The organism is Paraburkholderia panacisoli (assembly GCF_008369935.1).
GTDB lineage: Bacteria > Pseudomonadota > Gammaproteobacteria > Burkholderiales > Burkholderiaceae > Paraburkholderia > Paraburkholderia panacisoli.
The window spans coordinates 57,672-99,751 of the sequence record NZ_VTUZ01000038.1 but is presented as its reverse complement, the minus strand read 5'-3'; the positions used below and the strand labels follow the sequence as shown (position 1 = coordinate 99,751).

General features: G+C 64.0%; 37 protein-coding genes (1 of these 37 only partly in view). 12 read left to right on the top strand and 25 right to left on the bottom strand.

Features of this window, described 5'->3' with window-relative positions; translation table 11 throughout:
* Positions 1-462 precede the first annotated feature (462 nt).
* The 9 genes from FVF58_RS37995 to FVF58_RS37955 form a co-directional block, all read right to left on the bottom strand.
* On the bottom strand, positions 463-1,023 hold the full coding sequence (locus FVF58_RS37995; protein WP_149674815.1) for a phosphonate degradation HD-domain oxygenase: 561 nt from the start codon (positions 1,021-1,023) through the stop codon (positions 463-465).
* A 4-nt stretch (positions 1,024-1,027) separates the two neighbouring features.
* A complete protein-coding gene (phnY, locus tag FVF58_RS37990) occupies positions 1,028-2,479 on the bottom strand; it encodes a phosphonoacetaldehyde dehydrogenase (RefSeq protein WP_149674814.1) in 1,452 nt (483 codons plus the stop codon).
* Positions 2,476-3,756 (bottom strand): phosphonoacetate hydrolase, encoded by a 1,281-nt coding sequence (phnA, locus tag FVF58_RS37985; RefSeq protein WP_149674813.1) that lies wholly within the window; start codon positions 3,754-3,756, stop codon positions 2,476-2,478. Before phnA ends, phnY begins: the two co-directional genes overlap by 4 nt.
* Before the next feature lie 66 nt (positions 3,757-3,822).
* The gene (locus FVF58_RS37980; protein ID WP_149674812.1) at positions 3,823-4,566 is read right to left on the bottom strand and encodes a phosphonate utilization associated transcriptional regulator; all 744 of its coding nucleotides are present in this window, start codon (positions 4,564-4,566) and stop codon (positions 3,823-3,825) included.
* A gap of 75 nt (positions 4,567-4,641) precedes the next feature.
* The gene (gene phnV / locus FVF58_RS37975; RefSeq protein WP_149674811.1) at positions 4,642-5,505 is read right to left on the bottom strand and encodes a 2-aminoethylphosphonate ABC transport system, membrane component PhnV; all 864 of its coding nucleotides are present in this window, start codon (positions 5,503-5,505) and stop codon (positions 4,642-4,644) included.
* On the bottom strand, positions 5,495-6,445 hold the full coding sequence (gene phnU / locus FVF58_RS37970; RefSeq protein WP_149674810.1) for a 2-aminoethylphosphonate ABC transporter permease subunit: 951 nt from the start codon (positions 6,443-6,445) through the stop codon (positions 5,495-5,497). The genes phnV and phnU overlap by 11 nt, the downstream gene beginning before the upstream one ends.
* A complete protein-coding gene (gene phnT, locus FVF58_RS37965; RefSeq protein ID WP_149674809.1) occupies positions 6,423-7,523 on the bottom strand; it encodes a 2-aminoethylphosphonate ABC transport system ATP-binding subunit PhnT in 1,101 nt (366 codons plus the stop codon). Before phnT ends, phnU begins: the two co-directional genes overlap by 23 nt.
* Positions 7,524-7,621: 98 nt before the next feature.
* Positions 7,622-8,713 (bottom strand): 2-aminoethylphosphonate ABC transporter substrate-binding protein, encoded by a 1,092-nt coding sequence (phnS, locus tag FVF58_RS37960; RefSeq protein WP_149674808.1) that lies wholly within the window; start codon positions 8,711-8,713, stop codon positions 7,622-7,624.
* Positions 8,714-9,232: 519 nt separating this feature from the next.
* A complete protein-coding gene (locus FVF58_RS37955; RefSeq protein WP_149674807.1) occupies positions 9,233-9,988 on the bottom strand; it encodes a DeoR/GlpR family DNA-binding transcription regulator in 756 nt (251 codons plus the stop codon).
* A gap of 201 nt (positions 9,989-10,189) precedes the next feature.
* Here FVF58_RS37955 and FVF58_RS37950 point away from each other — a divergent pair, with 201 nt between their 5' ends.
* Both FVF58_RS37950 and FVF58_RS37945 read left to right on the top strand, forming a co-directional pair.
* Positions 10,190-11,749 carry an ABC1 kinase family protein gene (locus FVF58_RS37950; RefSeq protein WP_149674806.1) on the top strand — a complete coding sequence of 520 codons (1,560 nt, stop codon included), beginning with the start codon at positions 10,190-10,192 and terminating at the stop codon, positions 11,747-11,749.
* Between the two features lie 149 nt (positions 11,750-11,898).
* Entirely contained in the window at positions 11,899-12,771 is an 873-nt protein-coding gene (locus FVF58_RS37945; protein WP_149674805.1) for a DMT family transporter, read from the top strand.
* Positions 12,772-12,849: 78 nt separating this feature from the next.
* On the opposite strand, the gene FVF58_RS37940 is transcribed toward FVF58_RS37945, so the two are convergent.
* Entirely contained in the window at positions 12,850-13,815 is a 966-nt protein-coding gene (locus FVF58_RS37940) for a L,D-transpeptidase (RefSeq protein ID WP_246217367.1), read from the bottom strand.
* 518 nt (positions 13,816-14,333) lie between these two features.
* Here FVF58_RS37940 and nadE point away from each other — a divergent pair.
* Positions 14,334-15,194 carry an ammonia-dependent NAD(+) synthetase gene (gene nadE / locus FVF58_RS37935; RefSeq protein ID WP_149674803.1) on the top strand — a complete coding sequence of 287 codons (861 nt, stop codon included), beginning with the start codon at positions 14,334-14,336 and terminating at the stop codon, positions 15,192-15,194.
* 120 nt (positions 15,195-15,314) lie between these two features.
* Here the strand turns inward: nadE and FVF58_RS37930 are convergent, their stop codons facing one another.
* The 6 genes from FVF58_RS37930 to FVF58_RS37910 form a co-directional block, all read right to left on the bottom strand.
* The gene (locus tag FVF58_RS37930; protein ID WP_149674802.1) at positions 15,315-15,578 is read right to left on the bottom strand and encodes an RNA-binding protein; all 264 of its coding nucleotides are present in this window, start codon (positions 15,576-15,578) and stop codon (positions 15,315-15,317) included.
* A 5-nt stretch (positions 15,579-15,583) separates the two neighbouring features.
* Positions 15,584-15,742 (bottom strand): hypothetical protein, encoded by a 159-nt coding sequence (locus FVF58_RS51835; RefSeq protein WP_188131061.1) that lies wholly within the window; start codon positions 15,740-15,742, stop codon positions 15,584-15,586.
* A 299-nt stretch (positions 15,743-16,041) separates the two neighbouring features.
* Positions 16,042-16,404, bottom strand: coding sequence for a hypothetical protein (locus FVF58_RS37925; protein ID WP_149674801.1), 363 nt, complete (start codon positions 16,402-16,404; stop codon positions 16,042-16,044).
* Positions 16,405-16,481: 77 nt separating this feature from the next.
* Positions 16,482-17,207: a hypothetical protein gene (locus tag FVF58_RS37920; protein WP_246217366.1), complete on the bottom strand. Its 726-nt coding sequence runs from the start codon at positions 17,205-17,207 to the stop codon at positions 16,482-16,484.
* 296 nt (positions 17,208-17,503) lie between these two features.
* The gene (locus FVF58_RS37915) at positions 17,504-19,168 is read right to left on the bottom strand and encodes a S10 family peptidase (protein WP_149674800.1); all 1,665 of its coding nucleotides are present in this window, start codon (positions 19,166-19,168) and stop codon (positions 17,504-17,506) included.
* A gap of 125 nt (positions 19,169-19,293) precedes the next feature.
* A complete protein-coding gene (locus FVF58_RS37910; RefSeq protein WP_149674799.1) occupies positions 19,294-20,853 on the bottom strand; it encodes a S53 family peptidase in 1,560 nt (519 codons plus the stop codon).
* Positions 20,854-21,141: 288 nt separating this feature from the next.
* Between FVF58_RS37910 and FVF58_RS37905 the strand changes: the two genes are divergently transcribed.
* Entirely contained in the window at positions 21,142-21,651 is a 510-nt protein-coding gene (locus tag FVF58_RS37905; protein ID WP_149674798.1) for a DUF1993 domain-containing protein, read from the top strand.
* Between the two features lie 22 nt (positions 21,652-21,673).
* Here FVF58_RS37905 and FVF58_RS37900 read toward each other — a convergent pair whose 3' ends face one another.
* Positions 21,674-21,994: a YnfA family protein gene (locus FVF58_RS37900; protein WP_149674797.1), complete on the bottom strand. Its 321-nt coding sequence runs from the start codon at positions 21,992-21,994 to the stop codon at positions 21,674-21,676.
* 136 nt (positions 21,995-22,130) lie between these two features.
* Between FVF58_RS37900 and FVF58_RS37895 the strand changes: the two genes are divergently transcribed.
* A complete protein-coding gene (locus FVF58_RS37895) occupies positions 22,131-22,304 on the top strand; it encodes a DUF1289 domain-containing protein (RefSeq protein WP_149674796.1) in 174 nt (57 codons plus the stop codon).
* Between the two features lie 15 nt (positions 22,305-22,319).
* Here the strand turns inward: FVF58_RS37895 and FVF58_RS37890 are convergent, their stop codons facing one another.
* On the bottom strand, positions 22,320-22,961 hold the full coding sequence (locus FVF58_RS37890; RefSeq protein ID WP_149674795.1) for a LysE family translocator: 642 nt from the start codon (positions 22,959-22,961) through the stop codon (positions 22,320-22,322).
* A 158-nt stretch (positions 22,962-23,119) separates the two neighbouring features.
* Between FVF58_RS37890 and FVF58_RS37885 the strand changes: the two genes are divergently transcribed.
* Positions 23,120-23,587: an Lrp/AsnC family transcriptional regulator gene (locus FVF58_RS37885; RefSeq protein ID WP_149674794.1), complete on the top strand. Its 468-nt coding sequence runs from the start codon at positions 23,120-23,122 to the stop codon at positions 23,585-23,587.
* A 65-nt stretch (positions 23,588-23,652) separates the two neighbouring features.
* Entirely contained in the window at positions 23,653-23,886 is a 234-nt protein-coding gene (locus FVF58_RS37880) for a hypothetical protein (protein WP_149674793.1), read from the top strand.
* A gap of 205 nt (positions 23,887-24,091) precedes the next feature.
* Here the strand turns inward: FVF58_RS37880 and FVF58_RS37875 are convergent, their stop codons facing one another.
* Positions 24,092-24,568: an OsmC family protein gene (locus FVF58_RS37875; protein WP_149674792.1), complete on the bottom strand. Its 477-nt coding sequence runs from the start codon at positions 24,566-24,568 to the stop codon at positions 24,092-24,094.
* Between the two features lie 96 nt (positions 24,569-24,664).
* Positions 24,665-25,012, bottom strand: coding sequence for a hypothetical protein (locus FVF58_RS37870; protein WP_149674791.1), 348 nt, complete (start codon positions 25,010-25,012; stop codon positions 24,665-24,667).
* Between the two features lie 208 nt (positions 25,013-25,220).
* Here FVF58_RS37870 and FVF58_RS37865 point away from each other — a divergent pair, with 208 nt between their 5' ends.
* The 5 genes from FVF58_RS37865 (at position 25,221) to FVF58_RS37845 (ending at position 34,749) form a co-directional block, all read left to right on the top strand.
* Complete coding sequence (locus FVF58_RS37865; RefSeq protein WP_149674790.1) at positions 25,221-25,871, top strand: HD domain-containing protein; 651 nt, start codon at positions 25,221-25,223, stop codon at positions 25,869-25,871.
* A 309-nt stretch (positions 25,872-26,180) separates the two neighbouring features.
* Positions 26,181-28,187 (top strand): bifunctional DedA family/phosphatase PAP2 family protein, encoded by a 2,007-nt coding sequence (locus FVF58_RS37860; protein WP_149674789.1) that lies wholly within the window; start codon positions 26,181-26,183, stop codon positions 28,185-28,187.
* A gap of 783 nt (positions 28,188-28,970) precedes the next feature.
* Complete coding sequence (locus tag FVF58_RS37855; protein WP_246217365.1) at positions 28,971-30,146, top strand: phospholipase A; 1,176 nt, start codon at positions 28,971-28,973, stop codon at positions 30,144-30,146.
* A gap of 813 nt (positions 30,147-30,959) precedes the next feature.
* Positions 30,960-32,186 (top strand): hypothetical protein, encoded by a 1,227-nt coding sequence (locus tag FVF58_RS37850; protein ID WP_188131060.1) that lies wholly within the window; start codon positions 30,960-30,962, stop codon positions 32,184-32,186.
* 16 nt (positions 32,187-32,202) lie between these two features.
* A complete protein-coding gene (locus FVF58_RS37845; protein ID WP_149674787.1) occupies positions 32,203-34,749 on the top strand; it encodes an ATP-binding response regulator in 2,547 nt (848 codons plus the stop codon).
* 46 nt (positions 34,750-34,795) lie between these two features.
* Here the strand turns inward: FVF58_RS37845 and FVF58_RS37840 are convergent, their stop codons facing one another.
* The 5 genes from FVF58_RS37840 to FVF58_RS37820 form a co-directional block, all read right to left on the bottom strand.
* The gene (locus FVF58_RS37840; protein WP_149674786.1) at positions 34,796-35,929 is read right to left on the bottom strand and encodes a hybrid sensor histidine kinase/response regulator; all 1,134 of its coding nucleotides are present in this window, start codon (positions 35,927-35,929) and stop codon (positions 34,796-34,798) included.
* A gap of 234 nt (positions 35,930-36,163) precedes the next feature.
* A complete protein-coding gene (locus tag FVF58_RS37835) occupies positions 36,164-38,101 on the bottom strand; it encodes a bifunctional sugar phosphate isomerase/epimerase/4-hydroxyphenylpyruvate dioxygenase family protein (RefSeq protein ID WP_149674785.1) in 1,938 nt (645 codons plus the stop codon).
* Between the two features lie 105 nt (positions 38,102-38,206).
* Positions 38,207-39,271: a Gfo/Idh/MocA family protein gene (locus FVF58_RS37830; protein ID WP_149674784.1), complete on the bottom strand. Its 1,065-nt coding sequence runs from the start codon at positions 39,269-39,271 to the stop codon at positions 38,207-38,209.
* Positions 39,272-39,644: 373 nt separating this feature from the next.
* Positions 39,645-40,640, bottom strand: a complete 996-nt coding sequence (locus FVF58_RS37825) for an aldo/keto reductase (RefSeq protein WP_149674783.1) — start codon at positions 40,638-40,640, stop codon at positions 39,645-39,647.
* 255 nt (positions 40,641-40,895) lie between these two features.
* Positions 40,896-42,080: the final stretch of a 2-oxoglutarate dehydrogenase E1 component gene (locus FVF58_RS37820; protein WP_149674822.1), read on the bottom strand. The gene runs 1,641 nt beyond the window's last position; 1,185 of the gene's 2,826 nt are visible here — the last part of the coding sequence; its start codon lies off the right edge, out of view; it ends in the stop codon at positions 40,896-40,898.

Below are 42,080 nucleotides of genomic sequence, written 5' to 3'. Positions count from 1 at the left end.
TGTGTGAGACTTGATACTTTTGCTTTATGGCAGATTCAAAGAACCCGCCCCGCATCTCGCATCAAGCGCCCACACTTATCGGCTGTTAGTTTTTAAAGATCGATCCGCTTCACGTTCGCGGCGCCCGTTTCACCTACCCGGCACCGCTTCCGTTCTGCGTCGCTGCATCAGCAGCAGAGAAACGAGATTATGGAGAACTTCCGCTTCGCCGTCAACAGGTTTTTCGAGACTGCCTAACCTGCCCGGCGCGCTGGAAGCCTTGCCACTGCTGGCTTTCCCGCCTCCCCGTGCGCCGGTGTCCGGAGCACGAAAGAGCGGGATTCTAGCGAGCCCGAAGGGGACTTGCAAGCGTTATTTTGATATCCGTGACGTGCGCTCCGAGTGGGTGCAACGATAGCGACACTAGTAACTGATCCAGAGGATCTAGCAAGGCGAACAAAAGCGAAAAGCGCAACCCGTGGCTCACGCAACCGCATGCTTGCGCATCACCCGCTCGACCACACCCATATAGTGATCGAGATCAGGCGTCGCACGATTCTGCTCTTTTGCGCGGTCATCCCATTTACGCAGACTCAACGCATCTTCCGCGTAGGGCTTTCCCAAAAACGCCTCGGCCTCTTCCCTGCTGAAGATGCCGCCCTGCAATTCCAGACTCCGCACCGAATCGGCGGAAAGCTGTCCGAAATACTTGTCGTCGATTGCGCATAGGCAGCGCTTGGCGTCGACGTGCATACGGATCGGCTCCAGCACCGCGTCCGACAACACCGGCCGCAAGAACGGCAGCGCGAAATACTGATGCAGATCGTCGATGCCCCGCTCGGTCGGCGTGTCGCCTTGCTGATTCAACAGATGCCCGAGGTCGTGCAAAAACGCGGCTGCAACCAGCTCTTCGCCGGCGCCCGCCTCTTCGGCCAGCGCACCGCTTTGCAAAGCATGTTCGAGTTGCGTCACCGGCTCTCCGCTATACGCCAGATTGCCGTATTGCTCGAATAACGAGCGGATGTCGTTCAGACTCAATGCCACTCTCTTACTCCCAAGGTAATGAAAAGGTCTTTAGATTGGTGAAGCTCTTCATCGCTTCCTGAACCCCTTCCTTATAGCCAAGCCCGGAGTCCTTGATACCGCCGAACGGCGTCAGCTCGATCCGGTAGCCGGGCACTTCCCACACGTTGACCGTCCCCACGCGCAATTCGTTGATGAAGCGCGTGATCGCGTCCTGCCGGTTCGTACACACGCCCGACGACAACCCGAACGGCGTCCCGTTGCTGATGCGAATGGCGTCGTCGAGCGTGTCGAAGGCGATAATCGGCGACACGGGCCCGAAGGTTTCCTCGCGCACCAGCGTCATCGACGGATCGACGCCGTCGAGCACCGTTGGCGCATACAGCGCGCCATTGCGTTGATTGCCGATCCGCAGCCGCGCGCCGCCGGCAATCGCTTCGTTCACGCGCGCCTCGAAAAGCTGCGCGGCGGCGGCGTCGATCACCGTGCCCATCTGATTCGACGCATCGAATGGATCGCCGAACGACCAGGCCCGCGTCTTCTCCACGACGAGCTCGGTGAAATCCGCCGCGACACGCTGTTGCACCAGCATCCGCTTGACCGCGGTGCAGCGCTGCCCGGAGTTCTTGTACGAGCCCTGCACGGCCAGTGTCGCCGCGCGTTCGAGATCGGCGTCGTCGAGCACGATCAGCGGATCGTTGCCGCCCAGCTCCAGCACCACACGCCGGTAAGCGGCCTTCGCCGCGATGTATTTGCCGATCGCCACGCCACCCGTAAAAGTGACGAGTTCCGCCAACGCATGCGTGATCAACTCGTCGGCGATCTCGCGCGGATCGCCGGTCAGCACCTGCAGCATGGGCGCGGGCAAGCCAGCTTCGTAGAGGACATCGGCCAGGTAGAGCGCCGACAGCGGCACCTTCTCCGACGGCTTCAGTAGTACCCGATTGTTCGTCGCGATCGCCGGCGCGACCTTGTGCGCGACCTGGTTCATCGGGTGATTGAACGGCGTGATCGCGACGATCACGCCCGCCAGCGGCTCGCGCTGCGAAAACACCCGCCGTTTCTTGCCGTGCGGCGTCAGATCGCAGGAGAAGCTTTGGCTGTCGTCGCGCAACGCTTCGATCGACGCGAACTTGAACACATCCGCGACCCGGCCGATCTCGTACCGCGAGTCCTGCTTCGACAAACCCGATTCGAGCGAGATCAGATCCGACGCCTCTTCGGTCCGCTCGCGCATCAGCACGGCCGCGCGCTCCAGAATCTGCGAACGCTCGTAACGCGTGAGTGTCGGCCGATAAGCGGCCGCGTAGTCGAACGCCGCGCGCACGTCGTCGATGCTCGCCAGCGGGACCGTGCCCACCCGCGTGCCCGTATAAGGATCGAACACGTCGAGCGTGCGCGTGCGGGTGGCGCGCTTGCCTTCGAGCCGCAGCGCTTCCGCCCGGAAAGCCGGATGGTCCCGCAGCGTGGTGTTCATGATGCCGACACGCGATTCAGCGCGATATCGAAGATATCGAAGTTGCGCAGCCTTTTGCCGCTGGCGCCAGCGCCGCCGCTGCCGGCCGGCAACGCTTCGACACGCCGGTTGAACAGCAGCGGCACTTCCTGCTCGGAAATGCCGCCGTGCGAACGCAACGGCACGGTCAACCCGGACAGGTCATGTTCGTCGCGCCGCGTGCCGAGCACGACATGCTTGGTGCTGACCACGACGACATCGCCGACGCGGTCCTCCGGCAACTCGAAGCGTCGGCACGCCGCGCGGTTGTCGAGCACGACCTCGATGCCCTGCAGCCGGCCGATGCGCTCGATCACCAGCGCGGCATCGACATCACGCGGCAGGTAGACCGTCGCGAACGACCCGAGCGCGCCATGATGCACGACGTACGGATCGGTGATCGGAAGGATCACGCGCGCCGTTTTCGCGCCGAGCCAGTCGTCCAGCACGTCCTGCAGATAGATCACGTTGGGCTCGCCGGTGCGCGGATCGTGCTTGGCGTTCATCCCATGATCGGCGGTCAGCCCGATCACCCAACCGAGCGCGTCGAGCTTCGCCAGATAGCCGTCCATCATCGCGTAGAACGCGTTCGCGCCTTCGGTGCCGGGCGCCCATTTGTGCTGGATGTAATCGGTGGTCGACAGATACATCAGGTCGAGCTTGCGCGTCTGCGCGAGCCGCACGCCGGCGGCGAACACGAACTCGGACAACCCCGCGCTGTACACGTCGGGCAACGGCAGGCCGACCAGATCGAGCACTTCGTCGATGCCGTTGTCCGCACGCGTCACCCTGTCGGCTTTCTCCGCCGAGAAGCAGATGCCCTTCAGTTGCCAGCCGAGCAGGCTGCGCAGCTTGTCCTTCGCGGTGACCACAGCAACCTCGGCGCCCGCCTCGGCGGCGGCGGCGAGCAACGTGCCGGCGCGCAGATAGGCGGGATCGTTCATCATCACTTCCGCGCCCGCGCCGTGGTTCGCGTCCGGGTCCCAGAAGTAATTGCCGCAGATGCCGTGCACCGAGGGCGGCACGCCGCACACGATCGATAGATTGTTCGGGTTGGTGAACGATGGGATCACGCAGTCGCCCTTGAAGGCCGAACCGCCTTCGAGCATCTTGCCGATGAACGGCGCGACGCCCGCCGCAACCGCGGCTTCGAGATATTCGAACTCGCAGCCGTCGACACACACCACCACGGTCGGTTGTGAAGGGAGCCGGTAGCTGCGGCCGTTGACTTCGATCGTGCGTTCGCCTGAATTTGCCATCATTGCCTTCCATGCGTGCTTGGCACGCGTGCTGTCGTTAATCCTTCGCAGTCGAGCTTGCCGCGCTCAATCGCTCGAAACCGGCGCGGCCGGCAACCTCGACGCCCCGCCCAGCGGCCCCGCCGTCTCGCATGCCGCATGCGCGCGCTGCAGGCCGCCGTTCACATGCGCGTGCATCAGCGCCGCCGCATGCCCGGCGTCGCGCGAAGCGAGCGCCGTCAGAATCGCGCGATGCTCGGCCAGCGAGCGCTCCATCGCATCGGCATGCACCACCAGCGCGGCACGCCGGAACAGGCTCAACTCGCTCACCAGCCGTCGATACGTTTCATACAGCTTCAGGTTGCCCGATGCCGCGACAAGCGCATCGTGGAACGCCACATTGGCGCGCGCGTATGCGTCGTGATCGTTCGCATCGGCTGCGGCGCGCATCGCGTCCAACCATTCGCGCAACACCGCGAGCTTCGCTGCGTCGATGCGCGCCGCCAGCATCCGGCACGCCGCTTCTTCGAGCACCGCGCGCACCGCGTAAATTTCGTCCGCCTCCGCCAGCGACACCGTCCGCACAAACACGCCGCGATTCTTCTCGGTGCGCACGAGGCCAGCCTGTTCCAGCGCGCGAAACGCCTCGCGCACCGGCCCGCGCGACACCTGCAGGCGCGCGGCCCAATCGGCTTCGTTGAGCTTGTCGCCGGGCGCGAGCGCCCCTTCGACGATGTGCCGCTCGATCTCGTCGCGCACCAGCGTCGTCAGCGAATGGCTGCGCACGACATCGAACGGATCGACAGGAGCAGACAGCATATATTCGGTCATTTTGACAAATTTTGCCACATCACGATGTGTTTGCGCGCCGTTACGGCACGCAAACACACGCGGCGGAATTGCGCGTCAGTCGACCCGACGGCGTGGGACGCGCGCGGCGATCAGGAGCAGCGCGGCCAGCGAGACCAGCAGCAGAATCAGCGATAACGCGGAGGCCGGCAGGTAATAGCCGCGCTCCACCTGCCCCACCACGACGATCGGCACCGTCGCGAAACCCGGCGGATAGACGGTGAGCGTGGCGCCCAGTTCGCCGAGCGACAGCGCAAAGCCGAGCGCGAGACTGGCGCGGATCGCCGGCACCAGTTGCGGCAGCACCACGCGGCGCAACACCATCGACGGCGGCGCACCGAGACTGGCCGCCGCTTCGCGCAGGACCGTCAGCTCCGGGCGCAACGCGGCGGCCGCGCACCGGTAGCAGAACGGCAGCACCAGCGCGAGCTGCACGAACACGACGATCGCCGCCGAACTCGACAGATCCACCGGCCGCTTGTGATACGCGATCAGCACTGCGAGCCCGAGCACCACGCTCGGTACGCCGTTGGGCATCATCGCGACGGTGTCGACGAACGCGCCCAGGCCACGCCGGTCGCGCCCTTCGAGCGCGAGCGCGAGCCACAGCCCGAGGATCGTGCCGAGCACCGCGACGCCCATGCCGACTTCGAGGCTGGTCCTCAGCGCGTCGAAGTCGCTCGAACTGAGGCGCTCGAACCAGCGCATGCTGAAACCGTCGGGGAGGATCGTGCCGGACCAGTGCGAGGCCACGCTCGACAGCGCGACGACCAGCACCGGCAACACGAACAGCCAGAAGCACAGCAACCCGGCAAAGCCGAGAAACAGCCCGCCGAGCATGCGCACCAGCAGACTGTGGCGCACCGGCCGCGCCTTCTTGTGCATGACCGGCAACACGGTCGGGTCGAGTTCAACGGCCATGACCCGCTCCTTTCACCTTGCGACGGTTGACGCGGCGGTACAACGCGTACAGCGACAACGACATCATCAGCATCACGACCGCGCCGGCGGCGGCGCTCGGCAGATCGAGGTCGACGGTGGCGGAACTGTAGATCGCCACCGGTAGCGTGATCAGATGCGCGCTGCCGAGCACGAGCAGAATGCCGAACTCGTTGAGCGTCAGCAGGAAACAGAGGATGGTGCCCGCCGCGATGCCTGGCCAGGCGAGCGGCAGGATCACCTTGAACGCGACCATCGGGCCGCTCGCGCCGAGGCTGCGCGCGGCTTCGATCAGACGCCGGTCGAGCAGCGCGAACGAGGCCAGGGTCGGACGCACGACGAACGGCGCGTAGAACACCACTTCCGCGAGAATCACGCCGCCCACGCCGAACAGGAAGTCGAGCGGCGGCGCCTGCAGATTGAAGAGTCGCTGCAAGCCGATGCTTACCGAGCCTTGAGAGCCGTACAGAAAGATCAGCGTGAACGCGACCAGAAACGACGGGAACGCGACGAACAGTTCGAGAAAGCGCGTGATCATCCGTGCGCCGGGAAACGGCTTGAAGAACAGGATCGACGCGAGCGCCACGCCGAGCAGCGATGCGAGACCCGCGCTGGCGAACAGAATCCACAGCGTCGTGCCGATCACGCCGCGCGTTTCGGGATTGCCGAAGAAGGTCGAATAAGCCTGCATGCTCAGGCCGTGCGAGCCGGTCAGACTCAGCATCACCAGACGCACGAGCGGGTAGATGACCAGCGGCCCGAGCACCACCACGGCGATAAACAGCAGATGCCATTGCGCCGCGCGCTCGCGGCGCTTCACCGCGGCCGTATGCGACGCGGCGCTGGCGCGGCGGCGCGCGTCGGCGGCGGCGTCTGCCGCGCTGAGCGGGGCGGGCGTGTCAGGGGTGGATAAGGACGACATCATCAGCCTCGTAACGCAGGGAAACACGTGCGCCCTTCACCGGCATCATGCCTTGGCCGCGCTGCATGGTGACGAGCACCGGCTCGTTGGGCAGCGCGTCGAGCGTGACCTGCACCGACAGCACCGCGCCATACCATTCGACCGACGTGATCGCGCCATGCATCTGCCCTTCACCGAGCGGCACGATGCACAGCGCCTCGGGACGCAAACAGGCGACCCGCTCGCGCTCGTTGTAGCGCACGTCGTCCATCGCGAACGCGAGCTGCGGCGGCAGCAGATTGGCCGCGCCCAGATAGCGCGCGACGAAGCCGTCGGCGGGTGTGTCGTACAACTGCTGCGGCGTGCCGAGTTGCGCGATGCGCCCTTCGCGCATCAGCAGCGTGCGGTCGGACAGCACCAGCGCGTCGTCCTGATCGTGCGTCACGCAAACGATCGTCAGATTCGGCAGACGCTCGTGCAGCGCCTTCAGTTCGGAACGCACGGACGCGCGCAGATTGGCATCGAGTGCGGACAGCGGTTCGTCGAGCAGCAGCACGTCGGGCTCGATCACGAGCGCGCGGGCGAGCGCCACCCGCTGCTGCATGCCGCCCGACAGTTGCTCGGGCATCACGTGGCCGGCATCGCCCAACTGCACCAGCTTCAACGCATCGGCGACGCGCCGTGCGATGTCGCGCGACGGCGCGCGGCGCGCGCGCAGACCGAACGCGACGTTCTCGAACACCGACAGATGCGGGAACAGCGCATAGCTCTGGAACAGCAGACCGAGATTGCGCTTATGCGGCGGCACGTGCGTGAGGTCGTGGCCGGCCACCGTCAGCGTGCCGGCGAGGCCGTCCGCTTCGATGAACCCGGCGATGAAGCGCAGCAAGGTCGTCTTGCCGCAACCGCTGCGGCCGAGCACGGTGAGCAACTCGCCGCGCTGGATGGTCAGCGACAGATCGTCGAGCACCGTGCGCGTGCCGAACCGCACCGTCAGATGGTCGATCTGCACGCCGCCCGGCGTGTTCGAACCCGCGGCATCGAGCGCGTCCGGTGAGGCGTCGAGCGCGCCGGGGTGAGCAAGACTGGCCGTATTCACCGGGTGGATCCTCCAACGAGATTAATGCTATGCGGCGCCTGCCGATACCCGCAGACGCCGCCCGACTCAGCTACGTCAATTACACCGCAAACGGCGGCTTACTTCGGCTTGACCACTTCGGTCTGCTTGCCCGACGAGCCGATCACCTCGCTCTTCCAGCGCGCGGTCCAGTCGGCCTTCTTCGCCATCACCTGGGTCCAGTCCACCGGAATCAGCTTCACGCCGGCGATGGACTGCTTGACCGCGTCACCGTTCTTGCCGGCGAGCGGCACGTCGGTACGGCCAGGAATGCCGAAGATGTCCGGCACCTTGGCCTGCACTTCCGTCGACATCAGATAGTCGATCAGCTTCTTGCCTTCAGCCTGGTTCGGACCGTTCTTGATCAGACCGATCGCGTACGGCAACTGGAAGGTGGTCGGCTGGCCGCCGGGCTCGGCGGCGAGGAACACCGGCTTGAGCGACAGGCCGCCGTTGGCCGCGTCGTCCAGGTCCATTTGCAGGTCGCCGTTGGCGACGGCGATTTCGTTGCGCGACAGCAGCACGTCGAGGTAGCCGGTGCCCTTGGTGTGGAACTTGGCGCTCTGTTCGAGCTTCTTCAGATAGTCGAATGCCTTGTCCTCGCCCATCAGCGACGTGGTCAGGATGATCACCGCCATGCCGTCACCCGCGGTAGCCGGGTTCGAGTACGCGACCTTGCCGCTGTAGTCCGGATGCAGCAGATCCGCGAAAGTCTTTGGCTGGTTCTTCGTGACCTCCGGGTTGATCGCGAACGAGAAGTAGTTGTTCACGAAGGTCGCCCACCCACCGTTCGGCGCCTTGGCGATCGCCGGCACGTTCTTGTAGTTCGCGCTCTGGTACGCCTGCAGCAGGCCGGCCTGGTCGGCTTGCTGGATGAACGGTGGCAGCGTGACGATCACGTCGGCCTTCGGCTGATCCTTTTCGATGGTCGCGCGGTTCACCACTTCACCGCTGCCCGCCGTGACGATGTTGACCTTCACGCCTTCCTTCTTTTCGAATGCCGGCAGCACGTCCTTGTAGAGATTTTCCAGGCCGTCGGCGGTGTACAGCACCACCGCGTCGGCTGCGTGAGCCTGCATCGCCGCGCCGCCGAACGCCGCCGCGGCGACCAGCGCCGGCAGCAGTTTGCGAACGAGGCCGGCCGTGACGTGAAGGGAATGCGTCTTTGTCATGTCGTTTTCTCCGAAAGGCAATAACCAGACGGTCGGGATAACCCGATACCTGTTGTGATTGAACGGCGTTAGCGCCGTGCCGCTTGCGTGTTGCCCGCAGCCAGCTGTCATGCCCTTCTGCGCGCCCAATTCCGCGCTTATTCTCGCGGATTGCAGATTGCCGACAACTTTGCCGCTTCCTCTCCAGCCAGACCTACAGCCCATCTACGACGCTCGCGCTGCCTGCCATGCCTGAACGGGCACGGCAAGAATCACAGGTTTCCATGACAACGCCATGACTATTCTCGCGAGTTCCCAAAAACTACACAATTCGCCAATATTAGCCAACTCGCTTTTGTACGCTACAGTGCGTGGAACTGAACATGTCCCAGGTAGCCGAGGGTCTGCTGGCCCGTGTAGACCCCGTGCGATGCCGGGGCAAATCGCACAACGCGTTGCCCGCGCTCAACTTCATGCCTGAGCGATGCCGCATCCGCATCACCAGCCATGCAGCTGAGTCGCAATCAGGCAGTCACGCAGCTACGCGATCAGAATTTCCGGGCCATGTGCGGTAATCGCCGTGCCGAGCGTGCGTTCGGGAGCCAGTTCGGTCACCAGATAACGCGCCGACTCGATCCCGTTGATCCGCACCGGCGTCACGCGGCCGAACTTCGAATGGTCGGCGACGATCACTACCGTGTCGGCGGCGGCGATCATGCGGCTGCGCACTTCGGCAGCCATGCGGCTGTAGTCGGTCAGATAGCCGTCCGGCGAGATCCCGCCGGCGCCGATGAATGCGAAGTCCGCGTGGTATTGCGTGAGCTGCTGGACCGTGTCGAGCCCGAAAGTGGCGTCCTCGATATCCGACAGCTCGCCGCCGAGCAGCGTCACGCGGTTGTCGTTGCGCCGGCCGAGCAGCAGCGCGATGCGCCAGTCGTTCGTATAGACCACCAGCCGATGCCGGTCGAGCAGCGCCCGTGCGACTGCCTGCGTGGTACTGCCCGAATCGATGATCAGCGACGCGCCGTCCGGCACGAACTCGGCCGCGCGCTCGCCGATCGCGCGCTTCGCACCGGCGTTCGCCGCTTCGCGCGTATCGAGGTCCGGCTCGCGCCGGTCGCTCGACAGCGCACCGCCGTGAGTCGTGACCAGGAGTCCGCGCCCGGCAAGCGCGTTCAGATCGCGGCGGATGGTCTCGCGCGACACGTTCAGTTCGCGCACCAGTTCGGCGACCGAGAGCGCGCCCGTTTTTGCGACTTGCGCCAGGATGTATTGGTGTCGTTGTTCTGCGAGCATCTCATGAAGGCCGGAAGCCGGCACGCTTGGGTTTCGCACGGTTGGAGAAGGCCGGCGTATTGTATTACGGTATTACGCGTGGCGCGGCGACGCTCCTCCCGGCGCTCATCGGCTGGTTACCTGCTAACCTGAGGCCTGGCCCCGCGCGCCGACGTCCCGTCGATGCCTGTCAAACCTGCTGGTCCGTCAACCGAACACCCGATGCCGCCACTGCTTCGCCGTCTACTGCTGCTGTTCCACGCACTGCGTTACGGCGCGCGCCTGATCTGGCTTGCCGCGCCGCCCGGGCACAAACTCCACTGGATGAGCGAATTGATCGGCCGCGTGCATGCATCGGGGCGCAGCGGCCAGAATCTGCACAGCCTGTTGCCGGCGCTGGGGCCGCTTGCCAGCCGCTTCGCGCAGACGCTCGCGCAACGCCCGGAACTCGCGAGCGCCACCTTGCACGACGCGATCGACGCGGTCGATCACCTGGAAGAGCCGCTGCCGCCGCGCGAGTCCGAAGAGGCGCTGGCGCGCGCGTTCGGCCAGCCGCTCGACACGTTGTTCAGCGCGGTCGACCTGGTGCCGGTGCGCGGCGGCTTTGCCGAACAGACGCATTTCGCGCGGCTGCTGACGCCGGTCAAAGGGCATCGCGAAGTGGCGATCAAACTGGTGCGCGCCGAGCAGGTGCAACAGATCGGCGACGAACTCGCGCTCTTGCGCTGGGTCGCGCGCTGGCTGGAAAAGCTATCGGGCACCGCGCGCCGCCTGCAACTGCGCACCCTCGCGCAGACCTTCACCGACGACATCCTGCGTCGCTTCGACCTGCGCGCCGAAGCCGCCAACCTGAGCCAGACCGGCCATCATTTCGACGGCGACGCGCGCCTCGTCGTGCCGGACGTGATCTGGGATCTGTGCACCGACCACACACTGACGATGCAGCGCATCAATACCTTGCCCGCGAGCGACCTGGCCGGCCTGCACGCGAACCACGTCAAGCTCGCGCCGCTCGCCGCGCATATCGTCGAAGTCGTGTCCGAGCAGGCGTTCGAGCACGGCTTCTTCCACGCCACGCTCGACGCGCGCCGCGTGCGCGTGAGCATCGAGCCGGACACGCTCGGGCGCCTCGTGCTGGCGGAATTTTCGATCATGTCGACGCTGTCGACCGGCGAGCGTGAATTCTTCGTGCACGGCGCGACCGCGCTGTTCGACCAGGACTACGGGCGCCTCGCCGAGATGCATCGCGATGCCGGTCACGTGACCGCCGACACCCGCGCGGAGATACTCGAAGCCGAGTTGCGCACGCGCGCCGAAGCGCATTTCGCGGCGGCCCCGGAGGATCGCTCGGCGGGTTCGCTGTTTCATCATCTGCTGCACGCCGTGCATCCGTTCGACGGCGCGGTGCCCGCCCGTCTCGCCGCCGCGCAGCGCTCGTTCCAGCAGGCGGAGATGCTCGCGCGTGCGCTGCATCCGGACGTGGATACCTGGAACATCGCGCGCGGCGTGCTCGCGAACATTGCGCGGCGCGACGTCGATCATCGCGGCTGGATCAAGCGCATCGCGCGCGAGCTGCCGCATCTCGCGCATATGCTGCCACGCGTGCCGCAACTGGCGGTTCGCTATTTGCAGCAAGAACACGAGCGCGCGCGTACGCCGCAGCAGACCGCGCAGTTGATCGCGGACATCGGCCGCGAGTACCGGCGCACGCGGCTGTTGTTGTGGGCGTGTGCGATATGTGGCGGGCTGCTGGGCGCGGGGACGATGCTGCTGATCTGGTGATGGGCGGCCGCTACCGGTAGAGCCGCCCAGCACGCGCGCCGCCCCCCGCTCCCAGCGCCGCCCGCTCCCTCTGGACGAATTGCAGCTTCAAACAAGACACCCCACGCACATCCCGACAAGATGGCGGCTTTTTCACCCCATCCCTTCCGATGTTCGCCTCTCTGATTGCCGCTGTCTTCGTCGTGCTGTGGTCGACCGGTTTCGTGGTTGCCCGCGCGATCACGCCCTACGCCGATCCCAATCTGTTCCTGCTCGCGCGCTTTGGCGGGACCGCGCTGATTTTCGCGCTTGCTGCGATCGCCGCACGCACGGCGTGGCCGACCGGCCGCGACTTCGGCAAGCATCTGGCTGCGGGTGCGCTGCTGCAAGGCGTCTATCTCGGCGCCGGCTACTGGGCCGTCGCCCAAGGCCTGAGCGCCGGGGTGATGGCCTTGCTCGGCGCGCTGCAGCCGCTCGCGACGGCCGCCGTCGCGGCGCCGCTGTTCGGCGAGCGTCTGTCGCGGCGCGGCTGGACCGGCATGGCGCTGGGCCTCGCGGGCGTCGTGCTGGTGCTCGAACCGAAGCTCGCCGCGGCCGCGCCGCCGGCCTCACATGGCAACGCGCCTGCGTGGCTGGTCGTGTTCATCTCGATCGTGGCGGTCGCGTCGATCACGGCGGGTACGCTGTTTCAGAAGACCTCGCTCGCGAAGGCCGATATCCGCAGCGCGAGCGCTGTGCAAAATGTCGGCGCGGCGCTCGTCGCGGCCGTGCTTGCGCTCGCGCTCGGCGAGCATCGCTGGATTGCTTCGGCCGCCTTGTGGGCGTCGCTCGCGTGGGGCGTCGTGATGCTTTCGGGCATCAGCGTCACGTTGTTGGTGTGGATGGTCAGGCGCGGCGATGCGGCGCGCGCCACCGCGCTGATGTTCCTCGCGCCGCCGCTCGCCGCGCTCCAAGGCTATCTCGGCTTCGGCGAAACGCTGCTGCCGGTGCAGATCGCGGGGTTTGCGGTCGCGCTGGCGGGTGTGCTGCTGGCGCGCTCGTGAAGGCGCTCGCGAGGCCGCTCGTCAAGGCGCTCATACGGGCACCGTCAAGCCGCTCGTCGAGCGCCAGGCAGCCGTGAATCAATCGGCGGTATCCGCGCCGGCCGGCACTTTCGCGCGCGCCTTGCTGCCGGGCGCCGGCGCCCACGCCGGCCGGCCCTTGCGCTGCGAATCCACCACCGCGATGTAACGCCCCGCCCACGGCATGATCTGCCGATCGCTTTTCAACACCCACAGCGATTTCCCCGTGTCGATCAGCGCCGCATATTCGGCATCGAGAATGCCGTAGTGGTCGAGAAACGTATTGAGCGACGCGGGTATCCGCACACAGCCCTTAGAGTGGCGAATGCCGAGAACCGGTTCGAGCCGGTCAGGGTCGGTCGCATGCATCTGGAAGCGCATCTGCGATACGCCGCCTTTGCCCCAGCCGCGTTCCCCCTGCGCCCAGCCGAGGTCGAAGATCCGCATATCGCGCTGGCCGTAGCCGCGAATGTGGTTCTCGTTCTGCGTGCCCTCGGAGCGGAAATCCATGTTGCCGGGCGTATGTTCGAACACGCCGAGCGGCGTGATGAAATGGTCGTATTCGCCGGGCCGGCCGGTCGACACCGGCGACGCGCCGATGATCTGCCAGCTGTCGGCCGGAGCGGCGCGGAAGTAAATGAAAAACGCCTGCACGTTCGCGTTGCGATCCACCAGCGCGACGTACTCGCCCGACAGGTTGCCGAGCGTGTTCGCATTGAGCGCCGCTTCCAGACGATTGGCGTAAGCGCGCTGTTCGGCTGCCGGCACTTTCAACTGCCGCGTCACGGTTCGCGCGAACACGTCGCGCAGCAGAAACGCGCGGCGCGGATCGACGACGCCGGCCGCATCGGGCGCGGCAACCGCGGACGCGTTGACGGCAACGGCCGGCCGGCCCGCCGCGTCCTGGTCGGCCGCCGGCAACGCGGGTCCGCGAGCCGGCGCGGCCAGCGCAGCGGCGCACGAGATCGCACAGAGTGCGGCGGCCAGTGCGCGCGCTGGAAAACGGAAGACATGCACGGCATGCATGACCCGGACGCGCGTCACACGAGCAACGCAGGCTACACGATCAACACGGGTGAACCGCGACGCACGCGACTCGCAGCACGATTGCCGCAAGCCCGCTTCGTCGCACGGATGAACTATCGAAGCGGAAGTCAGGCGGTCCAATACAGGCTGGCCAGGCCGATTTGGGTAGTTCATCGCGTACTAGAGCAAACCTGATTATTATTGACTGCTCGCCGGGTCACGCGGCGCTCGGAACGAGGATGTTACTAAGCGGTTTGCATTCTGTCGATAAAGTTGCGGACGATCTGTGAATCCCGCCATAAAAGCTGGACTTATTTGATGATCCGCAAGACAGTTTTATAAAAATGTATTGCATGCGTTAAAGCCGATTTCGATGATAAATCCCCGAGACCGATGCACCTTTCGTTGCTGGCTTAACTGCGTCGCCCCCACCCGCTCGCGGGTTCGCTATTTATCTTATCGGCGCGCGAGCGTTCATTGCTGACAAAGCGTAAGCGCGCGAGGAGCAGAAAGAAATCATGACGCAACAAGACCCCATCGCCCGCCAGGCAAGCATCGCCGCTGAAATGCACGTCGCCGCCGAGTTCGATGCCGAACGGGAAATCACGCGCCGGGTCGAGTTTCTGGCGAACTATCTGCGCGAGAGCGGCCTGAAAACTTATGTGCTTGGCATTAGCGGCGGTGTCGATTCGACCACCTCTGGGCGCCTTGCACAACTCGCCGTCGAAAAATTACGCGCTGACAATTACGACGCGCATTTTGTCGCTATACGTTTGCCTTACGGAAAGCAGAAAGACGAAGCCGATGCGCTGCTGGCGTTAAGCTTTATTCGCGCGGACGAAAATCTCCTCATCGACATCAAACCCGCCGCGGATGCGACGCTCGCCGCGCTGGATAACGGCGGCGTGTTATTCAAGGACGAAGTGCAACAGGATTTCGTGCACGGCAATATCAAGGCGCGGCAGCGAATGATCGCGCAATATGCGGTGGCCGGCGCACGGGCCGGGGTGGTGATCGGCACCGACCACGCGGCCGAGTCGGTGATGGGCTTCTTCACCAAGTTCGGCGACGGCGGCGCCGACGTGCTGCCGCTCGCCGGGCTGAACAAGCGCCGCGTGCGTGCGGTGGCGAAGGCACTGGGCGCGCCCGAAACGTTGGCGCACAAGGTGCCGACCGCCGACCTCGAAATGCTGCGTCCGCTGCGTCCCGATGAAGACGCCTACGGCATCCCGTACGACCTGATCGACGACTTCCTGGAACGCAAACCAGTCAGCGACGCCGCGCGCGAGACCATCATGCGTTTCTACAACGTGACGCGTCACAAGCGGGCGTTGCCGTACACACCGTTTGACTGGCCGGCGCAGCCGGGCGAAGAATAAACAGGAAGAGACGCCGCGCAAGCGCCAACGACGCAAACCCGGCAAGCGTGCGGGGCTTGAATCCGCTAGTCAACCCGCGTTCACGCCGCGCGCCGCATTCGCGGGATGTCGGGCAGCCGGTTACTGCGCGGGCGGTTCGTCGGTAAACAGATCGGCGCTCGCTTCGAGCGTCTGGCCGCCCAGATGCTTGCCGTGAATCTGACGCGCGATCACGTCGCCGACATAGGGGACGTTCGCGTCCAGTTCGACCGTGGCGTAGGCGCCGGGTTTGCCGGCGTCGATCACCTCGACGTTTTTCGCGTAGTGCCCGAGTTCACGCTTGAGGAAGTCCCGCACCTGCTGCTCGCTACACGACTCCGCGATGTTGCGCACGATGAGGTTCATGCGGCCTACCCTCGACGCGCGTTGTGGCTCGTGGGTCGATCCGCGGTCTGGATACGCACCGGGCGCAGCGCGGCACGTTGTTTCGTTTGCTTCGCGGCGAGTTCGCGGATCACTGCAGCACCGGCAGCGCCCAAAGCGATCAATGACAGATAGAAGGCAATCATCTGAATCTCCTCTGCGAATTCGTCACGTGTTCAGCTAGTCACCAAATAGCCGCGTTCGGTCATAGCGCTGCAACATCAGTAGCACAAAAACCGACTGGAAGATCGTCATTAATGCACTGTACCCGAATAAACGGTATTGCCGACAGCAAAACATCTATTCATTTAATGCAGCGCAAACGCCGACAATGCTTCGGCGGCAAAACGGGCACCGCAAGGGAATTCGAAAAAAACGGGCCGCGGCTCGCATCGCCACGGCGTCCTGGCTGGGACTTGCGCAAAAAACGGGTCGATCGACGGAATCAGTCCGTCGTCTGATCCGCCGCTTGTACGTTGGCCGAGCTTACCCACCACGCATTCTTGCCCTGCGGCAACTGAACCAGCACTGCGGACGGATCGTCGACGCCGTCGTCGGCGATCTGACAGACCGCCAGACCGTCCGGCAAATGTTTGACCTCACCTGCCGACTGGAACAACGCAATACGTTGCGCGTTCAACGGCCGCAATTGCCGGTACACATCGAAGCTGATTGCGGCGGGGACATCGCCGCGAATCTGCAACGCGTCGGCTTTGCCGCAAGCTACGGGGTCGGCGGCAAGCGCGGCGGCACTGCTGAACAGGCAGCCGATAGTGAGCGCCACTGCTGCAACACGTGAATGGGTCATGGTGATTCTCCGAAATAGTGAAGGACGGCAGGCCGCGAACCACAAGGCAGCCTGCCTGAATATGCGCGAATGATCGATCAGGACGGCGCAGAGGTGCGACGCGGTGTGTGACCTGAGGGCGCACCGGCACGCTCGGCGCCCCGGACGCTGCCTGCGTCGCTGTCGTCTTTATCGCCATCGCTTTCGAACCCGTTGTCGCCGCCATCATCGCCAGCGGCGACGTCGAGGCGGCTCACGTTGCACGACGTCTGGCCGAAGCCCGAATAAACCAACGACCAGTTCCCGACGATCGCCGCTTGCGCCTGCGCGAGACTCAGCTTGCCCTCGCAGACGCACCGCTTGAGCATGACCGCCGCACGCGCCTTGCGGCGCTCGCCCTGATGACCCGCCCACGGCAGCAGGTCGAGATTGGCGGGCGCGTCCGGCGAGCCGCCGAGCACGATCGGCACACGCCGGTCGAGCGCGAAGGCGGAGCCGTCCTCGGCATCGATGCCGCGCGCAGCCAGCATGCGATCTTTGTGCGCCATCAGTTCGTCGAAAGGCGGCGCGACCGCGTCCGCGTAGCCGGGACGGCAAATCGTTTCGCCCACCGATTGCTGTGTGACGCGATGGTCGAGCATGCCGCTGAGCTGCGCGTGCACGATGCCGATCCGCAACGCGAGGATCGTGGAGAGGCCCATCAGCAACGCACGCCGCGTCGTGCAACCGGCCCGCGCGAGCGTGGGTGCAATTACCGCATGGATGCCTCGGGCTGGGTCGCCGGAAAGGTCGGTGCGACGCGTGTCTGCAATGCCTGCGTTCATTCGTCGGCGCGCCGGTTGCAGCACGCAATAGTTCAATTCGCAGGGCAATTAAAACACATTCAAAATCCTGCCGTACAAAAGCGGCACTCGCGCGTTCGGCGCCGGCGGTTGCCCGGTGGTTTGCGCAGCGCGTTATCGAATGGGCAGTACGACGGCGAGCGGGCGACTTCGCCGCGCGGGCGACGCGCTGGCTCACGCGCCGCCCCCACAGCTTCTGCGCACCGTTACGTCAACTCGTCAGCCGACCTGGCCGCCCCACCCCACTACCCCGCGTCACACCGCAAGCGCGCCCGCCGCTACTTCGCCACCCGCGCCTGCAACGCGCGAATCCGGCCGAGCGCCTGGGTGTTGGACACCGTCGTGTCGTACATCTGCGCGAGGTCCGCCTTCAGCGCGGTGCGTGAGCCGCCGTCGAGATAAACCATGTGCCCCGACGGATAAAAACGCGCCGACAGATTCTGCCGGACCTGCTGACTGAGCAGCGGCATCTGCTGCAGATCGAGCACGGTCTGATAGAACGGCGTCACGTAGTCGAAGAACCCGTTCGCCGACAACACCTTCAGATCGGGGTTGAGCGCCATCACGGCGGCAAGATCGCCGGCGGTGTACAAAATGATGTTGCCCTTCGAGTCGAGCCCTTTCTGCGCGCCGGTCGGGTCGATGTGACCGAAATCCCAGTACTTGAACGCCTGATCGTTCAGATCGGTGAATGACGAATTCGATGTGTACTTCAACTGCTCGTTCAGGTACACGTTCCACATCGTCGTATAGACGCCGGTCACCGCCGTCATGGTCGGGTCGTTGCCGCCGGAGTTCGGGTCGATCTTGCCGGCAATGCCCGTCTCGATCGCCGTCACCCGGCCGTCATACTCGCCGAGAGCCAGGCCTTGCGACTTCAGCAGCGTGGTCAAAAACAGCGAATTGCCCCGGCTGTCGTAGGCCGCGATATCCAGGCTCCACGCGAGCAGGCTCGTTTTGTCGATGCCCGTGTACTCGCTCAGTTTTTCGACGGTCGCCGAGTCGGTGGTCGGAAACTTGCGCAGCGCCGCCAGATAATCGGTGCGCGCGAATTGCGCGACTTCCTCGGCGAACGCGCCGAGATCGGTCGGCCGTGGCGCGATGCCGAGCTTCTTGTGGTACCACGCGTCCGCGGCCGCCGTGGGCAGCGTGCCGACCGGGTTGCCGGATTGCGTGTAATCGAGGATCGACGATTGCAGCGTAATGCCGTTCAGATCGACGCCATCTTCGTGCAAGCGATACGCCAGCACGCAACTGCGCGCCGTGCCATACGATTCGCCGAACAGATACTTCGGCGAATTCCAGCGATTGTTTTTCGTCAGGAAGCGCTTGATGAACTGCTTGATCGAGTCGGCGTCCTGGTCGACGCCCCAGAAATCGCGGTTCTTCTTCGGCGCGATCGCCGCCGAGTAGCCGGTGCCGACCGGATTGATGAACACCAGGTCGCTGCGGTCCAGCAGGCTGTCCGGATTGTCTTCCATCGAATACGGCGCGGGCGGCGTGAAGCCCGGCATCGACGTCTTGATGCGGCGCGGCGCGAACGAGCCCAGCAGCACGAACACGGACGACGACCCTGGGCCGCCGTTGTAGAAGAACGTCACCGGGCGGGTTTCCTCCTTCTGGTTGTCCTGCGTGAACGCGACGTAGAACATGCGGGCTTCGGGCTGCGAACTGCTCGGGTCGACGATGACCAGATGACCCGCCGTCGCCGTGTAGTTGATCTTGTGCCCGCCGATCGTGACCGAATGATGCGTGACCGCGGCAGTCTCGTCGACTTCGGTGACGGAATCGTCCGGTCCGTTGCCGTAGGCGACCGGATCGAAGAACGGTTGATCGCCGGCTTTGTGCGTGGTTTTGGAAGTGGCCGAAGCAGCCGCGGCGGCCGAAGCATGAGAATTGTGCGGTGACTGCGGACTAACGGAAGCTGACTCTGTGTTCGTCATGATCGCTCCATGGGTTCGTTCACGTCTTGTGGGCCGCCCCCAAAGGGGACTTCCTTCGATGCGCCCCGCGAGGGACGCTTTTCTGGACACCCGCAAGGGGTGCCCGAAGGGGCGTGCGTTGCAGACTATAGTGCGGCCGCCACCTTCTGACCATTGGGGCTGCCCAGCCCCGTGCAGGCATCCCACCCCGCGGCAGCCGCGAAACTGCCGTTGTTACCTTGCGTGATGTCGTTGCACGCGCCCGGCTTGCTGTACAGCTTCGGGTTGATGAAGCCGGCGGGCTGCCCCTTCGCCGCGTTGATCCGCGCGATCAGCGCCGCCCACAGCGGCGCGACCGCGCTGGTGCCGCCGACCACCGTCTGCGTGCCGTCGATCAGCACGCTGTAGCCGGTGACAGGGGACGCGTCGCCCGCCACGTCCGGCACGCCGCGCCCGCCAAGCGGCTTCTTGCCGCCGCCCGACGAGGTCGCCGACAAGCCCTTTTGCCATGCCGGTACCGCGAACGCCTGGCTCACGCCGCCGCCGCTCGCGCCACCCTGCTCGCCGTCGTTCCACACCACCTCGTGCGTGATCGACGTGCCCGACGCCGTCAGGCTCGTGCCGCCGCACGCCAGCACATAGGGACTCGACGCCGGGAAGTCGACCTGATCGCCGCCGCTGGCGCCATCGCTGGAACCGCTGTCGCCCGATGCCGCGCAGACCGTCACGCCAAGCGCCGCCGCGCTCTGCAACACACTGTTGAACGCCTTCTGCGACTGACTGGTCCAGCTCGACTCCGGCGCGCCCCAACTGATCGAAATCACCGAAGGCTTGTTGGCCGTGTCGTGCACCGCGCGGCTGACCGCGTCGATGAAACCGGCGTCGCTGTTCTGCGTGAAGTACACCGCGATGGTCGAGCCAGGCACGATCGCGCCGACGATTTCGATGTCGAGCGTGACCTCGCCGTCCGGCCCGTTCGGATCGCCAGTCGGATGATTGCCGGCTTGATCGACGCCGACCGACTTCACCGTGGGCGAAGCCACGCCAAGGCTAGCGAAATAGGACTTCAGATCGGCAGTGTTATAGCCGCCACCGAGTTCGATGATGCCGACACACTGCCCGCCGCCGTCGCCTTGAGGAAACTGGTAGAGCGCCGCGAGTTGCGGCGGTGTGAACGACGCCTGATGCGCTCTGGCTGACACGAACGGCGGCCTGATACGGAAGTGCGGCCGCGCCTGGGGCCGGTTGTCGAGTCCGAGCACCGCTTCCACCACGCCGTGCAGATCGTCCGGCACGCTGATCGTGCCCGTGCGCCCGCGAAACTGCCCGGCCGTATGATGCTGGAATTTCTCCAGCTTGACCTCGAACGCGCTCTGGAATTGCGCGATCGTGCCGCTTAGCAGGACCGAGCGCGCCGCCAGGTCCTCGTGGACCACCGTCAGTCCATGCGCGGCGGCGAAAGCCTTGACCTTGGCGACGTCGTCCGGCGCGGCGCCGTAGTCTTTCGCGAGCGCCTCGCGCGACAGCGGCTTGACGCTCGGGTCGCCGGCTTCGATCCGGCTGATCAGCGCATCGAACTGCGCCTGCTGCTGACGGCGCAGCATCACGAACACTTCGATGCGCTCCGCGGGATCGCACTGCCCAACCACCTTTGAACCTTGCTCTACGGTTCGCTCGCTTCCCGGCAACGGGTGCTTGTTGACCATGGTTTCGACTCTCCTGTTAGCGTGACGGCGCAGGCCGAAGGTTGCAGCCCGAGCACACCGCGCGCCTGCACGACCGTCGGCACGAACGACGGCGTCAGGGTGCTGTTCCAAGAACTTCGTCAAACCGTCCGACCCGAGCATTCGACCACAGTTCCGGCGCGCGCGGCAGTTATCCGAATGGCTAACAGCGCGCCGTGCGTCGCTCGCGCTATGATGCTGCAGCGGCAATCCAGCCGCTACATCGCCTCGCGCGCCGCCGCGCGCACGATTCAGAATCAGAGGAACGCCATGTCAATTTCGATGTACCAAGCCTCACTGCCCGTGCTGATTCGCGGCCTGACGAACCTGCAAGCCATCCTGGGCAAAGCCGAAGCACACGCCGCCGCGAAGCAGATCGAACCCTCAGTGTTCACGAACGCCAGGCTCGCACCGGACATGCTGCCGCTGCTGCGCCAGGTCTATATCGCGAGCGACACCGCGAAGGGTTGCGCCGCACGTCTGGCCGGCGTCGAAGCGCCGAAATACGAAGATGTCGAGCAGACCTTCGACGAACTGCAGGGCCGCCTTCAAAAGACGATTGACTATCTGAAGGAATTCAACGCGGCGCAGATCGACGGCTCGGAAGAGCGCGCGATCACGCTGAAAATGCGCACCGGCCCGATCGAGTTCACGGGGCTGTCGTATCTGCTGGGTTTCGTGCTGCCGAATTTTTATTTTCACGTCACGACGGCTTACGACATTCTGCGTCACAACGGCGTCGAACTCGGCAAGCTCGACTATCTGGGCGGCATCAAGTAACGACGTGTGCGCGGTGCGCGGGCTAGACGCGCGGCTGGAACGCGATCACCGCCATGCCGGCCAGCGTCAAGGCCACGCCGGCCGTGTCCCACAGCGTGGGCCGCACCTTGTCGACGGCCCATAGCCAGGCAATCGCCACCGCCACGTACACCCCGCCGTAAGCCGCATACACGCGGCCTGCGGCGGTGCCGTGCAGCGTCAGCAGCCACGCGAACAACGCGAGGCTCAGGGCGCCGGGCAGCAGCAGCCACACGGAACCATCCTCCTTCAGCCAGCGCCAGGGCAAATAGCAGCCGACAATTTCAGCAACGGCGGTCATGACATACAGCAGGAAAGTTTTCATCGCGGATGGAAACAAGTGGTTGTGTTGCCGCCAACTTCGCGCGGCTCTCTATCGGCTTTATTAACACAATCACTTGGCGCACCGGGCATGTCGCATGCGACAGTCGCCGGAACCTGGTCCCTGATGGCTAACCGTCATGAGCATCGCGTCACCCTGCATCGACATCTGCAAGTTCGACAGCAAGACCGGTTTCTGCGTCGGCTGCATGCGCACGCGCGACGAATGCAAAAGCTGGAAGAAGATGAAGGATAAGCATCGCCGGAAGATCATCGAGGACCGTCAGCGCCGCGAGCACAAGCTGAAAAAGTGAGCGGGCGGCCCAGCGTCAATCCAGCGAGAGCCGCAGCGCGAAGCCAATCAACGCGGCCGAGAACGTCCAGCGCTGCAAAGTCTGCGCAAGCGGATGGGCGCGCATCCAACCGGCAATCCGCGCAGCCCCGATCGCATACATCGCGTCGAAGCACGCGCCGATCGCAAGCAGCACCAGACCGAGTTCGACCATCTGCAACGCCACCGGCCCGGCTTCCGGCCGCACGAATTGCGGCAACAGCACCGAGCAGAACAAGAGCGCCTTCGGGTTCAGCAGATTCGTCAACAAGCCTTTGACGAAAGCGGTCCGCAGCGGACGCGCAACGGCAGTCGAAGTGTGCGCGGCGGCGCCGCCCTCGGGCAGCGTGAACACCGGCGAGCGGAAAATCTGAATCCCCACCCACGCGAGATACACCGCGCCGCCATAGCGCACGACGTCGTACAGCCAGGGCGCATTGCGCAACAGCGCCGCCACGCCGCATGCGGAGAGCGTCACATGCGCGGCGCGCGCCAAGCCCAGGCCGCCGGCGGCCGCGAAGCCGCTGCGCACGCCGCGTCCGATACTCGTTTGCAGCACCAGCGCCATGTCGGGGCCGGGCACCGCATAAACCACCAGCAACGCAGCGACATAGACGGCCAGCAGGTGTGCGGAAATCATCGAAGCCTCCTGTTTTCGAGGGCTCTATCTTGCCCTCGGTGACGGAGGTTTTTCTGGCGAGTATCAGTTTCGTCAGCCTTGAATTTGGAGGAATGCGCTAAGATATCGGATCATCACGATGCTTTCCACTAAGCCGTAGCAGACACTCTTCCGAAGCCATGACCCCCGACCTCGACAGAACCGACCGCGCGATCCTGGCCGCGCTGCAGAACGATGGCCGCATGTCAAATGCGCGGCTGGCCGAAACCGTCGGCCTGAGCGAGACGCCTTGCGCGCGCCGCCTCAAGCGCCTCGAAAGCGACGGCTACATCGACCAGTACCGCGCGATGCTCTCGCGCTCCGCGCTAGGCTTCGGCGTGGTCGCATTCGTCTATGTGCGCTTTGCGGTGCACGACCGCGCGGTGGCCACCCGCTTCGAGCGCGAAGTGCAGGCGATTCCGCGCATTCTCGCGTGCCACAACGTGTCGGGCAGCGCCGATTACATCCTGCAGGTGGTGGCCCGCGATCTCGACGACTACGGCACGTTCATGCGTGATGAAATGCGCAGTCTGCCGGGCGTGACGTCGGTGGAGTCGGCGTTGTCGCTGCGCGAAGTGAAGGCCAACGGCGGCTTGCCGCTGTCCTGAGCGCTAACGTGGCATAGTCACCCCTTTGACATGGCGCGAGCCGACCTGACGAACACGGAGTTTTCATGGACCACGAAAAGGCGCGAGCCGAAGAAACCGCCGCGATGGAGCGGGTATTGACCGCGACCCAACGGGTGCAGTCGGCCTTTGCATCGCTGCAATCGCAATTTCCGCCCGCCGGCGAAGGCAAGCCTTCGCAGTTCGCGTTGCAGACGTTCGACGCCGCGTTGCAGGAACTGGAAGACGCGCAGGCGGCGTTCGATGAATTGCTCGGCGATCTGCTCGACGGCAATCGTTGAGGCGGGGCTGGTCGCATCTTGCATTGCCGCCTGTTGTGACCGAAGCGGGTGCTGCAGAGCAGGCGGCGCAGTTCGCGCTATTTGCCGCCACGGCGCGCAGGGTCATCGCTCGCAAGAATGCTTCGTTTAACGAAACATCGTGGCTTCTGACCGCAGCGCGCGGTGCTATTTTGTCTAGAGGCAAACAGGCAGCGCCATGCGCTCGTCAACGCCCCTCCGTTTCGATCACCGGTTCGCAGAGAATCGGAAAATTGACCGAATTCGCGATATAGCACTTCTCATGCGCCACATGATGCAGATGCGTGGCCTGTTCGACATCGCCCCCCGCCAGAATGACGACGTGCGGGCGAAGGACGATCTGTGAAAAGCGGCCTTGCTGCGGTGTATCGAGCATGGTGCCTTCGGCGTTGTCGCGATAGTCGAGCACCACGATGCCGGCGTCCGCGCAAAGATGCAGATACCAGAGCTTGTGACACGCGCAAGCGGAAGCGACCAGCAGGTCTTCCGGATTCCATCGACCGGCGTCGCCGAGAAAAGCCGCATCCGACGAACCCGGAATGGCTGGCTTGCTGCCGGCCGTGATCACATGATCGCGGCCGTAGTCGCGGTATCCCGAGGTGCCGCTGCCGCGGTTGCCCGTCCACTGCACCGATACTTTGTATTTGTGCTCGCCGTATGCCATGCCCCTCTCCTTGTCGAACCCGACCCGGACCCGGTCGTCGGGACAAGCATTTTATACGGGGCGATCGGCGTGCTCTATGCGAGCGTGGGGAATCCGCTATCGAAGCGGCGCCGCCCTGCCGGACACGTTCGGCGCGCGCGGATCGGGATTCATATACAGGGCCGTGCCGTTTGCCCGCATAGTGTTGAGCGGCTGGCCCACGCCGGTGCTGCCCGCGACGCCCGCCGACGTTCCCACGCCCGTCGTCAGACCAGTGCCTGACCCGGCGCCCACCCCCGCTCCCGCTGTAGCGCCCGCGCTGTTCGAGCCGACCGGCTGTGCGCCGCTCATGCCGCCGCCTGCATTGTTGAACAGCTGCGCATCAGCCGGCCCCGCCGCGCCGAGCATCAGCGCCACCACGAGCGCCGACATCGACATTGCGATACTGCCCGTTACGATCTTCATCATTTACTCCACCACATCATTGAATTGCCTTGGGCGCGACGCCGCGCAAAGCAGGCCGCCCTACGCGGGCCGCCCTAAACGTATGACGTTGCGCTGCGTGCTTCGTTCACGTGCGGCCCTGGTGCGAATCAAAATTGCGAATGCCCCGGAGCGCGGCGCGCGTCGCACGATGCGCGATAATCGCCCGCTTTCGACACGGATCGCGCCGATGACAACAGCCGCCTTCGCCCCCTTCGAGGAACTGGCCGAAACCCTGCTGCCGCACGCCTTCGACCGCGCCGGCAACGGCGACGGCTCCCACGACACCTCGCATCTGCAGCGCGTGTGGAAAAACGCGGCGGCCATCCACGCCGAAGAAGGCGGCGATGCGCAGGTGCTGTTCGCCGCGACGCTGCTGCACGACTGCGTGGCCGTGGAGAAGGACTCGCCGCTGCGTGTGCGGGCATCGCGGCTGTCGGCCGACAAGGCGGCGCGCGTGCTGGCATCGCTCGGCTGGCCGCGCACGCAAATCCAGGCCGCTGCGCATGCGATCGAGGCGCACAGTTTTTCGGCCGGCGTCGCACCCGCCACGCTCGAAGCGAAGACGCTGCAGGATGCCGACCGGCTCGACGCGATCGGCATGCTGGGCGTGGCGCGCTGCTTCTACGTGGCCGGACGGCTGGGCCGCGCGCTATACGATCCGGCCGATCCGCACGCGGCGCATCGTCCGCTGGACGACACGCGCTACACGCTCGACCATTTCCAGACGAAACTGCTGAAGCTCGCGTCCGGCTTCCAGACCGCGACCGGCGCGCGGCTCGCCGGGATTCGCCATGCCCGTTTGCAGCGTTTCGTCGACGAATTCACAGACGAAATCTGAACGTCGTACCACACGCTGCACACGCCCACCGAGACCCGGCACGCAGCGCGAAAAAATGGCGCCAGCAACGCCGACGCGCGTAGCCACGCGGCTATGCGCGCCGTCGCCGCCATCCCTGACGTACACAGCATCCACCCGGACGACTATAGACCGCAACGCTCCAACCCACGGCCGCGAAGCGACCCATCAAGCAGGCACTTCCAGAACTCCCCACCGACATTTCACCGCCCGCCGCTTTCCAAAAGGGAATAACACCGCTCCCTTGCGCGTTATGATCGGCTGACACGCCAGAACGGCCGATCGCGCACGATGGAGCACGCCTACATCCACCTTCTGCATCAGCTAGCCGGCCATTCGGCGTGGATGCTCGCGGTCGTCTTCCTCGCGTCCTTCCTGGAGGCGGTCGCGGTGATCGGCACCTTCATCCCCGGCAGCACCGCGATGTTCCTCGCCGGCGCGCTGACCGGCACCGGTTCGCTGAGCCTCGGCTGGGTCTTCGTGTGGGCCATCGTCGGCGCGATCGCCGGCGACGGCATGAGCTTCTGGCTCGGCGGCCGCTACAAGGAACAGATCGTCCAGCTATGGCCGTTCCGCAAGCACCCCGAGGTGCTCGACGCGGGGCACCGCTTCTTTCGCAAGCATGGCGCGAAGAGTGTCGTGCTGGCCCGCTTCATCGGTCCGCTGCGGGCCATCGTGCCGGTCGTCGCGGGCATGCTCGGCATGCCGCCGCTGCGCTTTTACGCGATGAACGTGTTGTCCGCGCTGCTGTGGGCGCCCGCCCATATCCTGCCGGGCGTCGTGTTCGGTGCGTCGGTGCTGCTGGCGGGCGCGGTGTCGTTCCGGCTGGTCGTGATCCTCGCGCTGCTGGTGTGCATCGTCTGGCTGAGCTTTCGCGGCGCCCGCTTCCTGCTCTCGCACGCCAATGCGTGGTCGAGCGCGGCGGGCCGCCATCTCGGCGATTGGGCATGCCGGCACCCCGGTCCGCTCGGCCGGGTCGCGCGCAAGATGCTCGACCCCGAGACGCCGGATGCGACCAGTCTGCTCGTAACGTCGCTGATTGTGCTGGTGTCCGGCGCGCTTTTTGTTGGCGTCCTCGGCGACGTGATCAGCGGCGATCCGCTGACGACCCTCGACCTGTCCGTCTATCACTTCCTGCAATCGGTGCGCACGCCGTGGGGCGACACCGTCCTCGCGGCGCTCGCGACACTCGGCAGCGGGATCACGCTGACGTCGCTGATCGTCATGGTCGCGCTGTGGATGCTGTGGGAGCGGCGCTGGCGCACCATCGGCTACTGGCTCGCCGCAGTGGCGTTTTCCCAATTGCTGATCTTCGGGCTGCAGTTCGCGATGCAACGCACGCCGCCCAACGAACTGATGACCGGCCACTACGTGTTTCCGAGCAATCACGTGGCCGCGACGGTCATCGTGTACGGCTTCCTCGCGTTCCTGCTCGCGCGGCGGGTCGGCATGGTGGAAGCCGTGCTGGTGGCGGCCGTGAGCACGATCATCGTGATCGTGGTCGCGCTCGCGGGCGTGTACTTCGGGCGCTACTGGCTGTCCGACGCAATCGGCGGGGCCGCGCTCGCGTATGTGTGGGTCGCGATCGTCGCGCTGACGGCGATGTGGCGGCATCCGCAAGCGCCGCCGCAACGCGAGTTCATGCCCGCGCTCGTGCTGGTGGTCGTGCTGGTCAGCGTGGGCGCGCAACTCGCCGTCAACCTGCCGGCGGCGCCGCCGGGCAGCGTGCAACACCCGCCGCCGGTCCTGGTCACGCAATCGGATTGGACCCTTTCCGTGTGGAAACAACTGCCGTGCTATCGCTCGGACATGGGCGGCGACCGCAAGGAGCCGCTCACGCTGCAGTGGGTGTCGAACCTCGATTCGATCCGCGGGCAACTGCGCGCCCAGGGATGGGTCGAGGGCACCGACGTGTCTGCGCACAGCCTGCTCTCGCTCGCATCGCCCGACGTCGCGGCGGTGTCGCTGCCGGTGCTGCCGAAGCTGAACAACGGCGTGCCTTCGTCGCTGGTCCTCATGCGTCCCGGCGACACGCGCGCCGAACGCGACGTGCTGCGCTTCTGGCCGAGCGGTTATGCGGTGGAAAACGGCACCTCCGCCACGCCGCTGTGGGTCGGCGCGTTCGCCCACGAGCGACTGTTCCGGCCGTCGTGGCCGCTGAACATCCTGAGGGCCGACAGAAACCCCGGTTCGTTCGACACCCGCACGAAAGCGGGTGCCGGACTCGGCGCGGAGATTCTGGCCAAGGTGGATTGTCATGGCGTGCCGGTGTCGTTGCTGGCGTCGCCGGTGGAGTGAGCGCAGGGGTTGATCTATTTGGCGCTGGCAGTTTGCCGCTGACGCGCGCGGCGCGCGCGTTCGTTGCACCCGCAAACAATATCCCGTGCGCTCAAACAGTTAGCGCGGCTAGCCAGGACTTGTCCACAACGTTATGAACGTTTTCTGTGGATAAGCCTGGGGGTGCGAATGTTTTTTCTCTGGCAACCAGGTCATATCGTGATCTGCACGGCCGCACAAACTCAGCATGCCTATTGACTCATCGCCGCGAATGTTAAATCTGCGAGAAGCCCTCTCTACGTTTCACACGCAGCATGCAGACGCGCGCTGCCATGACGATTTTTAATCGACAAACCCTCGATTCATACGTTGCAGAAATGCAACGGCCATCGATCGAATAGAGCTTCTTTCCTGCACGCTCACGAAACCCACATTGCGGAGAACTCATCCGATCGCGCGACGGATGAATATGGCGTGAGGAAATTGGTCAAGCTCGACGGCCGCCTGAGATCAGGGGACGACCAGATAAAAACTATCACCGACACACGGTCACGCTTGCATCATGACTCGCTCGAGCCAGAATTTTTTTACCCCGATACTCCGCTTTGACGTTATCTTTTCGTTGCGACCTGCATTCGTAGATCAATAGGAGTCCCTGTGTGGAATCGATTGATGTTTCGAGTAAGGAGAGACCGCATTTCCGCCCATGGCGGTAATGACTCACACTTTCGCGGGTTACCTCTGGGTTTAAGCGTACTGGTGCTCTGCGCCAGCTATCCGGCTTACAGTTTTGCAGGCGTGGCCGTGCTGCGTCCGCCGCGCGAGGCGCTCTCCACCGCACCGCTCGAAGTGATCGTCGTCTATTCCGGCGATCAACCGGGCGGCACGGAGATGGACGTTCCCGCGCAGTTGAACATTTCCATCAGCAACTCCGATGTCATTCCCAAGCCACTGACGCTCACGCGTGAGAGCGGCGCGCCGGACCATCTGAAGCTGGCGCCGGGTGATCTCAAAGCGATCCGCTACAGCGGCACGTGGCCCAAGTGGGCGCGCGGCGCGATGAAGATCGACGTGCCGGAACTCGACGTCTCGCCCTCTTTCGTGTTGCTCACCCGGCCGCCCGAATCCGGCAAGTCGGCTGCGCTGGCTTCGGCTGAAGGCTCTCATGACGAGGCTGCTGGCGTCGCGCAACAGCCCGCGAGTACTTTCCCCGTTTCTCCGAAGCTCGCTCGCGCGAATGCGCCTACCCCTGAAGTCAATAGCTTCCTGAGCCGCTTCTCCACTTATGAACCGATGTACTTTGCCGATGGCTCGAACGGAGAAAACCTCGCGAAATTCCAGTTGAGCTTCAAATTCCGCCTCGTCGTGCCGGACGATCCGCGCTCACGCGGCTTCGTCGATAACCTGTATTTTGGCTATACGCAAACCTCGCTGTGGGATCTCGGCGAGTACTCCGCGCCCTTCCGCGATACGAGCTACATGCCGCAATTGTTCTATTCGCTGGACGACACCGGCTGGAAGAGTTCGTGGTTCAGCAAGATGGGCATAGCGGCCGGCTACAGTCACGAATCGAATGGGCGCGACGGTCCGGAATCACGCGGCATCGACATTCTCTTCGTGCGCCCGAAGTGGGAATTCGGCGACCTGAACAGCAATCACCTGACCGTGGAGCCGAAGATCTACTACTACGTCCACATTGCAGGCGAGAACTCGAATATCGCAGACTATCGGGGTTATGTGGATCTGCTGCTCAAGTACGGCAGTACAGATGGCTGGCAACTGGCTACGACCTTGAGAAAGGGCACGAAATCCACTTACGGCAGTATCGACACGCAGTTCACCTATCCATTGGCGAAGCTGATCAACAGTTCGTGGGGCGGCTTTCTGTGGGTCGGATTCTTTACCGGCTACGGCGAAGATATTCTCGACTACAACCAGCATCGGTGGATTGCGCGGATCGGGTACGCCGTTACGCGGTAGGCCGGGTGGGATGGACGGGACGTTGCCATCCGCACTCGCTTTTCGCGGCCGCCCGCGGGCTGATAACGGACTGACAGCGCCTCGCGGCCACCGCGAGGGTGGCGCGCGGCGACAGGCCGCGCCGGACCAGAACGTAGCACGTCCACCGACAATTGCCCTGCCCGACCTTGGCCGCGCTCCGCATCCAACGCCGCTTGCAGAACAGCACTCACGGCCTGGATGAATGCTTTGACTGGCGCGCCCGTGCTCGACTCGACCGGTCCAGTTCCAGGTAAACCAGAACGTGACCGATCTCTGGACGACCACCGTCCGGCCGCGTCGGTGCCGTACGGCGCGCCCGCGAGGTCTGGGGACGGCAAACGCGGCGTCGCTCGGTGGGACAACGCGGCCTGGCCGATCAACTGACGCGCGCGATTCGGCGTGACCACTGCGAACGAGATGCCGGTGGCCGGACAATCTCATGACGGCGGTCGTGGCGAGTCGTGCAGGACGGTGGTTCCTGGTAATCGTTTGAAACGAACGACTCACGACCTCCCGACACCGACACCGCCGACACCCCTTGGCCCCCGCAGCCGCGCCCTCGGCAGAACGTCCGCCTGGGCACATGGTCATTTATTCCGTTTCGCCCGATATGCTAATTGCATCGACTTCAAGTCCCGCCAACGGGTTTACGCCAATACGGGATCAAGGCTGTGTTAATGAACAAACGGGCACATCACAGCGGATTTCTCTAGAGTTGCAGGGTCGTCTGTCGCTTTTGACTGGCTACATCGCGCTGATTTTCCAGCGTAATTTCATCCTAAGGGAAAACCAATGAAAACTTCTCTTCATAAAGAAGTGTTGACCAACTCCGTCGAGCAAGCGGGTCTCCATTTGCAGCTGAATAGTGCACCACTTACGCTCAAACACACAATTCATCCGGAAGAGATCCGGGACAACCTGGCCGCGGGGCATGGCGGCGTCGGTTTTCTATTTCACGCTACGGACTGGGATACGCTTTCATTTTCTTTTCATAACGTTAAACACAGAAACGCCGCGTTTGAAGAGGAGCTGTGGAATACCAAGCCTTTTATTGCTTCGCCGATCTACTCGGGCTCTCAGGTCATCGGCGCCAATATCGCCTGCCCGGTGCCGCTCGAGATGTGGCTCGGCAGCCCGCGCGGCATCAAGCGGTTCAGGGAGACGCAATTTTTTCCGGCCCTCGAACTGGCAAGGCAAGCGGGCCTGAACATGGTGGCGATGGGCGCTTCCACGCCGTATGCGTGCAATTACGGCGCGCTGCCGCGGCATACGAAGCCGCCTCATATCACCACCGGCCATGCGGCCACGGCCGCGATGCTGAAGGACTGGGCGGTCCATTGCTGCAACGAGCTCGACCTCGAATTCGGCAAGACCAGGCTCGCGCTATTCGGCGCGGCCGGGCGGCTCGGCACGACGGTCGCCAAGTATCTGCTCTACAAGGATGTGCCGAAGGAGTTGATTCTGATCGACCTGCCGGACAAGGTGAATCTGCTCACCGAACAGGCAAAAGAACTACTGGCGTCGGACCTGCTGGGCAAATCGCGGGTGTCGGTGCACACCTTCAGCCCGGACACGCCGCTGCCGCAATTCGACGGCGCGATCCTCGCGAGCAGCACCAGCGTGCCCTACCTCACCGCCGCCGATCTGAAGCGGGCGCAGTTCTGGATCGACGACTCCCACCCGCGCGCGGCGAGCGTAGAAGCCGAACTCGCTTCACGCGGCCATACGCTATATATTGAGTGCTTCGCCCGTGGCCCCGCCGGACTCGACACGACTTTTCCGTTCCGACTGCCGTCCACGCGCGATTGCTATACGTGTTTCGCGGAGGGCTACTCGGCCTGGCAGGAAGGCATTGCGTCGGACTTCATCATCGGCAGCCCGCCCGTATGGTCGGTCTCCTATACTCACAGTCTCCTGAAGAAGTATGGGTTTTCGGTCGGTCCTTTCCATGGAAAGAATGGCTCGCCGATCAGCCTGGAAACGCAGCAACGCAGCAAACACGAGTTGATAGGATCGTAACGATAATGGAGGCCTGATGGCGATATCGCGCGAAAGCATGCGGGATATGCTGGAACGAAGCAGGTTTGCAATTCGATGGGGCGGCGCACTCGGCCTCCTGTGCCACCCCATCTATTACGTCGTGTGGACGTATATCCTGCCGCAGCCATACGACAATCTTTGGCTCCGCCTCAGTGCCGCGTTCATTTGCATTCCATTGCTGTTTCACGCGCATTGGCCAAAGCGCTTTAACCATTTTCTGCTGATTTACTGGCATTGCGCGCTGATCTACGTATTGCCGTTCGTTTGCACATTTCTTACGGTCAGGAATTCATTCTCCACGATGTGGATGATGACCGAGGTCATGATGATTTTCATTATGGCGCTATGTATCGACAATCCGCTTTTGCTGCTCACCTGTATCGGCATTGGCGTATTTTCCGGCGCGGCGGCCGCGGTGATCTCCGCCCCGGCGCCGATCGTCCTCGCCGCGGCCGACAAGTCCAATCTCGCGTTGCTACCGGTCGTCGTCCTGTGCAGCATGGCGTTCAGCCATGCGATCAGCAAGGGGCGCATCTTCGTCGAAAAGAACCGCGCGCTGCAGGCGCTCGCGGGCTCGATCGCGCACGAAATGCGCAACCCGCTCAGCCAGTTGAGGCACGTTCTGGACCGCGTGGAAGAAGCCTTGCCGGCGACGACGGAAGCCAACCGGGCGCCCGCGCCGCCGTCCGGCGGCACGGCGGCGCTGTATGAACATCTCGCGCAAGGACAGTTGTCGATCGAGCGAGGCCTGCGCATCATCGCGATGACACTCGACGAAGTCAGCGCGAAATCCGTTCGCTCGGATCGCCTGACCTATCTGAGCGCGGCGGCGACCACAAGCAAGGCGCTGGAAGAATACGGCTTCGACGATGTCAAGGAGCGCGGCAAGGTCAAGCTCGTGGTGCGAGAAGATTTCGTCTTCAAAGTCGACGAGACCGTCTATCTGTTCACGCTGTTCAACCTGATCAAGAACGCGCTCTATCACATTGCCACGCATCCGGCGGCAACGCTCACGCTCACGGTCGACAAACAGTCGGTGATCGTGCGCGACACCGGCAGCGGCATCGCGCCCGAGATCCTGCCGCATCTGTTCGAGCCGTTTCGCACGGCGGGCAATTCGGGAGGCACGGGCCTCGGGCTCGCGTACTGCCAGCGCGCGATGCACGCGTTCGGCGGAAGCATCGGTTGCCAGTCGGAAGTCGGCAAGTTCACGGAATTCACGCTGCGGTTTCCCACCGTATCGAAAGGCGAAGTCGCGGAACATGAGCAGCGGATTTTCGAGCGCGCCGCGCCGGTTTTCGAAGGCAAGCGCATCCTGATCGTCGACGACGACGCCGGTCAGCGGACCCGAACCGGTCGCGCACTGACGCGGGCGGGCGCCCATGTGAGCGAAGCCGAAAACGGCGCGATCGCGTTGACGACGCTGCGGCAGTCGTCGCCCTATGACCTCGTGCTGATGGACATCAGCATGCCGGTTCTGGATGGCTATGCCGCCACCGAGAAGATTCGCGCCGACCACGCATGTCCGAACCGCAGCGTGCTGATTGCCGCGTATACGGCGGAGCCCGGCAACGCGGTCCGCGTGCACGCCCGCAGAGCCGGGATGGATGAAATCATCAGCAAGTCGTCGAGCGTGCAGGATCTGATCAGCGCTTTGCAGACGCTCCTCGAAAACGGCGGCCGGCATCATGCGGGCCAGCGTTCAGACGGCTTTGCCGGCAAATCGATTCTCGTGGCCGACGACGACACCTACAGCCGACTGGTTGCCAAGACCTATCTGGAGCGTTGCGGCGCGAGCGTGATCGAGGCCGAGCATGGGCAAGCCGTGCTGGCCCGGTTGCAGCAAAACGGCGCGATCGACGCGATCCTGATGGATATGAACATGCCGGGCATGAGCGGCGTCGACACTACCATGCAGATTCGCGCGCGCACCGACCTGCATGCGAACGTGCCGATCATCGCGTTGACGAGCCAGTCGGATATCGAATCCGTGCACGCGTGCCTCGCCGCCGGCATGAACGAGGTGATGATCAAACCGGTGCAGGCCGGCTCTCTTTACGCGTGTCTTGCGAGACAGTTTGCACCACAACCCGCCTTGAACATCGCGGCGCAAACGGAACTGTCACCGGCGCCTGTTGCGTCGATCGAACAGCCTGTGGCCATCGCGCAAAACGACCTGCTCGATGAAGATCACCTCGAAGAACTGGTCGCGCTCGATCTGCTCGACGACTCGTTTCTCAACGGCATCGAACAGATCCGCTCGCTGGTCGAGCGGCTTGCGGCCAGCGCCGCGGCCCTCGACGTCAAGTCGGCGCACGGCGCGTTGCACGTTCTGCTCGGCGTCAGCGGCAACATTGGAGCAAGGGCGCTGCATCAGTTCGCGAGGCAAATATATCCGCGCGTGATCGACGGTGAATGGCCCGCGGAGCCCGACTGGCTCGCACGAATCTGCTCGTTGGGCGAACGTTCAGCCGACGCGTTGCTGCGGTATTACGGGTCGACCAAAGCGCGGCGCGCTCATCGCGACGCGTTGAGCGAGTAGCGGCCCGCTCGCGGTGTGACCATGCAGGTCGGCCGCGCACGTGTGCTCATTGGCCCGCGGCCAGCATCCGCCCTTTCGCACCCGGAAAACCCATCGTGACCGTGGTCCCCGTGCCCAGCTCGGACTCGATCCGCAGGCACCCGCCGAACGATTGCATGATGCGGTTGCAAAAGATCATCCCCATGCCGTGGCCGCCCGCCCCGGCGTAAGTGGTGACGGGGTCCAGCAGCAAGCGCGCCTTGACCTCGGGTGCGATGCCGGGACCGTTGTCGCGCATGCGGATCTCGGGCTCGGGACTGTCCACGATTTCAAGGCAGAGCGCAGGCTCGGTCGTGCCGTCGAGCGCGCGCAGCGCATTGGACAGCAGCGAGGAAAGCACCAGCGCCACGCAATTGGGCATCGCACGCACGACGAAATCCCCCTGCACCTCGACCCGTATCCAGTCGCGCTGCGAGCCGACGAACGGATAGGTGTCGAGCAGCGTGGCGATCAGACGCGTCGCCTTGACTTCGCGGCTGCCCGCCTCCGAGGCTGACTGCTGGCCGCCGCTTTTGTGCACCGTCTCCCAGAACGACGAGATCAGCGTCAGGCAATACTGTGCATTGTTCAGCATCGACGTCGCTGCGTGACCGATCTCCTTCTGGCGCGCCGGATCATATTGCTCGACCACGTCGTTCTCGACGGAGCGCGCAAAGAGCGAGATCGTCGCCAACGGCGTATTGAGTTCGTGGGCGAGGAAAGCGAGCGTCTCGTCCATCGCCAATAGCCGTTGTTGACGCGTTTCCCGCTCCGAGTAGCGCGCGATCGCCAATTGCAGGACCTCACGGACCTTTTCCGTGCGCAGCGGCTTTTCGAGAATACGGAACACGTCGCCGGTATTGACCGTCTGCAACAGCATGTCCTTGTCCGCATACGCGGTCACGAGTATCCGCACGATCTGCGGATACTCGTGCGCGACCTGGCGCAGCAGATCGTCGCCATCGCGCCCCGGCATCCGGTAGTCCGTCACCAGTACGGCGATCTCCGCGCCGTGCTCGCGCAGCACGCCAATCGCCTCGTTTGCGCTCTGCGCGACATGCACGCAGTAGTCCGCACGAATCGCGCGTGCGAAGTGGTTGCGCGACATCTCCTCGTCATCGACGAAAAGAATGGAAAACGGCGGCTGTGTGATGTCACTCATGGGTCACTCATTGCATTTGCAGCGGATCGCGGCAGATCGGAACTGAGCCGGGACAAAGTCGCGGCGGTAAAAGTGGAGGTCTGCCGGGATCATAACCAAAGCGTGACGGGATGGGGGCTTGCGTTGCTCATTCGCACTTTCCAGCGGGGTGGTTCGTGCGGCTTGGCATGCGCAACGCATCGGGGGCGCCGGCCGGCGCCCCCGAGCGGGTACGTCAAGATCCGCGCAAAACGTTCAAGCGCCGCGTTGAGCCTGTGACGCCATCCGCGCCGGCGCATTGGTCGCACCGTAGCCATCATACGCATTGACGCGTTGCACGACTTCGAAGAAGAGACCGTCGTTGAAGCTCTCGGTGTAAATGTGAAAATAGTCGCCGGCCTGGGACCGGTCGAACAATATCCCGGCATCGCGCATGCGGGCCACCAGATGTTCATCGAGGTCGATGCGCGTGATCAGATCGTCGTAGTAGTTCCCGGAGATGGGCACGAAGCGCGCGCCCCTAGCCCTCATTCGCGCGACGGTGTCGAAGATGTCGTGGCAGTTCAGCGCGATGTGGTGAACCGTGACGCCGCCGCCGGCCGCCACCGTCCGTGCGGTGCGCGTTCCCGGTCCCGGCGACACATTGAGCACGAGGCGCATGCTGCGATCCGCGTTGGCGACGCCGCGGCTGCGCACGAGCCCGAACGGATCGGCCAGTTCGAGGCTCTCGCCCGGTTCCAGGCCGAGCACCGCGCGCGAGAACAGAATCCACGTGTCCTGCTGATCGACCGCGAGGCCGAGCGCGACATGGTCGATCTGTTGCAGCCCGACGCCTTGACCGGCCGCGTCGGATTCGTCGTCGAGCACGAAATCGGCCTCGTAAAGGCCATTCGGACCGAGCGCCGACGATACGAAGCTCACGAGGCTTCCGCCCGGCGAGACGACCGCGGGCACGCGCTGCTCGTAGGGGCCGATGGGGCCGTCGTAGCGCTTGGACTGCATCGCCGTTGCGCGGCCGACCGCGCCTTCCGGGTCCGCGGTGCGCACGGCAAGCGCGCAGACCGACAGGCCATGCGTTTCGAAACGCGATCGCGCGAACGAGTTCGGCTGGGCGTTGACGATCAGATTGATGTCCCCCTGCCGGTACAGCACCACTGCCTTGGACCGATGCCGACCCGCGCGGCGAAAGCCGAGTTGCTGCAAGAGCGTGTCGAACTGTGCGGCCGACGCCTCGTCCGCGGCGAACTCGATGTATGACAGCCCGGCGATCTCCGGCAGCGGCGGCGGGCTATACAGTTCGATACGTTGCAGCACACGTGCGCGCTGCTCCGCGTATTTCGCATGGTCCGGCTTGCCGTCGGGCGGCGCGGGATGCTCGAGCCGGTCGCGCACCTGGCTCTCCAGATAAAGCAGCGAGCGCATCGCGTCGACGGCTATGCGGCGGTTAGGCGTTTCGCGGAAGACGTCGTTGAAGATCTCCAGCGACAACGGCCCGGTATAGCCGGCCAGCAACACCTGTTCGAGGAAGTTCGCCATGTCGAACTGTCCCTGGCCGGGGAACGAGCGGTAATGCCGAGCCCATTGCAGCACGTCCATCGACAGCAGCGGCGCATCCGCCATCTGCAGAAAGAAGATCTTGTGCCCGGGAATCCCGGCGATGCCGGCCGGGTCGTCCTTCAGCGACAGCGTATGGAAGCTGTCGAGGATCAGCCCGAGGTGCGGATGATCGGCGCGCCGCACGATCTCCCAGGCCTGCCCGTACAGGTTCGTCGCGCGCCCCCAGGCGAGCGCCTCGAAGCCGACCCGCAGGTTGCGCGCCGCCGCGCGTCCGGCAAGCTCGTGCAGTTGCGCCGCCGCGAGGTCCGGGTCGTCGATGGTGAGCGGCGACGTGTTCGAGCAGCACAGCACCATCGAGACATCCAGCTCCTGCATCAGGTCGAATTTGCGCTCGGCTCGCTCCAGGCTGCGCCGGAACTGCGCGTCGGGCATCCCTTCGAAATCGCGGAACGGCTGGTACAGGTCGATGCTCAGGCCGAGATCGCTCGCCATCGCTCGCACTTGCGAGGCCGAACCCTTGTAGTTGACGAAGTCGTTTTCGAACAGTTCGATGCCGTCGAAACGCGCGGCGGCAATGGCCTCGAGCTTCTCAGGCAGCGTGCCGCTCAGCGACACGGTTGCAATAGTGCGGCGCATGATTTTGTCCCGGCGTCAGTAACTAATCCACTCTACCCGATGGGAGCGACGGCTGCGATGTCCGTGAATATGCTGCATGCCGCCTGCCTGTGCTGGCGCGCTCACTCAGACTATCGCGCTCGCGCGCCCGGTATCGACGACGGTACCGGTGCGGGCCGCGTTCGCGATCGCCTCGGTGATGCGCAGGTTCTGCAAACCGTCGTAGACGGTGACGAGCGGCTGCGCAATCCCGGCGACCACGTCGCAGAAATGCGCGAGTTGCCGCTTCAGCGGGTCCGCGCGGTCGATCTCAACCACGCCGGTTTCAAAGGGTTTCCACCATGAGCGGTCCTGCATGCTTGCGTAGCGCTTCACGCGCATCGTCGGCACGGACAGCGAGCCCATGTCGCCCGCGATCACGTAGCAATCTTCGTCGTCATAGCTCGGATAGCTGCTGTTTTCCCGCGATGTCTGTTCCCAGCTGCGCGCGGACCCCGCCGTATCGGAAAGCAGGAAGGTGCCGAGCGCACCATTCTCGAATCGCAGATTGATCGCGACCGTGTCCTCGACCGGAAACCCGCGCGTTGCATTCGACGACAGCGCCTGCACGGCGACGATCTCGCCGCACAGCGAGCGCAGATTGCCGATTTCGTGAACCATGTTGATCAGGATCGGGCCGCCGCCTGCCTGACGCCGCCAGGGCGCAGCGTCGAAGTAATCGTCCGGCTTGTAGAACACGGCGCTGCCCATCACGCCGACCAGCTTGCCGAGTTGCCCTTGCTGAATGATCTCGCGCGCCTTCGCGAGCACCGGGCTATGCGCGCGATGATGGCCGACGAGCAGCGGCACACCGGCGTTCCGGGATGCGGCGAGCAGGCGCTCGCCCTCATTCAGCGTGTGCGCGACCGGCTTTTCGATCAGCGCCGGAACGCGCGCGGCGATGCACTCAAGCGCCTGGTCGACATGCAACTGATTCGGCGTCGCAAGCACCACCCCGTCGGGCCGATGCTTTTCGAAGAGTTCGCCGAGCGAGCGATAAAGGGGGACGTGGGCGGTTTCGGCAACTTCAGCGGCACCGGGCCCCGGATCGACAATGGCGGCCAGCCGGCAGCGGTCGCTGTCCTGAATCAGTTCGATGTGACGCCGGCCGATCAGGCCAGCGCCGGCGACGGCAAGCTGGAGTTGTCTCATGATTTGTCTGATATTGGTCGCGCCGGAGTTGGAGCGGCATCGTGAATTGATGCGAGATTACTCTTGCCGGCCATCGACACAATGCGTCCAGATGGAAAATCATAATGCGCTGTGAGCGAATAATGATGGCATCGTCATGCGGCGAGCCATGGACTGGGCGCGCTATTCGAAGGCGGGTGCCAATCCGCAAACGCGCGATGCGCGCCTTAAGTCGCCGAGTCCGTCATCGGGTAGGAAAAAGACTGCCGCCTCCCGGTGACGCGAATCGGGGTTGCGCTCATGCTGGCCCTCATCGCGCCGCTCTGCCTGGAGATCGCCCTCTTCAGATGCACGGCTCTTTGCCGACCAGCACGACGGCAGACCCACGCCCTCTTTACCAGCGCTGGTGAACCTGAGGCGCGATATGTCGCTCGTAGACGTCCCGGACGCGTTGCATTGCCTCATCAGACAGTGGAGCGAGGTTTGCAGCCGCGACGTTCGACGCCGCCTGGGCCGCGTTTTTACTGCCCGGAATGATGACGGAGACGGCATCCTCCATCAGGATCCAGCGAAGCGCCAGTTGCGCCATGGAGGCATCTACCGGTACAAGGCCACGCAGTTCGTCGACCGCTTTCAACGCGGTGTCATAAGGCACCCCGGAGAACGTTTCGCCGACATCGAACGCCTCGCCATGGCGATTGAAAGCACGATGGTCGTCTGACGGGAAAACCGAATCCGCGGACATCTTGCCGGTCAGCATGCCGCTCGCCAAAGGGACTCGCGCAATGACCGCAACGTTTTTCTTTTGCGCTTCCCTGAAGAACAATTCGGCAGGACGTTGACGGAACATGTTGTAGATGATCTGCACCGAGACCACATTGGGATACTCGATCGCCTTCAGCGCTTCCTCGACCTTTTCGACCGACACGCCGTAGAAGCGGATCTTGCCGGCAGCGACAAACTCGTCCATCGCGTCGAACACCTCGGGATGGTAGTAAACCTCCGTCGGCGGGCAATGCAATTGCACGAGGTCGAGCGTATCGACGCCAAGGTTCGACAGGCTCCGGTCGATGAAACCCGCGAGCTCACGCCGGTTCGTATAGCCACTGGTCACATGCGGGTCGAGCCGGCGCCCGAGCTTGGTGGCCACCACGGGACGCTCGCCGCCTCGTTGCCGCAACACGTCCCGGATGATCCGCTCCGACCGACCGTCGCCGTAGACGTCGGCCGTGTCGATGAAAGTCACGCCGTTATCGAGCGCCGCGTTTAACGCGGCCTTGGCGTCGTCTTCGGCGACACCGCCCCATGAGCCACCGATCGCCCATGCCCCAAAACCGATTTCCGACACATTCCAGCCGGTGCGACCCAATTTTCTCGTCGAAAGCGTCATTTAAGTGCTCCTCCTGTATTTTATGGACCGACGTCTTTGGCGCTTCAATGAACCGGCGCAGCATCAGTGCCGGCGGCCTTGTGTTCCTAGTGTAACAAGCAGGAGGTGGCAGTAGAGGTGGTGTATTTGCCCCAATCCACGCCGCTGATAGCTTCTGTCGTTCAGATGAGTGCCTTCGTGGCGGTCAACGCGTGGTCGATCTTGATTGCCAGGGCGAACCAGCGGCATCGTCTCCGATTCGCCCTCGCTGCCCACTTACTCGTCAATCGCCTCGCGCAGAAACTTCTCCTGACGCGCAGCGTGCAACGACCGATAGCCCGGCGCGGTCGAGGCGGTCGCCTCCGGCCCGACATAACGCAGCGCCGCGGGTGCCTTCACGATTTCCAGCAGTTGTTCCATGACGAAATGCCAGGCCCCCTGGTTTTTCGACTCTTCCTGACACCAGACGACGCTCTTCAGATTCGGATAGCGTGCCAGTTCCAAGCTGATCCGCTTCGCAGGGAACGGATACAACTGCTCCACGCGAATCAACGCGATATTGTCTTTACCGGACTGACGACGACGCTCCAGAAGTTCGAAGTAGACCTTACCCGAGCACAGGATCACGCGCTCGACTCTGGACGCTGCTTCGTCCGTAGGCGATTCGGCCAGAAGCTCGTTGAATCGGCCCGTAGCGAGCTCATCGAGACTACTGACAGCCTCCGGGTGGCGCAGCAGCGACTTTGGCGTCATCACGATAAGCGGAACGCGATCGTGCAGCACGGCCTGCATCCGCAGCAGATGGAAAAACTGTGCCGGCGTCGTGGGTTGGACGACTCGCATGTTGTCCTGCGCACACAGCTGCAGGTAACGCTCCAGGCGCGCCGACGCGTGTTCCGGCCCTTCCCCTTCCTGACCGTGCGGAAGCAGCATCGTGACACCACTATGCTGCCCCCACTTGGCCGCGCCCGCAGACAGAAAGTTGTCGATCACAACCTGTGCCCCGTTCGCAAAGTCGCCGAACTGCGCTTCCCACAAAACGAGCGAGTTTTGTCGAACAATCGAATACCCGTACTCGAATCCCAGGACTGCGGCTTCCGACAGAACCGAGTTGGTGACCGAGAAACGCCCTTGGGTCTCCGACACATGGTGCAGCGGGATGAACGTGCCCTCCGCGCGAATCGACCGCTTCTGATCGTGGAGTACCGCGTGACGATGGCTGAACGTGCCGCGTTCGCTGTCCTGCCCACTCAGGCGAACATCGATACCCGCGGAAAGAAGGGACGCAAACGCCATGTGCTCGGCCATGCCCCAGTCCAGCGAACGCTTGCCTTCTGCCATCTCGCGACGGGCCGACATCACCCTTGCGACGAGCGGATGCAGCAAGTACTGATCGGGAACGTTGGTGATTCTTAGCGCGAGTTCCTGAACGAGATCCATCAACGGCGGTGCGTAATAGAT

What these genes read in the sequence shown, in the direction of transcription:
- FVF58_RS37840 (WP_149674786.1), bottom strand. Translation starts at nt 35,929, where the DNA reads ATGAGTGACATCACACAGCCGCCGTTTTCCATTCTTTTCGTCGATGAC.
- FVF58_RS37925 (WP_149674801.1), bottom strand. Translation starts at nt 16,404, where the DNA reads ATGACCCATTCACGTGTTGCAGCAGTGGCGCTCACTATCGGCTGCCTG.
- FVF58_RS37885 (WP_149674794.1), top strand. Translation starts at nt 23,120, where the DNA reads ATGACCCCCGACCTCGACAGAACCGACCGCGCGATCCTGGCCGCGCTG.
- FVF58_RS37905 (WP_149674798.1), top strand. Translation starts at nt 21,142, where the DNA reads ATGTCAATTTCGATGTACCAAGCCTCACTGCCCGTGCTGATTCGCGGC.
- phnS (WP_149674808.1), bottom strand. Translation starts at nt 8,713, where the DNA reads ATGACAAAGACGCATTCCCTTCACGTCACGGCCGGCCTCGTTCGCAAA.
- FVF58_RS37875 (WP_149674792.1), bottom strand. Translation starts at nt 24,568, where the DNA reads ATGGCATACGGCGAGCACAAATACAAAGTATCGGTGCAGTGGACGGGC.
- FVF58_RS37950 (WP_149674806.1), top strand. Translation starts at nt 10,190, where the DNA reads ATGCCGCCACTGCTTCGCCGTCTACTGCTGCTGTTCCACGCACTGCGT.
- FVF58_RS37880 (WP_149674793.1), top strand. Translation starts at nt 23,653, where the DNA reads ATGGACCACGAAAAGGCGCGAGCCGAAGAAACCGCCGCGATGGAGCGG.
- FVF58_RS37940 (WP_246217367.1), bottom strand. Translation starts at nt 13,815, where the DNA reads ATGCATGCCGTGCATGTCTTCCGTTTTCCAGCGCGCGCACTGGCCGCC.
- FVF58_RS37945 (WP_149674805.1), top strand. Translation starts at nt 11,899, where the DNA reads ATGTTCGCCTCTCTGATTGCCGCTGTCTTCGTCGTGCTGTGGTCGACC.
- FVF58_RS37825 (WP_149674783.1), bottom strand. Translation starts at nt 40,640, where the DNA reads ATGACGCTTTCGACGAGAAAATTGGGTCGCACCGGCTGGAATGTGTCG.
- FVF58_RS37860 (WP_149674789.1), top strand. Translation starts at nt 26,181, where the DNA reads ATGGAGCACGCCTACATCCACCTTCTGCATCAGCTAGCCGGCCATTCG.
- FVF58_RS37830 (WP_149674784.1), bottom strand. Translation starts at nt 39,271, where the DNA reads ATGAGACAACTCCAGCTTGCCGTCGCCGGCGCTGGCCTGATCGGCCGG.
- FVF58_RS37870 (WP_149674791.1), bottom strand. Translation starts at nt 25,012, where the DNA reads ATGAAGATCGTAACGGGCAGTATCGCAATGTCGATGTCGGCGCTCGTG.
- FVF58_RS37845 (WP_149674787.1), top strand. Translation starts at nt 32,203, where the DNA reads ATGGCGATATCGCGCGAAAGCATGCGGGATATGCTGGAACGAAGCAGG.
- FVF58_RS37900 (WP_149674797.1), bottom strand. Translation starts at nt 21,994, where the DNA reads ATGAAAACTTTCCTGCTGTATGTCATGACCGCCGTTGCTGAAATTGTC.
- FVF58_RS37835 (WP_149674785.1), bottom strand. Translation starts at nt 38,101, where the DNA reads ATGCGCCGCACTATTGCAACCGTGTCGCTGAGCGGCACGCTGCCTGAG.
- FVF58_RS37955 (WP_149674807.1), bottom strand. Translation starts at nt 9,988, where the DNA reads ATGCTCGCAGAACAACGACACCAATACATCCTGGCGCAAGTCGCAAAA.
- FVF58_RS37920 (WP_246217366.1), bottom strand. Translation starts at nt 17,207, where the DNA reads ATGAACGCAGGCATTGCAGACACGCGTCGCACCGACCTTTCCGGCGAC.
- FVF58_RS37910 (WP_149674799.1), bottom strand. Translation starts at nt 20,853, where the DNA reads ATGGTCAACAAGCACCCGTTGCCGGGAAGCGAGCGAACCGTAGAGCAA.
- FVF58_RS37980 (WP_149674812.1), bottom strand. Translation starts at nt 4,566, where the DNA reads ATGACCGAATATATGCTGTCTGCTCCTGTCGATCCGTTCGATGTCGTG.
- FVF58_RS51835 (WP_188131061.1), bottom strand. Translation starts at nt 15,742, where the DNA reads ATGATTGCCTTCTATCTGTCATTGATCGCTTTGGGCGCTGCCGGTGCT.
- phnA (WP_149674813.1), bottom strand. Translation starts at nt 3,756, where the DNA reads ATGGCAAATTCAGGCGAACGCACGATCGAAGTCAACGGCCGCAGCTAC.
- nadE (WP_149674803.1), top strand. Translation starts at nt 14,334, where the DNA reads ATGACGCAACAAGACCCCATCGCCCGCCAGGCAAGCATCGCCGCTGAA.
- FVF58_RS37865 (WP_149674790.1), top strand. Translation starts at nt 25,221, where the DNA reads ATGACAACAGCCGCCTTCGCCCCCTTCGAGGAACTGGCCGAAACCCTG.
- FVF58_RS37890 (WP_149674795.1), bottom strand. Translation starts at nt 22,961, where the DNA reads ATGATTTCCGCACACCTGCTGGCCGTCTATGTCGCTGCGTTGCTGGTG.
- phnU (WP_149674810.1), bottom strand. Translation starts at nt 6,445, where the DNA reads ATGTCGTCCTTATCCACCCCTGACACGCCCGCCCCGCTCAGCGCGGCA.
- phnY (WP_149674814.1), bottom strand. Translation starts at nt 2,479, where the DNA reads ATGAACACCACGCTGCGGGACCATCCGGCTTTCCGGGCGGAAGCGCTG.
- FVF58_RS37850 (WP_188131060.1), top strand. Translation starts at nt 30,960, where the DNA reads ATGAAAACTTCTCTTCATAAAGAAGTGTTGACCAACTCCGTCGAGCAA.
- phnV (WP_149674811.1), bottom strand. Translation starts at nt 5,505, where the DNA reads ATGGCCGTTGAACTCGACCCGACCGTGTTGCCGGTCATGCACAAGAAG.
- FVF58_RS37930 (WP_149674802.1), bottom strand. Translation starts at nt 15,578, where the DNA reads ATGAACCTCATCGTGCGCAACATCGCGGAGTCGTGTAGCGAGCAGCAG.
- FVF58_RS37895 (WP_149674796.1), top strand. Translation starts at nt 22,131, where the DNA reads ATGAGCATCGCGTCACCCTGCATCGACATCTGCAAGTTCGACAGCAAG.
- FVF58_RS37915 (WP_149674800.1), bottom strand. Translation starts at nt 19,168, where the DNA reads ATGACGAACACAGAGTCAGCTTCCGTTAGTCCGCAGTCACCGCACAAT.